Source organism: Bacillus sp. TE8-1 (assembly GCF_008368855.1).
Taxonomy (GTDB): Bacteria; Bacillota; Bacilli; order Bacillales; family Bacillaceae_G; genus Bacillus_A; species Bacillus_A cereus.
Genome location: NZ_QPET01000003.1, coordinates 346,029 through 403,119, shown reverse-complemented (window position 1 = coordinate 403,119; position 57,091 = coordinate 346,029). Strand labels below are relative to the sequence as shown.

Sequence of the window (57,091 nt, the reverse complement as noted above, 5' to 3'; positions counted from 1 at the left end):
ACAAATTCAATTCACTAAATCTCCTACATTTAATTTAACTTTATTTACCTTACATGTAATATAATAGTATTGAAGTTTCTATTTACGCAAGCGTTTTCTTTTTTAGAATTTTTAAAAGAAGTTGAAAATCTTTATTCTTCAAAGAGATATAGGTTCAAAATTACAAATTCAATTCACTAAATCCCCTATATTCTGTTGACATTTTTTACCCTACATGTAATATAATAGTTTTATTATCACAATTTACGCAAGCGTTTTCTTTTTTGGAATTTTTAAAAAAGTTGAAAACCTTTGTTCTTCAAAGAGATATAGGTTCAAAATTACAAATTCAATTCACTAAATCCCCTATATTCTGTTGACATTTTTTACCCTACATGTAATATAATAGTTTTATTATCACAAATTTACGCAAGCGCTTTCTTTCGATCTGATACGTAATATACTATTATTATTGTTGCGGAAATTTACGCAAGCGCTTTCTTTATAATGTAGAATCTTAATCCTTCTAAAAAATAAAATCACTAAAGATATATATTCATAAAATATTTTTTAATACTTCTTTTTCTATTCCAAATCATTGAGATTTATTAAAAAATAAAATATTTCGTGCTAATTTCACGTAAAATATTTTGATTTATCATTTTTCATAAGAATATTTTCACAAAAAATGTTTGTATATTCTTATGATTTTATGTATAAAACTATAAATTAGGGGGCGTATTAATGGAAAATATATTATATTTTGAAGAATTATAGTAAAATAAGTGATTTTAATTTGGGAAAACAACAAAATTTAAACTCTTATGGGGATGATAAATTATATGAAAGCTTATTTATACTATATGAAAATGAGAATATTAACAGAGTTTTCCTATCGATTTGATGTTTTTGCTTCACTCGGATCCAATATTATTATTTTACTTACTACTGTTTATATATGGAAATCAGCATACCATAACTCCGCTATTAGCGTGAATGGAGTAACTGAAACCGATATGATTACGTATACTATTATTTCCATTATTCTTTCTATCTTTTTTAGTAATTCAATTCAAGATACATTGAATAATAGAATTCGTGAGGGCAATATTGCAATAGATTTTTTACGGCCAATTCACCTCTTAATATCATATTTTGCTGATGAAGTAGGAAAATCAATTAGTTCTTTATTAAATAAGGGAATAGCTATATTTATAATTTCTTCTCTTGTGTTCCACCTTCCTTTGCCTAAAAGCTTTTTAAGTTTTTTCCTATTTAGCATAAGTTGTGTCCTAAGTTTCACTATTTTATGGCTATTAAGTGCAATTTGTGGTGTTTTTGCATTTTGGGTTGTAGAGTTAGGAAATATGGGGATGGTTAAAGATGCACTTGTACTTTTCTTATCTGGAAGTTTTGTACCTATTTGGTTTTATCCAAAAGAATTGCAAATTGTTTCTAAATTTTTACCATTCCAGTATACTTTTCAAACACCCTTGAGTATTTATATTGGGAAACTCCCCATCAGTGATGCATGGGTTTCAATTATGATTCAAACTATTTGGGTATTTATATTTGCTTGGATTTTAATAAGACTTTGGAAAAAGGCCCAATATAAAACTTTCGTACAAGGTGGATGACAATAATGATTAATACATTAAAACATTATATATCAGTAAATTATTATTATGCTCGTTTAGCAATTCTAAGACAATTAGAGTATCCTTTTTTTCTAGTTAGTTGGCTATTAGTTTTACCTCTTCAATACCTTACTGGAATTTGGATGATTAAGTTTGTATTAAATAGTTTTAATTCATTAAATGGGTGGACATTTAATGAATTAGCTTTTATTTACGGTTTAAGTTTAATTAGCCATGCCTTAGTAGTTATATTTTTTATTCAGTCATGGCACATGAGCGGAATGGTGATAAATGGAGAGTTTGATAGGTTATTACTCAGACCTATGAATGTTTTCTTTCAATTTTCATCTAGTAATATTAATTTTGTTGGCTTTATTGATCTTATTCCTGCAATCATTATCTTTAGTTACGGTTGTATAGCTATAGGATTTGAATGGACACTTATAAATATCCTTAAGTTACTTTTCTCAATTATTGGAGCTACTCTTATTCAATGCGCAATTTTCATAATAATCGGAACGATATCGTTTTGGACTAAAAAAAGCAGCTCGTTGACCTGGCTTACACTGGAGATAATTGAACGAACTACAATGTATCCTATTGCAATTTTTCCTATTGCAATTAGGTTTTTACTAACCGTTGTCCCTATAGGGTTTATAACTTACTATCCTTCTCTAGATTTAATTGGTAAAAAAACTAGTTTTAAACCAATTATTCCTTATTCAATATTGACCCTCTTAATAGGAATAATTGCATTTGTTATCTGTATTGTGTTATTTAATCGCGGATTAAAACAATATGAAAGTTCTGGATCGTGAGGAGTATAAAAATGAAAATGAATATGATAGAAGTAGAAAATCTAATAAAAGAGTTTATTGTCGTAGAAAAAAAGGAAGGAGTTAAAGGCGCACTTACAAACTTAATTAGCCCCAAAAAAAAAGTTATAAAAAGTGTAGATGGAATTACATTCTCAATTCCAAAAGGGGAGATTGTAGGATTCTTAGGACCCAATGGGGCTGGTAAAAGTACTACAATAAAGATGTTGACTGGTATTCTTCATCCCACCCAAGGAACTATTTCCGTGAACACCTTGTCCCCTCAAAAAAATCGTCAGCAAGTGGTTAAAGATATAGGTGTGGTATTTGGTCAACGGACACAGCTGTACTGGGATTTAAGATTAGGTGAAACCTTTGAACTGTTAAAAAGAGTATACCGTATAGAAGATAAGGCATTTAAGCAAACTCTCAACCTGATTTACGAAGTATTACAAATACATGATTTTACTAATATCCCAGTAAGACAATTATCCCTTGGACAAAGGATGCGAGGAGAATTAGCTGCTGCAATTATTCATTCGCCTTCAGTACTCTTTTTGGATGAACCAACAATTGGTTTAGACATTGAAGCAAAGCAAGCAATTCGACAATATATAGTTGAACTAAATCGAAGCCAAAAGACAACAGTAATTCTTACTTCCCATGATATTGATGATGTTTCGGCACTATGCAAGAGATTAATTATTATTAATCAAGGAAAGATTGTTGAAGATGGTCCTTTAGAAAAACTTATAGACAATTTATCTCCATATAGGGAATTAATTATTGAACTTAATGAAGTTTCTAATTCATTAGCACATCCATTAGCGGAAATTACAAAAGTAGAGGGCTTAAAGGTTTATTATAAGTTTAATCGAAGAGATATTACTGCTCAAAAACTAATTTCAGATCTCTCACATCTTTCAATCCGAGATTTCGGTATTAAAGAACCAGATTTAGAAAGGGTAATTAAAGAAGTTTATAAGAAGAAATAATTTAGTGAAGTTAGTATAGTTTGGTAGACACACCTTAGTTAAGTACTTACAATACAATTTAATTCAAGGGAGGATGTGTCCATATGGAATGTAAGAACACAAGAAAAACATATAATGCAAATTTTAAGACAACGGTTGTAGAATTATATTATTCCGACACCCCTGTCAAAACCTTAAGCAATAAATATGCTCTTTCTAATGTAACAATCTATAAATGGATCAAAGAATTTACTCCTATTGGAACATAAGCGAAATCCCTTGCTCCCAGGGAACTGACTTACCATTCAAAAAATAGGAGATTAAAATCAAAAAAACATGTTCCTGTTCGCGAAAAAGGAAAATTACAACAAACAGGGTTAAAATTTGAATGAGACAACCAATAGTTAACCAAGAAAATTATCTGAATTCATCAAGAGAGTAAAGATAGACATCATTGAAAACACGGTACGACAATAAAGTCTTTTAGAGATAACTAGTAACAATGGCTTAATCTCTCTCCTTATAGATGCAATATTAAGCCACCCATTGAACGCGTAGGTAATACTATGCCTTATAAAATTTTTAATAAAAAGGAATAATTATGAAACGAATGATTTTAACACATACATTGAATAATAAGACATGGTTTTTTTGTCCTGTAACTATTATAGCTCATAACGATAACTACATCGTTTTCAGGATAAGTGTTGGTTCTCCTACTTTTCGTGCCATAGATGAAAGTGGAAATTACGCAAGGATGGATTCTAAGCATTGGAATCTTTCTAAAGCAATATGGGAAAATCATAATTTAACCTATTTAGTTCCTTTTGATGCTTATATTGGTTATGGAGTTATCAGTGATCAGAATAATAGGATAATTAATTATTATTTAAACTTTCAACAAAAACTAGAAATTAGCTATGGGGTTATTAACACAATGGATTTAGAATTAGATTTTGTAATAAATAATTATTATACAAACGAATACCATTGGAAGGATTTAGACGAATTTAATTATCTAGTATCAAAGCAAATATTTGATGAAAATACGCTGGCTAAATTGATTAGAGATGAGAAAATATTATTAGAATCTTTCGGAAGTTATAAATCTGAACTTGATATTTTTTCCTCGAAAAATTTGGTGACACCATGTTTAAATGGGTTACATAAATATATTCCAGATGATGTCGATAGGAGGCTGTATGAATAAAATAATAGTTTCAAGAGCACCCTTTCGGGTCTCACTAGCCGGGGGCGGAACAGATATAATTTCATATTGTAGTAAGTTTGGTGGACAAGTAATAGGATTTTCAATAGATAGGTACGTTGTAACTACATTGTTACCAAGAAATTTTCAAGGAGTAAATGATTTTTTGAGCTATAACAATGAATTTTTTTCTGATTATTCAGAAATAAAAAACAGATATTTATTGCATGCGTTGAGAGTTCTGAATTTAAATCAAAATTTTAAAGCTAGCATTTTATCCGACGCCCCACCAAATACTGGATTAGGTGGATCCGCTGCGTTTTTAAATTCATTTATTTATGCGGGAGCGGAAATAGGCAATTCGAACTATTCTAGGGTCGAACTGGCAGAACTATCAAGCAATGTGGAGATTGAAGATTTAAATAGGCCAGTAGGCAAACAGGACCATTACCTATCTTCACTTGGGGGCATGAACCTTTTAACATTTGATGAAAAATTGAATGTATTACCTACTAAAATTAATGTCAAGGATAAGTGCATTCATTATTTTAATTCCAGACTAATGCTTTTTTATACTAACATCACAAGATCAGCTGGAAAAGTATTAAGTGATCAATCTAATAAAATGGAAAGATCAAATAAAAATGCGATTAATTTAATGCACGATATAAAATCACTTGTTAATCCAATGTATGATGCAATAATAAATGACAATCCTAATGAAATCGGTCCTATAATAGCTGAACACTGGTATAGAAAAAGATCATTGACAAATAGTAAAACTGATGATCAAATATCCCAATTAATTGATTTGGCTTATAAAAATGGAGCAGATGGTTGTAAAATAATAGGAGCCGGTGGGGGAGGCTTTGTTCTAGTTAGTTCTAAAGAAGGGATGCAGCAAAAGATAAGGGATGCATTCACAAAAAACAAGATTAAGGAGTTAAAATTTAACATTGAATTTGAAGGTGTTTCAGCAAACACTATTACAATTTAAAGGGAGGTAATAATGGAAAGGAAGATTTATTTTACTAGACATAGTGAAACTGTAGAACAGATTCTATCGAGATGTCAATCATTTATAAATAATTTAATTCATAATTCCAATGAAGAAAATATTTTAGTTGTAGCACATGGTGGTGTCTTACAGTTGTTGCTTGCTTATTTATTGGGGAATCTTAAACCGATATTTTGTTATAATAATTGGCTACTTAATTACCAACTGGTAGAAATCAAGCTTGTTTCGAATCAATTGATTTGTACAAAATGGGGATAGCTTGATGTATAGTTTACTAATTTATGAAAGGGTATAAAAATGATAATTATAGAGCATTTATTTCAAGTTAGTCAATATAAGAAAATTATATTTTTGGATAGAGACGGTGTTATCAACGTAAATCGCCCTAACTATGTTAGGTTAAAATCTGATATAGAGATAATTAAGACAGCGGTAGATGCTTTAATACAATTTAGAAACAATAATATAGGAATAGTAATTATCACAAATCAACAAGCAATTGGAAAAAACATTCTTTCAATAGAGGAAGCTGTTGGAATTCACCTTGAAGTTATCAAAAAACTGAATATCAAAGATAATTCAATTATCGCTTCTATGATTTGCCCTCATTTGGAGTCAAAAAATTGTCTCTGTAGAAAACCAGGTATAAAAATGATACAAACAGCATCGGAAATGTTCGGTGTAGAAATGAAAAATAATTTTTTTATTGGTGACTCTTTAACGGACATACTTGCAGCAAAAAAAGCTGATTTAACGCCCATATGTGTGGGTAACAGTGTTGATAAAAAAATACCAATAAGTAGTAATGCGTTATTTTTTGATGATTTACTTGGAGCATCCAACTATATATGTCCCCAATAAATTTGCTTATAGACTGGATTTGGAATGTAGGAAAAGTTGTGAAACTAGATAAATGAAAATAAATAAAGAGAGGTATATATGAATAATAAAGAAGAACTCACAGGTGGTAGAATTGGGAAAATTCATAAAATAGAAGAAACTGTGGTACGTCCATCTAACAAATGGACAAAGGATGTACATGATTTTTTAATGTTTGTTCATGATGAAGGTGCTGATTTTGTTCCAAAACCATATGGCATAAATGAAAAAGGAGAGGAAGTACTTTCCTTTTTACCTGGTAATGTTTTTCATTATCCATTGCCTGAAGAGATTTTAAGTGACTCAATAATAGTTTCTACTTCGAAATTATTATTACAGTTCCATAAATATAGTGAAAGATATGTATTGAGACTTACAAATGATGAGCAGTGGATGTTACCTGCATCTTATCCTATTGAAGTAATGTGTCATGGAGATTTTGCACCTTATAACGTTACTATAGTAAACAATGAAGCTACGGGTATAATCGATTTCGATACTCTCCACCCAGGATCGAAAATGTGGGATATAGCATATGCCATTTACCGGTGGGTGCCGTTTAAAAGCCCGAATAATCCGGATTCTTTTGGTAACCTAAACGAACAAATAAGAAAGGCAAAGTTGTTTCTGGATACTTATGGAGTAAACTCTGAAGATAAAAACTCTTTTACTAGAGTTTTAATAAAACGGTTACAAAGTCTAATAAACTTTATGCGTTCTGAGGCTAATAATGGTAATAAAGATTTTCAGTTACATATAGAAAAAGGTCATCTTCAACTATATTTACATGATATTGAATATTTAAAAGAAAATGAGAAAGAAATAACTCATGGCCTCAAATAAATATATATACTCTGCATTAAAGATATCGTTATAACTTAACACAGAGATGATCGATAATCTCCATGGTTTTTTTGCTAATTTCTTGAATGAATGTCTTGACGGCAAGTCATATTTCATGGACTGTGGAGAAAAAAATGTTACGGATAACAGAATTCACCAAACGAACCTAAAGCAACTGAGAGGGAGTGATTTTTATTTTGAGAAAGTGATACTAGAACGAGGATTAATGAGCATCAGATATTCAAAATCAAGCATAAAATTTCCGTTTGGAAATTTTATGCTTGATTTTACAATACAAAATAAAAAAACCACCAAATATGTATTGGTGGAGACGGTGGGAGTCGAACCCACGTCCAAAAATATCGGCACTTAAGCTTCTACGAGTGTAGTCGATATATTAGCATTTCGCGAACTCTTCGGCCTATCGACAGGCTTCCAAGTTGCTAGTCTGGTTGTTCTCTTCCTTTGTCCTCAGACGGCGAACTCCGGCGTAGTCCACTTAGTTTGAGTCCCTTACCCTACCACATGGACGATGGAGGGAGGAACCTTTAGTGCAATTAAGCAGCTAAAGAAAGATTGTTTTGTTTGCCAATTATAGGCTTTGACGTTTTAACGAGGCCGATCCCCTCGACTCGCAACCTAAGCTCGAACTATCCCTGTCGAATCCGTAACGTCCCCATGATAAAAATGGAGCATACGAAGAAAATATCGTGATAGCTACTAAGAGCTGTTTTTCAATGTGCAACAACCTTACATAAGTTATTATATCATACGCGCGCCGTTTTACAAATGTAAATATCTGTATTACATCTTTTGGCGATCACGGAACACGCGTGCAATTTCACGTTTCGCTTCTTTCTCTTTTAAATCGTGACGTTTATCATATTGTTTCTTACCTTTTGCTAAACCAAGTGCCATTTTTGCAAATCCATTTTTCAAATAGATTCTAAGTGGAACTAATGCGTAACCTGTTTCTTTTGCTGCGCCCGCTAGCTTATCAATTTCTTTTTTATGAAGAAGTAATTTTCTCGTACGGAGTGGATCATGGTTGAAACGATTCCCTTGTTCGTACGTATTAATGTGCATATTATGAACCCATACCTCACCATTATGTACACGTGCAAACGCATCTTTCAAGTTCACGCGACCAGCGCGAATCGACTTAATTTCCGTTCCTTGAAGGACAAGCCCTGCTTCGTATGTTTCTTCGATGAAATAATCATGAAACGCTTTTTTATTTTGTGCAATAACCTTACCTGTACCTTTTGGCATATAACGTCCCTCCTCTATTTTTACTATTGTAACAAATGTTAATAAAAAGCGAAAGTGGCTCGCTCTCAAGCCACGAAGAAAAAAGAAAACGGCCCCGCTTTTCATCAAAGCGAAGCCATCCTTTTCTTACTTACGCTTTTTCTTTTTCTTCTTGAATCCTGGTACGTTTTCGAAGAATGCTTTTTTCTTCTTGCCGTTACCCTCTTTTTTCCCTGGCTGGCTAGGGGACGCGGATGCGGATGCAGATCCTCTTCCTTTTCCTTTACCACCACGGTCAAATTTTCTACCTGTGCCACGTTCACCGCCGCGCTCATTACTGCGCTCGCTACGTCCACCGCGTTTCTTTCTGCCTGTTCTTGGCTGCTCGATAACGACTGGACGATCTTTGAACTTACGGCGAGGTGTGCCTTTCATGCCAACGATTTCAAAGTCGATTGCACGCTCGTCTTTGTTTACGTTAATAACGCGAATTGTAATTTCGTCACCGATGCGGAATACGTTTCCTGTACGTTCTCCGATCATAGCGAAATGTTGCTCGTCATAACGGTAGTAATCATCCGTTAAATAACTAACGTGTACAAGACCTTCAATTGTATTTGGAAGCTCTACGAATAAACCGAAGTTTGTTACAGAGCTAATCATACCGTCATACTCTTCACCGATCTTATCAACCATATACTCTGCTTTTTTCATCTCATCTGTTTCACGCTCTGCTTCAACAGCACGACGTTCCATATTAGAAGAATGCTCTGCAATCTCAGGTAATTTTTCACGCCATTTTGCTTGCGTTTCGTTGTCGACTTTACCGTTAATAATGTATTCACGAATTAATCTATGAACAATTGTATCCGGGTAACGACGAATTGGTGATGTGAAATGCGTGTAGAACTCAGTTGATAAACCGAAATGTCCTAAGCTATCCGCATCGTAACGCGCTTGCTTCATAGAACGAAGCATTACTGTTGAAATAACTACTTCTTCTGGCTGCCCTTGAACCATTTCAAGAATTTGTTGCAGCGCACGAGGATGTACTTCATTCGCACGTCCTTTTACCGCATATCCGAAGTTCGTTACAAACTCGAAGAAACGCTCTAACTTATCTTCTTTCGGATCTTCATGGACACGGTACATGAATGGTACGTTCATCCAGTGGAAGTGCTCTGCTACTGTTTCATTCGCAACAAGCATAAATTCTTCAATTAACTTCTCTGATACAGAACGATCGCGCATGACAACGTCTGTCGGTTTTCCTTCTTCATCCACTAATACTTTCGCTTCTTTAAAGTCAAAGTCAATTGCACCACGGCGCATACGTTTTTCACGTAAAATTTGTGCCAATTGACCCATCTCTTTAAACATCGGTACGAGCGGCTCATAACGCTTAATTAACTCTTCGTCCTCATCTTCTAAAATGCTTCTTACTTCAGCATAAGTCATACGCTCTGTCGTTTTAATCACACTTTGGAAAATCTCGTGTTTAACAACATCACCTAAGTTGTTGATTTCCATTTCACAAGATAATGTCAGACGGTCTACTTTCGGATTTAATGAACAAATACCGTTAGATAGACGGTGTGGAATCATCGGAATTACACGGTCAACAAGATACACACTCGTCGCTCTTTCCGCTGCTTCTACATCAATTGGAGAACCTTCTTGAACGTAATGACTTACATCCGCAATGTGAACGCCTAGCTTGTAGTTACCGTTCTCAAGTTTCGTTACTGTAACAGCATCATCTAAGTCTTTCGCATCTGCACCATCAATCGTTACGATCATTTGATCACGCAGGTCGCGGCGATCTTTTAAATCTTCTTCTGAAATCGTTTCTGGTACACTGTTTGCATGCTCCATCACTTCTTCAGAGAACGCTAAAGGTAAATGATGTTTATGAATGACAGATAAAATATCTACTCCTGGATCATTTTTATGACCTAGAATTTGAATAACTTCACCTTCTGCACTTAAACGGTTTTCTGGGTAGCTCGTAATTTTCACAACTACTTTATGACCTTCTACAGCACCCATTGATGCACTTTTCAAGATAAAGATATCACTCGTCCAGCGCTTATTGTCAGGTATAACGAACCCAAAGTTTTTCGATTCTGTATATGTACCAACTAGTTCTTTCGTTCCACGCTCTAAAATGCGTACAATTGAACCTTCTTGACGTGAACCGCTTGATTGAGAACTAAGGCGTGCTAATACTGTATCGCCATGAAGTGCACCGTTTAATTCTGTAGGCGGTATGAAAAGATCATCGTCTCCCGTTTTCTTCTCATCTGGTACAACGAATGCAAAACCACGTGCATGTCCAATTAACTTACCTCTTACTAAATTCATCTTTTCAGGAAGACCGTAACGGTTGCTACGTGTACGAATAACAAGTCCCTTCTCTTCCATCATTACAAGTGCTTTTACAAAATCTTTAAAGCCCTCAGAACCTTCAATTCCAAATGCCTCTTCTAACTCTTGTATCGTTAGCGGTTTATACGCTTCTTCTCTCATAAATAATAACAACTTATCAATATGTTCTTGTGTGATTTCTTCCAAGCAAAAATACCTCCTTTAAAACCTTATATTATTTAGTGTATCCGAAAGATAGGGGATGTATAAAGCGAAACTTCAATACTCCCCTTATGATTTTTACAGTTTTCACAAAAAATTCCTTATGAAAAAAAGAGGCAACTAGATCTTACCAATCTAGTTGCTCCAAGAAGTTATATACATCCTCATGTAGCTCGTCACGTTGTTTATCAAGTGTAATGACATGCGTAGAGTCTTCATACCATTTAATGTCTTTTAACGTAGATTCTACACCGTTATAAATAATGTTAGCACTATCTGTATTAATCATTTCGTCATGACGTGCTTGTACAACAAATGTTGGTGCATAAATCATATCCACATTGTTACGTACGTCAGCAATTAATTGTTGTAATGCTTTTAATGTATTCATCGGTGTCTTTTGGAATTCCAACATTTCTTGTTCAATTTGTTCTGTTGATTTTTGCTCACGTTTTTTATATTCGCGGGCATATGCCAATATACCTTGGTACATCGTTTCTTCGCTCTTAATATACATCGGTGCACACATTGGTACTACACCTAAAACCGGTACTGTATAACCTAATTTTAAAGAAAATACGCCGCCAAGTGACAATCCAACAACAGCAATTTTCTCAAAACCTTTATCTTTTAAAAGCTGATATGCCTCCGTTACATCTTGCCACCAATCTTCAGGCCCTGTATGAACAAGCTCTTCTGGTGGTACACCGTGCCCTTTATAAATTGGCGCATGACAAGTATAGCCTTTCTTTTCTAAGAAGCGCCCTAACATACGTACATCAGCTGAGTTCCCTGTGAATCCATGTAGTAATAAAACAGCGCGGTCTCCACCCTCAAATGTAAATGGTTTCGGAGATGCTAATTTCATCATGTATTTCTCCTCTTTCTCTTCTGTAATCTAGTCGTATTCTTTCTATATCTAGTGTACCATATTTGTATTTCTATAATCTAATTAGAAACATCTTTCAAATAGCAAAACAAAAAAAGAAGAACCATTAGTACCATTCACTAACGCTTCTTCTTTCAATTCTATAAATTGAAGTACGTAACACCAATTGTTAATACAAAGAACAATACAGCTAAAACAATTGTAATACGGTTTAATACCGCTTCAATTCCACGTGCCTTTTGCTTACCAAATAATTGCTCCGCACCGCCTGAAATTGCACCTGAAAGGCCTGAGCTATTACTAGATTGCATAAGTACCATAACAATCATTAAAATCGATACAATAATAAGTAAAACTGATAATAACGTATGCACTTGGCGTACCTCCTACAAAGATTCAGTTATTGTAACTGTAGCATAAATTCTATAGAAAAGCGAGAGCTATAGAGGCGCTCTCGCTTTTCTTCTATTACATAAACATCATCGCAAATAACGGTCCAAGTAAACATGTCAAAATTGCTGTTAATGTCATTGTTACCGATCCAATAACACCTTCATGCTCATTATTTTTCATTGCTCTCATAACACCCATAATATGAGAAGCACATCCAAATCCTATACCTTTACCAACTGAGTTTGTAACACGGCTCCATTTTAATAAAAGGGGTCCTGTAATCGTTCCAGTAATACCTGCGATAACAACGAAAGCTGCTGTTAAGGAAGGTACACCACCAACTTGCTCTGAAACACTCATCGCAACTGGCATTGTCACCGATTTTGGTAAAGACGATAAGATTAAGCTTTTATCCGTTCCCATAAGTGAAGCAATCGCAAAATCACTAGCGATTGCAACTGTTGTACCTACTAATACGCCACCAGCAATCGGTACAACATATTTTTGCAGAACATGACGTTGTTTATAAAGAGGAATTGCAAATGCTACAACACCGGGTCCAAGTAGCTTTGCAATCCAGCCACCACCACTTTCCATATAATGTTGATATGGTATATCAAGCACGATAAATAGGAAAGCCATTAATCCAGTTGCTACAAGCATTGGAATGGTGAATGGTGTTGGAAATAATTTATAGATTTTTTTAGATAATTGATATAATAGCACCGTAAAAAGAACCCAACCGACTCCGATTAATATTTGGCTCATCGCGACTCTCTTTCCTTCCTATTCGCAAGATATTGTCCTGTATGTCCTGCGACAATAATAATTAAAAATGTACTCGCTACAACTGTAATGAAAAGAGAAATTCCTTTACTCATAAAAAAAGCACCGTAATTCATTAGGCCAAGCGTTGGCGGAATTAATAAAAACGGCATAATAGCAACGAGTGTTTCTGCTCCTAAATCGAACCATTTCACTGGAAGAACTTTTAGGCTAAGTAAAATAAGTAAGAGGAACATTCCAATCAAACTTCCTGGAATCGGAATATTTAACATTTCTTGCACCCAAGTTCCAACCATATAAAACACGTAAAGAGCAGCAATTTGGACAAGAATCTTTGTAAATTTCATGTTCATCATCCCTCATGTTTATACGATCTTCTGTTAATATCTTTATCATAGTATAAATTGTAAAAAGCTGCAATTTATCAACTTGACAGCAAAAACAGCCTATGTTATACGCTTACAACCTTGATACGACTGCATTTCTAAACGAAAATTACGTCAAAAACCTTGACCTAATATAAAAAGTTTTTATTTTCTGAATTTAAAAGACTATTATTTCAATAAAATAATCTTTTTATTCTTAAACTTACATATATATAAAGTGAAACTTTAATCCATGAGATTCCCCTCATCCTTATTGATTATTAGCCCTCACCAAGCTGGTTTGTACGGGATAAACAAGATAGGTGGTGAACATATGCCCAAAAAAGTTCTCATTTTTTGTGATCCTGGGATTGATGATACGATGGCTCTCCTCTTAGCATTCTTTATCGATGAAGTAGAAATCGTCGGTATCGTTGCTGATTACGGCAATGTTCCAAAAAAAATGGCCGTAGAAAATGCTCATTTTTTTAATAACGAAACAAAGAATAGAAATATCAAGATATTCGGTGGTTCAGAACGTCCCCTTACTGGTGCCCCACCTGCGTTTTTTACGGATGTACATGGAAAACAGGGGCTCGGTCCAATTATTCCAAAGGTGAATGTGACTAACGGAGAAATGGAGAATTTTTTTGAAGTTATTCCTCTTATTGAACAGTATAAGGATGAATTAATTATTGTGAGTTTAGGAAGACTTACCTCCCTAGCAATTTTGTTTATCATGTGCAAACAGTTAATGAAACAAATTAAATCTTACTACGTAATGGGCGGTGCCTTTTTACATCCTGGTAATGTTACCCCTATTTCCGAAGCAAACTTTTATGGCGATCCTACTGCCGCTAATATAGTCCTTCAATCCACAGCTAACATGTACATATACCCATTAAACGTCACTCAATACTCCATCATTACACCAGAAATGGCAGAATACATTGAGGCAAAAGGAAAAGCTCCACTTGTCAAACCGTTATTTGATCATTATTACTACGGATATTATAAAGACGCCCTACCACATTTAAAGGGGAGCCCCTTCCATGACACAATACCAATACTCGCTTTACTTGATAACTCTATGTTTACCTATCACAAATCACCTATCGTTGTCATGACAGAATCTTATGCACAGGGGGCAAGCATTGGAGAATTTCGCTCTTTAGGAGAATCTAAACCATTTATTGATTGGCCGAGTCATCAAATAGCAATTGATTTTGATTATAACCGCTTCTTCAAACATTTCATGTCACTTATGACGGGTGAACAATTTTAGCATAAAAAAACAGACCGTGATTTCTCACGGTCTGTCGTTTATTTTCTACAATTATCGTTTGATGTTATAGAAAGATTTCACACCATCGTAAACAGCTACTTCGCCTAGCTCGTCTTCGATACGTAATAATTGGTTGTACTTAGCAATACGGTCAGTACGGCTCATAGAACCAGTTTTGATTTGGCCAGCGTTAGTTGCAACTGCGATGTCAGCGATTGTAGCATCTTCAGTTTCACCAGAACGGTGAGATACAACTGCTGTGTAACCAGCACGTTTAGCCATTTCGATAGCTTCGAAAGTCTCAGTTAAAGTACCGATTTGGTTAACTTTAATTAAGATTGAGTTAGAGATACCTTTTTCGATACCTTCAGCAAGTTTTTGAGTGTTAGTTACGAATAAATCATCACCAACTAATTGTACTTTATCACCGATACGCTCAGTTAATAATTTGTGACCATCCCAGTCGTTTTCGTCTAAACCATCTTCGATAGAGATGATTGGGAAGTCTTTGCAAAGCTCTTCATAGAAATCAACCATTTCTGCAGAAGTTAAGCCAGTACGGCCTTCGCCTGCAAGGTCATATTTACCAGTTTCTTTGTTGTAGAACTCAGAAGAAGCAACGTCCATTCCTAAGAATACGTTCTCGCCAGCTTTGTAACCAGCTTTTTCGATAGCTTCGATGATTACTTCTAAAGCTTCACGGTTAGAACCAAGGTTTGGAGCGAATCCACCTTCGTCACCTACTGCAGTGTTAAGACCTTTGTCATGTAATACAGCTTTAAGTGCATGGAATACTTCAGCACCCATACGGATTGATTCTTTGAATGTTGGAGCACCAACTGGTAAGATCATGAACTCTTGGAAGTCAACGTTGTTATCAGCGTGAGAACCACCGTTGATGATGTTCATCATTGGAGTTGGTAATTGTTTTGCATTGAATCCACCAAGGTAACGGTATAATGGAAGACCTACGAAGTCAGCTGCTGCGTGAGCTACTGCCATAGATACACCAAGGATAGCGTTAGCGCCTAGTTTACCTTTGTTTGGAGTGCCATCTAATTCGATCATAGCACGGTCGATACCAGCTTGGTCAGTTACATCGAAACCAGCGATTTCTGGAGCGATAATTTCGTTAACGTTGTTTACTGCGTTAACAACACCTTTACCAAGGTAACGAGATTTGTCACCGTCACGTAATTCTACTGCTTCGTGCTCACCAGTAGATGCACCACTTGGTACGATAGCGCGTCCGAAAGCGCCGCTTTCTGTGTAAACTTCTACTTCTACAGTTGGGTTACCACGAGAGTCAAGGACTTCGCGAGCATAAACATCAATAATTGTTGACATAATAAATTCTCTCCTTTTTATATAAGCAAATTATTTAATAATTGTTTTACCTGTCATTTCTTTCGGTTGTTCCACATTTAAAAGTGTAAGCATTGTTGGAGCGATATCTCCTAAGATACCATCTTCACGTAATTCTACGTCGTTCTTAGTAACGATGAAAGGAACCGGGTTAGTTGTATGAGCTGTCATTGGCTCTCCTTCAGAAGTTAATTCTTCATCCGCATTACCATGGTCAGCAGTAATAAGTGCTACACCATCTTTTGCAAGAATCGCTTCTACAACTTTTCCTAAACATTCGTCAGTTGCTTCTACTGCTTTAATTGTTGGTTCCATCATCCCAGAATGGCCAACCATATCACAGTTCGCAAAGTTAAGAATGATAACATCATGTTTATCATTTTCGATTTCATTTACTAAAGCGTCCGTTACTTCGTAAATGCTCATTTCAGGTTTCAAGTCATACGTTGCAACCTTTGGTGAGTTAATTAAGATACGCTCTTCTCCTGGGAATTCAGCCTCACGACCACCGCTAAAGAAGAATGTAACGTGCGGATACTTTTCAGTTTCCGCGATGCGAAGTTGCTTTAATCCCGCTTGCGCAACAACTTCACCTAAAGTGTTATCAAGGTTCATTGGCTTGAATGCCACGTAACCATCTACAGTTTCACTGAAGTGTGTCATACATACGAATTCTGGAATGTGAGGTACTTTTTCACCACGATCGAACTCACGGAAGTCTTCGTTTGTAAATACACGAGCAATTTGAATTGCACGGTCTGGACGGAAGTTATAGAAGATAACTGCATCATCATCATTGATTGTTGCAACTGGCGTGTTATCTTCGTTAACAATTACAGACGGCAATACGAATTCATCATAGATACCGTTCGCATAAGAGTCTTCTACACACTCTTCTGCTGATTTATAAGTAGGGCCTTCACCATTCACCATAGCACGGTAACATTTTTCTACGCGATCCCAACGCTTGTCACGGTCCATGGAGTAATAACGACCAGAGATAGTCGCGAATTGTCCTACTCCTGTTTCTTTAATTACTTCATTTGTTGCATCGATATAGCTTTGTGCTGTTTTTGGTCCAACATCGCGGCCATCTAAGAATGCATGAATGTATACTTTCTCAACGCCTTCTTTAGCTGCTAAGCGAAGAAGAGCAAACATGTGATTCATGTGACTGTGCACACCACCGTCAGAAAGTAAACCGAATAAATGAAGTGCAGTACCTTTTTCTTTTACGCTTTTAATTGCACTTTGGAACGTTTCGTTCTTATCGAACTCACCTTCACGAATTGCAACGTTAACGCGTGTTAAGCTTTGATATACAATGCGGCCAGCACCGATATTTAAGTGACCAACCTCAGAGTTACCCATTTGACCTTCTGGAAGACCTACTGCCTCGCCACAAGCTGTAAGCGTTGTGTGAGGGAATTTGTTCCAGTAACCATCAAAATTAGGTTTCTTAGCTTGTGCTACAGCATTCCCGTAAGTTTCTTCACGAAGTCCGAAACCGTCAAGAATGATTAAAGCTGTTGGCTTTCTCATTTTACCGCCCCCAGAAGACCTAAGAACGAAGCTGGCTCTAAGCTAGCACCGCCAACTAAAGCGCCGTCGATGTCAGATTGTGCCATATACTCTTTAATGTTTTCTGGTTTTACGCTACCGCCGTATTGGATACGAACAGCTTCTGCAGCTTCTGGAGAAACAGCTTCTGCAACAACTTTACGGATGTGCGCACATACTTCGTTTGCATCTGCAGAAGAAGAAGATTTACCTGTACCGATAGCCCAGATTGGCTCATAAGCGATAACAGTTGCTTTAACTTGCTCTTCTGTTAAACCTGCAAGTGCTTTTGTCACTTGACCTGCTACTAAATCAAATGTTTTTCCGCTTTCGCGCTCTTCTAAAGTCTCACCACAACATACGATTGGTGTTAAACCATGTTCAAATGCTGCGATAGTCTTTTTGTTTACTGACTCATCTGTTTCAGCAAACATTTCACGACGCTCAGAGTGGCCAAGTACTACATAGCCAACTTTTAAGTCGCTAAGTGCTACTGGGCTAATTTCGCCAGTGAATGCACCATTTTTTTCGAAGTGCATGTTTTGTGCACCTACTTGTAAGTCAGTTCCTTCAGTTGCTGCTACAAGGCGCTCTAAGAATAGAGCTGGAGAGCAAACTACTGCATCAACAGCTGAAGCTGCTGGGATTTGACCTTTAACTTCCTCTACGAAGCTAACTGCTTCTGATAGAGTTTTATTCATTTTCCAGTTACCTGCGATAATTGGTTTACGCATGCTTTGCACCGTCCTTTTTCTTTGGCTGCTACTTATTTGTCGTTAAGACAAACTACACCTGGAAGCTCTTTACCTTCCATGAATTCTAATGACGCACCGCCGCCAGTAGAAATGTGGCTCATTTTATCAGCCATACCGAATTTTTCAACAGCTGCTGCAGAGTCACCACCGCCGATAACAGAGTATGTATCTTCTGCATCTGCTAATGCTTGTCCTACTGCTTTTGTACCTTCTGCGAATGGAGTCATTTCGAATACACCCATTGGTCCATTCCATACAACAAGCTTAGAATTTTTAATTACATCTGCATAAATTTCACGTGTTTTAGGACCGATGTCCACGCCTTCCCAGTTAGAAGGGATAGAGTCGATACCAACGATTTTAGTTGTTGCAGTTTCAGAGAATTCCTCAGTGATTACAACATCAACTGGCATGTAGAAGTTTACGCCTTTTTCTTTTGCAAGTTGCATAAATTCTTTAGCTAGTTCGATCTTGTCGTCTTCACATAGAGATAGACCAATTTCATGACCTAAAGCTTTAACGAATGTGTAAGCAAGTCCACCACCGATGATTAAGTTATCTACTTTGTCTAATAGATGACGAATTACACCGATTTTATCTTTTACTTTCGCACCACCGATAATAGCTGTAAATGGACGTTCTGGGTTAGAAAGTGCTTTACCAAGTACATCTAACTCTTTTTCCATTAATAGACCAGATACTGCTGGTAGGTAGTCTGCGATACCTGCTGTAGAAGCGTGAGCACGGTGAGCTGCACCGAATGCATCGTTTACGAAGATGTCAGCAAGTGCTGCAAATTCTTTCGCAAGTTCTGCATCGTTCTTTTCTTCGCCCGCATAGAAACGTACGTTTTCAAGAACTAATACGTCGCCTTCGTTCATTGCTGCAACCATTTCTTGTGCAACTGGTCCGAATGCTTCGTCCGCTTTTTTAACGTCTTTACCAAGAAGCTCACCTAAACGTGCTGCTACTGGAGTTAAACGCATTTCTTCTACTACTTGACCTTTTGGACGGCCTAAGTGACTTGCTAAAATAACTTTCGCACCTTGCTCTACTAAATATTGAATTGTAGGAAGAGCTGCACGGATACGAGTTTCATCTGTAATTTTGCCTTCTTTCATAGGTACGTTGAAATCAACGCGGCAAAATACACGCTTACCTTTTAAATCTACGTCACGAATTGATTTTTTGTTCATTGGATTTCCCTCCGACTACTAGTTAGGATTGACAAAACCCACTCAAAAGCTTAACACATTTGCTTTTAAAACGAAAGAAGAGAGAGAGGGAACAAACCCTCTCCCTCGTTTTGTCATTGATAACTTATATAATTAAGAATTAAAGACCTTTTGAAGTCATGTAAGCTGCTAGGTCTACTACGCGGTTAGAGTAACCAGTTTCGTTATCGTACCAAGAAAGTACTTTAACCATGTTACCTTCCATTACCATTGTAGATAATGCATCGATTGTAGAAGAAGCTGTACATCCGTTATAGTCGATAGATACTAATGGCTCTTCGCTGTATCCAAGGATACCTTTTAATTCGCCTTCAGCTGCTGCTTTGAATGCTGCATTTACTTCTTCAACTGTTACTTCTTTGTCAAGTTCAACAACTAGGTCAACTAGAGAAACGTTAGCAGTTGGAACACGTACAGCGCCACCGTTTAATTTACCTTTAAGTTCTGGTAATACTAATGCTACAGCTTTAGCTGCACCAGTAGATGTTGGGATCATGTTTTCAGCTGCTGCACGAGCACGACGTAAATCTTTGTGTGGTAAGTCTAAGATTTGTTGGTCGTTAGTGTAAGAGTGAATTGTTGTCATCATTCCGCGTTTTACGCCGAATTTTTCGTTTAATACTTTAGCGAATGGAGCTAGACAGTTTGTAGTACAAGAAGCGTTAGATACTACGTTGTGGTTAGCTGCATCGTATTGTTCGTGGTTAACACCCATAACTACAGTGATATCTTCGTCAGAAGCTGGAGCTGAGATGATAACTTTCTTAACTGATCCACCTAAGTGTTTCTCAGCGTCTGATTTTTTAGTGAAACGGCCAGTAGATTCTACTACTACTTCTACTCCGTAGTCGCTCCATGGTAATTGAGCTGGGTCACGCTCAGCGATAACTTTAATTTCTTTACCGTTAACAACGATGCTGTTTTCGTTAGCAGATACTTCTGCATTTAAAGTTCCGTGAACTGTGTCATATTTTAAAAGGTGAGCTAATGTTTTAGCATCTGTTAAGTCGTTGATTGCTACTACTTCTACCTCAGAGTTGTTAAGAGCTGCGCGGAATACGTTACGTCCGATACGTCCAAATCCATTAATACCAATTTTAGTCATTTGAATTTCCTCCTTGGGGGATTATATTAAAGGGTAAAACCCTTTGTTAACTGTTTTGCTGCACCTTCATCTGTAATTAGAATTGAAGTGTGCCCTTGTTTAATTACAGCCTGTATTGCTTTTGCCTTTGAAGAACCTCCAGCGACTGCAACAACGTGAGATACATTTTGTAAGTCCTCTAGTTGCATACCAACTGTTCTTACTTTATGAACAACATTTCCTTCTTCATTAAAGTAGTAACCGAAAGCTTCGCCAACTGCTTCGCTTGCCTGAATCTTTAACCAATCTGCTTCTGAAGTACTTCTGCGACGTGCCATTGTTAAAGCATCACCTATTCCATGAATGACGATATTGGAAGATCGAATCAACTCAAGAACTTCTTTCACGGAAGGCTCTGTCACAATAGACGCATATGCTTCGCTACTAACATGGTCTGGAACATACAATAAGCGATAATTACTCATCGTATTTTGCGCCATCTTGGCACAAATGGTATTGGCTTCTAATTCAACACCTTCTCCAATTCCACCACGTGCTGGGACAAATAGCATATGTAAATCTTTGCAATCAAGTTGCATCATGTCCGCAGCAGCAGCTAGCGTAGTTCCTCCAGCCACAGCAACGATATTATTCGCTGTCAGACGGTCTTTTATACAAGTCACACAAGCACGGCCCATCTCCAGTTTGACCCAAGGTGATTCATCACTATCACCAGGGACAACGAAAACTTCATCCAAGTCTAATGTTTCCTTAAGTTGCTTTTCTAAAACCTTTAACCCGGAAATTTCTTTCATAAAGTCTTCCAAAGCAAGAACTAAAGTTGTTCCTTCTTCTGTCAAAGTCATTCCAGAAGAAGCGACGTGAACTAAGTTTTGTTCTTTCAAAACTTGAACTTCACTTCGCAATACTCGTTCTGTCATACCGAGACTTGCTGATAAGTTTCTTCTTCCAATCGGCTGCATGAGCCTAATGTATTGAAGAATTTGCATTCTCGTTTGCATAACAGGTAGCAGATCAGGTAATAATTTTTTTGTATTCTGAATCCATGAGCGCATATCTTTTCTCCTCACTACATCGGTTCATTTTTCCTTGTGGTCACTTTACGTCCCGTAGTGACATTTTGTGTCCCACATAGGTTAAAAAAATAATCCCTGCTACGTGTATTATTGTAACAGGAGATAGAAACTTATTCAACTCTTAACTGCATTCTTTATATAGTTTATTATGACACCTTTGTGAATGTTACCATATTCTACTTGTTTTCCGTCCATTTCTACAACCGGAATCATTAAGTGATATTTTTCTAAAAGGTCATTATCTTCATATATATCTATTTCCTCGATTTGAAAAGAATATTCACATTGTACTTCCTGTAAAACTTGTTTCGCCTTCACGCAAAGACCACAATCTTTTTTAGTATACAGTACAACTTTCATCTTCTTCACCTATCCGATCGTTTTTCGTAATGACGAAGCTGGGATATGCATTTGTTCTCTATACTTCGCCACTGTTCTTCGAGAAATAACAATTTCATGCTCTTCTTCTAATAATTTTGAAATCTTTTGATCTGAAAGTGGCTTTTTCTTATCCTCTGCCCCAATTAGCGTTTGAATAAATTGTTTTACACGTTTTGTAGAAACTGCTTCATCTTCAGTCGTCGAAACGGCATTGCTAAAGAACGATTTCATCTCAAATAAACCGTGTGGTGTTTGCACATATTTATTTCGCGTCGCACGACTAATTGTCGATTCATGCACACTTAACTCTTCCGCTACCTCTTTTAAAGCGAGAGGTCTTAAATACTCTGGACCTTTCCAGAAGAAATCACGTTGTTTTTCCATAATAATAGTCATTACTTGCAGCAATGTCTGTTTTCTCTGCTTCAAACTGCGCATAATCCACTGCACATGCTGATACTTTTCTGATACGTAAGATGCTACTTCACTTTCACTATTATTAAGAAGCGCACTATATTCAGAATGAATTTCAATTCTCGGCATATTTCTCTCATTCATTTGTAAAACGAGGCGATCGCCATCTTTTTTCACCGCCATATCAGGTACAATGTAAAGTGGTTTATCTGAAGAAAACGCAAGACCTGGTTTTGGTTGTAATGACGTTATACAATTTACCGCACTCTGCAATTCCTCATTACTACACTTCAACACTTGAACGAGCTTTCGCCAATCTTTCTTCACGAAATAAGCGAAATGATCTTCTACAACCTCTTCTGCTAATCCATTACGTCTTTGTAAGCGCTTCAATTGCAAAGTTAAACATTCCTGAATATTACGCGCCCCTACCCCTGCTGGCTCCAGTGATTGGACAAGCTCTACAGAACGGTCGACTACATGAATATGTGCAGAAAGGAGCTCTGCTAACTCTTCATTCGTTTCTTGTAAATATCCATTTCCATCCATGTTCATAATAATGAAAGAAGCTACTTTTCGCTCTTCTTCATCTATTTTATAATACTGTATTTGATTTAATAAATGTTGCTGAATCGTTGTAGAATCCACACTGTAGATCTCCATCTGATTCTCGACTTGTTTGCTGGTACTTTTACTGTTGTTAGAGCTCTTTTTCTTCTCCCTCTCAAAACCACCTAACTCAATAAGGGGATTCTCTAACGATTGCTCATACAAAAACTCCGATAATTCTTGTACATTATACTGGAGCATTGTAATCGCTTGCCTTAACTCTTGTGTCATTGCCAAACGTAAGCTTTGTTCTTGTAAAAGACTTGCCTTCAAACTAATCTCCCCCTTGTTTCTATTGTACAATAAGTTTGGTAAAAGGAGAATGCTATCACAGACACCCATTCCAAAATATTATTAATTTATATGTATTAATGAGATTTACAACTTACAACCGAAATTTGAATAATATTGAAAGAAAATAATAACGTTTATTTTTAACACTAAGTACTAATAGTAAATATTAATACAAGATATTAAAATGGGCAATAAAAAAAGAGAAGATCCCATCTTCTCTTCCACTAATCAACTATTTTTCAAAAGCTGAAATAACTTCAAGCTCTTACCGCTTCGCAAAATACCCTTTGGATATACTTTCGCAGCAAATAAAGAAATCAGGCTAATACTACTTAACAGAACCAATATAGACGCTGCAATTTCCATACCACTCACAGACCCATTAATAATCCTAACTATCATACTAATTGGAGCTGTAAACGGTACATATGATGTCACCCTTGATACTAGCCCTTCAGGGTTATCAAGCACTACTAATAACTCCACCACTAAGCTCCCCATCAATATAAGAGTAATTGGCATCGTTGTTCCAGATAATTCTTCTGGCCTGCTTACCATAGAACCAAACACTGCGAAAAGTGCCGCATAAACGAAGTAACCGAGAACAAAATATAACAAGAAATATGCAGCGTGCTCACCTGTAATCATATTTACATCAATATTCACTCCAAAAAACGAATCGGATACTTTAAAAATTCCAGATTTAATATATAGCGCCATACTAAAGAAGAAGATAAATAACTGTGTCAAACTAGCAAGACCGACTCCTAAAATTTTCCCGAAAACCATATGGACAGGAGATACTTTTGTGACCATCACTTCCATAACACGTGAGGCTTTCTCTGATGCAACTGCTGTCGCGATAGCATTTCCATATGAAGTGATTGCTAAGTACATAATCGCTACTAATAAATATACTAGTAAAAATGAACTTGTTTCTTCATTATTTAAGTTTTGTTTTGTCGCTTGCACGTTCATCGTCAGTGATTTCACAGCCTCTTCTGATAACTGCTGCTTAACTACCGCACTTTGAAAATACTGATTTTGTACAAATACCTGTGCACTTTGAATCAACTTAGGATTATCTAGCTTCATAAAGTAATCTAATACTGGTTCAGCACCCGCACCCTCTTTTAATATAAAGAGCGCTTCGACTTTCTTATCTAACAATTCTTGCTTATATTGATTTAATTTTGTTTTATCTCCCAAAGACCAATCCCATTCTGGAAGAGCTTTACTAAGATTAGATTGATCCACCGTAACATTAGGTACTTCAGAAATAAATACAACCTTTGCTTTTTCTTTCTCTCCAGAAAACTTTTGTACTAAAGTTGGAAAAGAGAATAAGAATATCCCTCCTCCTATTAATAGCAATGTCATCCCAATAAATATTTTCGTTCTCACACGGTCCCAGTACGTCTGCCCTAAAACAATCCAGAAATTCCTCATTACTTATGCACCCGCCTTTTCAACAAAGATTTGATGTAAAGAAGGTTCTTTAATAGAAACATCTCGGATATATTGTTTAGTTTTAATATCTTCAAGCAGCGAAAATGCATCCTCTCCATCATTAACTTTAATCATGAACGTACGATTAACTTTTTCAAAATTGAAATTCTTCTCCTTAAGAATAGGTTCAATATCCCCTTCCGTTTGCAACGTCATATATTTATATTGATAACTTTTCTTAATATCTGACAAGGCACCCGATAATACAAGTTGACCGTTTTTCATAATACAAATTTCCTCACAGAACGTTTCTACACTGTCCATTTGATGACTACAAAAAATAATCGTTTTTCTTTGCGCAATTAACTCGAGCACAACATTTTTTAACATCTCTGCATTTACAGGATCCAATCCACTAAATGGTTCATCTAGTATGATGAATTCCGGATTATGCAATATCGCTGAAATCAATTGGATTTTTTGTTGATTTCCCTTTGACAATTCCTCTGTTTTCTTCTTTAAATGTGGTGTCATTTCTAATTTTTCTAGCCATTGTAACGCATGCCTTTTTGCAAGATTAGCTGGCATTCCTTCTAACTTGCCGAAATACACCAATTGCTCCACTACATTCATTTTCGGGTATAATCCACGCTCTTCTGGTAAATAGCCAATAGATAGGTCTTTCTTTGAAAAAGGGCGATTATTCCATAGAATTTGGCCGCTATCCGGTTTGATTAAATCTAAGATCATACGAATCGTTGTCGTCTTACCAGCACCATTTCGGCCCAGCATCCCTAAAATTCCACCTTCTTCTACACGTATATTTAAATCATTAACGGCTTTATATTCACCAAATGTTTTATTTAATCCTTGAATTTCAAATGCCATCCATAACAGCTCCTTTTAGCTTTTTACGAAATAAATAACCGCCATTCCTAATACAATCCCGCCTACCATCAACAAAAACTTTTTCATAACTATTTCCTCCTTCATTGACTTGTTAAGTTGTATCTTTATCATAGACTTCTTTCTGATGCTATTGCCCGCAATCCGTACTGTATTTACCGTAAAAAAAGCGAAACACTCTTATGTGGTTCACCGCAATTTCAACAGATGAAGTTGATTGTATGAAAACTTCTTAAATGTTATTATGAAAATATTCAGAAATTAAATGATGTACCTACAAAGAGAGGTGTCCAAACCGTTGCAGATACAACGTAACTTCGTTTTCATTTCATGTGTAACTATCCTGTATTTTTGTTTACAAGGCTATATCTTATATAAAATAAACCAACCATATAGCGGCGTTCTTATTTCTAAAACAGACTCAGCTACATACACAATAGCAAAAATTAAATCCTCCGGTTGGGCTTTTCATACAGACTTAAAAGAAGGAGATATAATCTATTCAATTAATAAAGAGAAACCTCATTTAGGAATACTTCCTGGATATCAAAACCAATCACTAAATGCATCTGAAATACAAGTTAAAAAAGACGATATCACTCAAACTTATAAAGGAACAGAACATTTCATTGATTATCGTGACAAAATCATTTCTGTATACTTCCCCTTCCTACTCGCTTTTATTTGTTTAGGGTTATCTATTTTTCTTTATACCAAGAAGCCTTTGAACCGAGAAACATTCTTTTTGATCACGTTTCTATTCATGACTTCCTCAAGTCTTCTAATTGCAGTTGAATCTGGTAAAGGTGATTTTATCGCCCTCATTATTTTAAGTATTGTATTTCAAGGTACACCTATGTCTCTCATTTTATTATTGAATGAATTATTCAAGAAAAAACAACTATACGTCATTTCTATGAGATTTCTAAAAATCGACATTGCAATTGGCATCATTTTACTATCACTCTCTATTTTAATGATGTTCATTCCATTTCCCGTAGTTAATACCGATGGATTAGAACTAATTTATCTTTCAATAAATATTATCTTTTGCATATACTTTTTAATCCGTGCCTATATCAAATATCACAATACAGTACATAAACCATTTTTAAAATTAATGCTCACGATCCATTCCATTGCCTTCTTTCCGTTCGTTACACTCTATGCTCTTCCAGATGCAATATTCAGTACACCGATTCTCTCAGCAGATATTGGAGCTATGTTCCTAATCGCTCTTCCAATCGGTTATTTTTATTTAGTAGCGACTAAGCAGATTTTTGATATAGATTTTGTATTTGATCGTTTACGATATTACGCATTTCTGTCACTAATCCCAACTCTATTAATTGCAATCATTACGAGCTGGAGCATTTATTACAAAGACAATTTTCTCTCTCGACTGCTGCAAAGTTTTATTATTATTTTCCCGTTAAACATTCTATTTCTCATATTAAAAGAAAGATTAGATTTTACATTCCGTAATCACCTCTTTCGGACTAAAACAAACTTATACGTAAACATTGAACAGTTTACCGCACAGCTATCATCTATTATGAAAACAGAAGAGTTAGAGAAAAAATTCACTAATGAAATCGTTTCGATGTTGAAACCTTCTTTTGTTCAATTTGTTCAATATGATATGAAAGACAACACATATACACAATGCAACGGATATGGACAAACGAAAGATTTCACACTTTCTAAAAAGAAAAAATGGAGTATGGCAGCATTACTAATTAATGATTTATTAGAGGATGATGGATGCATCGGTATTTACTTATACTCTACTAAACATATAAAACACTACATCTGGATTGGAAGAAAAGTGAATAATATTAAATATAATACGCATGAAAAATCATGGTTCATCACTGTCACGACATACGTCCGTCTTATTTACGAAAACTTGTATGCCATTAATGAAATTATTCATTCTCTAGAGCAGGAGAGTTTAGAATCCAAAACAAATTCTGCAAGCTTATCACGCCTACTCTTTCAAATTTCTGAACAAGAAAGGCGCCGACTTGCTTCAGATTTACACGACTCTGCATTACAAGATCAAATTGTATGGTACCGCAAACTAGACTCTTTACTAAAAAACAAATCCGTTCCACTAGAATTAAAAAATGAACTAAAAAAAATCCACTTCGGTATGCACGATGTAATACAACAAATTCGCGACACATGCAATGAATTGCGTCCATCACTTTTATCAGATGCTGGTTTAATTGGTGCATTAAGAGAATTGCTAGCCCAAACACAATTACGTGTGCAGTTTCAAATTCAATTTGATCATGAATCAATTCAAGAGCATCATTACGATTTTGACAAAATTTTATCTTTATATCGTATCATTCAAGAACTACTAACAAACGCAGATAAACATTCCGAGGCAACCATCGTATCGATTTTTTTATGGGAAGAGAATAACTGTATTTTCCTAGACTACCGAGACAACGGCAAAGGTTTTAATATAGACACTCCCTACTCTCCTAAGCAGCATATGGGGCTTTCCGGTATAAAAGGAAGGCTTCAATCAATTGGTGGAGAAATACATATAGTATCCGAAGCTAAAAAAGGACTTCAAATAAACATTACAGTTCCGAGGTGGTAAATAATGATTCGAGTATTAATTGTAGATGATCATCAAATTGTAGGCGAAGGAACAAAGAGCATGATTGAATTAGAAGAAGATATGCAAGCAGAATATATTTTAAATGAACAGGAAGCACTTATAAAAAGTGATGCTACACCTTTTGACGTATACCTCTTGGATATGAATATGCCCAATTGTAGTGGTATTGAACTCGCCCAGAAAATATTACATATTCAAACAGATGCGAAAATCATTTTATATACAGGTTTTGAATACGTATCCCAATTCAATTTATTAATAAACTCTGGTATCAGCGGAATTATTAGTAAATCAGCTTCTCAGCAAGAGCTATTAATGGCAATTCGTGCAGCTGTAAACGGATATACTTTACTTCCTATTTCGTTATTACGTCAACTACGTACAGACGATATAACGACTCAACAACTTGAAAATAAAACCGCTCTCCTTACACAAAAAGAATTAGAAATCTTAGAATCCGTCTCTAAAGGAAGTAGCAATAAACAAATTGCTGATGAACTGTACATGAGTTCAAGAGCTGTAGAATACAACCTAACAAAAATCTTCAAAAAATTAAAAGTAGGATCACGCTCCGAAGCTTTAACAGAAGCAATGAGACAAGGCATTTTGAAAGTACACATATAAAATGAGACTTCCATCAGTTGTTTTGTTTAACCCTCAAATAATGAGATAAATAAAAAAGTCCTAACCTACAAAACGTAAGTTAGGACTTTTTGACGCGCCCAGAGGGATTCGAACCCCCGGCAGACGTGGTACCGGAAACCACCGCTCTATCCGACTGAGCTATGGGCGCATGATTATAGAAAACACTTCATTTTCTTCTCATAATAATAGCAATAAAATCCATCTAAATCAATAAAAATATCCCCATAATACCTTATGCACCTTAGCTAAAAGCATATAAAATCTATTCCACCCCTAAATTTTCCAATCATAAATTCACCCCAACTCACAAATTATAATCTTTGAATTGATATTCCAAAGGGGGCTTCATTCAATGACTGTAATTACAAAATTAAAGCAAACTGTTTCTGGATTAAAAAGTGCACAAGCTAGCTTAGAGGGATTCGCTCTTGATACGGATAACCAACAAGCGAAGCAACTTTTCCAAACAGCTGCGCAGCAAACACAAACGATTATCGATTCTTTAAACCCACGCGTTGAAGAAGTCCAACAAGAAGAACCACAATACTCACAGCAATAACGAATCGGTCTTGCTGTGAAATAGAAAAAGGATGATATGCAGTCATCCTTTTTCTATCACATTACATATTGCAATAGAAATGGAATGATAATTATGCGAAAACTCGGCCTCATAACCGCATTATTTGCACTTCTATTTAGCTCTTTTACCGGATGTGATAATAGTCCTTTAGATAAAAAAGTGAAAGAAGAAGCAAAACGAACGGAGAAAGAAAAAGGTCCAAAGTTAACAAAGACGAGTACGGAATCCTTTAATCAATCTATATCACAAGGAGCGAAAAAAAGAGCTCTCGCTATGGATGAAATTATAAAAAGCACAGCAGTGAATTCAAATTTAGATCTCTACATAGCAGTTACACCTGAGCATCACGAAAGGTTTGGATTAAAGCCGCTGCGTAAAAAGCTTCAAAAGCAACTAAGTGATGAGCACCCTACTTTCGATGTTCGTGTCAGTACAGATAAAAAAATCTTTATGTTACTCGAAAAACTCGAAAGAAAAATTAAGGAAAAAGAAGTATCTAAAGATGAAATTAATAAACAATTAAAATTCATTGGTAAAAAAATGGAGTCTAACACTTAACGCTTTTTAAAAGAAAAGGAAGGATTGCAATGGCTAGTAAAGATAAAAACTTAACCCCTGTACAACAGGAGTATAAAAAATTCGAACAAGAACGCGAACCGAAACGACCTGTCTTAAAAAATTGTATAAAAGCCTTTTTCGTCGGTGGTTTTATTTGCTTCATCGGACAACTCATTTCTACTTTTTACATCACATATTTTGATTTCACTGAACGCTCAGCAGGCAATCCAACAGTCGCAACTCTCATTTTCATCTCCATGTTACTAACTGGATTTGGTATATACGATCGTTTTGGACAGTTTGCCGGAGCAGGTACAGCTGTACCTGTTACTGGATTTGGTAACTCTGTTATTGCCGCATGTATTGAGCATCGAACGGAAGGATTTGTCCTTGGCGTTGGCGGCAATATGTTTAAACTAGCTGGTTCTGTTATTTTATTTGGTGTATTTTCCGCTTTCGTCATCGCACTTATTAAAACTATTCTCGTTCAATGGGGAGGGCTATAAATGTTACAAGGACACCGAACGTGGGTATTTGAAAACAAACCAGTCATTATCTCAACAGGGGTTGTCGGTGGACCATTTGAAGCAAAGGGGAACATCCCAGAAGACTTCGATATCCTTCATGAAGATTTATGGCTCGGACAAGATTCCTATGAAAAAGCACATAAAATTTTATTCGAAGAAGCTTGTAGTCGCGCTACTGAAAAAGCAGAGCTTCGTAAAGATGATATTCAATTCATACTCGCAGGAGATTTAATTAATCAAATTACTCCAACAAGCTTTGCTTGCCGCACACTGGGCACTCCTTATCTCGGATTATTCGGGGCTTGCTCTACTTCTATGGAAGGTTTAGCACTTGGGGCAAGTATCGTAAATGCAAAAGGTGCAAAATATTTATTAACTGGAGCTTCAAGCCATAATACTGCTGTAGAAAAACAATTCCGCTACCCTACCGAATACGGTGGACAAAAGCCGCCTACTGCACAGTGGACAGTAACCGGAGCAGGAGCCGCTATTTTAAGCGATACTGGCCATGGTCCAAGAGTAACATCTGCAACGATTGGGCGAGTTGTTGATATGGGATTAACGGATCCGTTTAATATGGGAGGCGCAATGGCTCCAGCTGCAGTTGATACAATTGAAGCCCATTTACGTGAACGCCAAATTGATGCCTCTTACTACGATTTAATCGTAACAGGCGATCTCGGACATGTAGGACGCGAAATTGCTTATGACTTACTACATAAACACGGAACGAAAGTAACGAGCGAACAATTTCAAGATTGCGGAATTATCATTTATAGAGAAGGACAACCTGTCATAGCTGGTGCTAGTGGGCCTGGATGTTCCGCAACAGTCGTGTACGGTCATTTATTAAACCGAATGAAAAGAGGAGAGTTCAAAAAAATACTTGTCGTTGCGACAGGCGCTTTACTATCTCCACTTACATTCCAACAAGAAGAAACGATTCCGTGTATCGCTCATGCCGTTTCGATTGAATTTGGAGGTGCAACGCAATGATTTTTTTCTGGGCTTTCGTCATTGGCGGACTCATATGTGTAATCGGCCAACTTATGTTTGATGTCGGCAAACTAACACCCGCTCATACAATGGCAACACTCGTTGTTGCTGGAGCTATATTAGATGGATTTAATTTGTATGAGCCATTAATTGATTTCGCTGGAGCCGGGGCAACTGTACCTATTACAAGCTTTGGTAATGCCCTCGTTCATGGCGCAATGGAAGAAGCTGCAAAACATGGCATCGTTGGCGTTATTACCGGCATGTTTAAAGTAACGAGCGCCGGTGTATCAGCAGCTATTATTTTCGGCTTCATTGGAGCATTATTATTCAAACCGAAAGGATAAAAGGTGTTTATATGACTGTTATCGCTAGCGTAAAAACTTGCCTTGCTAGTGTAAGGGGCGCCCAAGCAAGTTTAAGCTCCCTTTCATTAAATTCACAAGACGAAGAATCAAAACGCGTATTTCATGAATGTATGTTAGAAATGGACAGCATCATCGCTGATTTAAAGGATAGAATTTCAGTATTAGAACGTGAAGAACCTCAATATAAAGGGTTTTAAGTAGACTGGAGGAAACGACTATGTCTCACCTGCCGGAATGGACACTTGTCATTCTTCGCTCTGTATTCATATTAATTATTTTATTCGCTATTACGAAATGGTTAGGGAAAAGACAAATCTCTCAGCTTTCCTTTTTTGAATACATAGCCGGAATGACGATTGGTGACATCGCTGCCCAAGTATCTACAGGGCTCGATTCAAAATTTTTTCACGGCGTCTTTGCGATACTCATTTTCGCTGTGGTACCTTTTTTAACAGGAATCCTCTCTTTAAAGAACAAAACAGCTCGGGACTTCTTTGAAGGGAAATCTACCGTATTAATAAAAGACGGAAAGATACTCGAAGATAACTTGAAGAAAGAAAAATATACGAGTGACGAATTACTGGAACTTCTCCGTGGAAAAAGTGCGTTCAGCGTAGCTGAAGTCGAATTTGCTGTCTTAGAACCAAGCGGAGAATTAAATGTATTATTAAAGAAAGATTCCCAGCCACTTACAGCAAAAGACATCGGTTTAAAAGTACCAAACGAGAAAGAACCACAAACTGTTATTATGGATGGAAATGTACTAGATGAACCTCTTTCAGCAAGCGGACATAACCGCGCTTGGCTACATTCAGAATTAGAAAAACTCGGTGTTGTTATTGAAAATGTCTTCCTCGGTCAAGTGGATTCATACGGACAACTTACTATCGACATTTACAATGACAAACTCCAGATGCCTTCTCCTCAAAACAAACCTTTATTATTAGCATCTTTAAAAAAATGTCATGCTGATCTTGAACTATTTTCCTTAGAAACAAAGTCGAAATCAGCAAGCGAAATGTATAGTAAAAACGCGAAACAAATCGAAAAGATTTTAAATAAAGTAACCTATCTTTTAAAAGACTAATTATCGAAAGAACGCTTCAGTTAAAAGGCGTTCTTTTCTTTTTTCTCCAATTTTCATAACGTTTAAATTTATGTAATTCGGTTATGATGTTGAAGATACATAAGCAGGGAATTTCGAAAACATAGCGAATATTTCATGGTACAACTACATATTTTTTTGATTTAAAGTGGTTTCGTTTGACCTTTATTGACCATAATTGTATTATAAGACTAAGAAAGCTTTATAAGGAGGAAATAACAGATGAATTTAATTCCTACAGTAATTGAACAAACAAATCGTGGAGAACGCGCTTACGATATTTACTCTCGACTATTAAAAGACCGCATCATTATGCTTGGTAGTGCAATTGATGACAACGTAGCTAACTCAATCGTTTCCCAGCTTTTATTCTTGGAATCTCAAGATCCAGAAAAAGATATTCACATCTACATCAACAGCCCTGGTGGTTCTATCACAGCGGGTATGGCAATCTATGATACAATGCAGTTTATTAAACCACAAGTATCAACAATCTGTATCGGTATGGCTGCATCTATGGGTGCATTCTTACTTGCAGCAGGTGAAAAAGGAAAACGTTATGCACTTCCAAACAGTGAAGTAATGATTCACCAACCACTTGGTGGAGCACAAGGTCAAGCGACTGAAATCGAAATCGCTGCAAAACGTATCCTATTCTTACGTGAAAAACTAAACCAAATTCTTGCTGACCGCACTGGTCAACCACTTGAAGTACTACAACGCGACACAGACCGCGACAACTTCATGACAGCAGAAAAAGCTTTAGAATACGGTTTAATCGATAAGATCTTTACAAATCGTTAATAACTAAAAGCGAAAGCGGCTCGTTTAGAATCGCAGGGCGATGGAGCACCTGATTCCGAGGCGCTTTTTGCCTCGAATGAAGGGGCGAAGCGACCGGAGATTCTAGCCGCTGGAGCTAGATACAACTAAAAGCGAAAGCGGCTCGTTTAGAATCGCAGGGCGATGGAGTCCCTGATTCCGAGGCGCTTTTTGCCTCGAATGAAGGGGCGAAGCGACCGGAGATTCTAGCCGCTGGAGCTGGATACAACTAAAAGCGAAAGCGGCTCGTTTAGAATCGCAGGGCGATGGAGCACCTGATTCCGAGGCGCTTTTTGCCTCGAATGAAGGGGCGAAGCGACCGGAGATTCTAGCCGCTGGAGCTGGATACATAAAAAAAGCGCCCTATTACAGGGCGCTTTTTTATTATCATGCACCTCCGTCTGGATACCCACCCTGGTATTCACCTAAATATATCAACGATTTTTCAATTATATCGAACAAAACTTAAATTATATCAACGATTTTTTTAATATATCAACGGTTCGACACAACATATCGATTTACCGACAATCTACGACAAGGACAAACCACCTACATACCCCCTATCCCAAAAACTCCCTTTAAGTAAACCGCAAAAACAAAAAGCTATCGCATATACGCGATAGCTTTTTATTGTACATATGCAGCTAATGCTTCTAAAGCCTCTTCTGCATCTGAACCTTCTGTTGTAATTGTTATCATGCTTCCAGTTCCAATTGCTAAGCTCATAATCCCCATTATGCTCTTTGCATTTACTGTCTTTCCATCTTTCTCGATGAAGATATCTGCATGAAAGCGATTTGCCTCTTGTACAAACAACGCAGCCGGACGTGCTTGTAAACCGTTTTTTAATGAAACCTGAACTCGTTTTTGAACCACAGCTCCATTTCCCCTTTAACCTCTTATTTTTTTACTAACGTTTCCCCCGCGCGTAATTTCTCTGCGATTTCATCGATTTTACGCAAACGATGATTAATACCCGACTTACTAATCTTCCCCCCGGATACCATCTCACCTAACTCTTTCAATGTTACATCTTGATAATCTCTTCGTAATTGTGCAATCTCTTGTAATTTATCCGGCAAAATATCAAGACCAACTGTCTCATCAATATAACGAATATTTTCAATCTGTCTTAGTGCTGCACCAATTGTTTTATTTAAATTAGCTGTTTCGCAGTTCACTAAACGATTTACAGAATTACGCATATCACGTACGATTCGAATATCTTCAAATCTTAAAAGTGCATTATGAGCACCTATAATATTTAAAAACTCTGTAATTTTTTCTGCTTCTTTCAAATACGTAATGTACCCTTTTCTTCTTTCCAACGTCTTACTATTTAAATCAAATCCGTTCATCAGTTCACATATAGCATCATTATGTTCCTTATATAACGAAAAGATTTCTAAATGATAAGATGATGTTTCTGGGTTATTTACTGAACCACCTGCTAAAAATGCGCCACGTAAGTACGATCGTTTACAACATTTCTTCTCAATCAATTCTTGTGATATATTTCGAATAAATGAAAAGTCATCTCGAACGATATGAAGATCAGCTAATATTTCGCGAGACTTCTCAACAAGCCGCACAATATATACATTATTTTTCTTCAAGCGCATTTTTTTACGGACAAGCAATTCTACCGTCACGTCATATCCTTTTTTCAAAAGCGTATAAATCCTTCTTGCAATTGCCGCATTTTCCGTTTGAATATCGATAGATAGACGACGGTTTGAAAAAGAAAGCGACCCGTTCATTCGAAGTAACGCTGATAATTCTGCTTTCTCACAGCATTCCTTCATCTCAAGATTCGTCAACTCTTTCTTTGTTTCTGATGCAAATGACACAGTCAACACCTCCTTATACGATTATTATGGAACAAAATTCTTGTCCTATATGAATGAGGAGCGCTACCTCAAACGAGGCAACGCATATTTATAACAATGAATATAAAATGGACGCTAACTTTAACGTATCATGCCTTACAACATGATCATCATACTTCGCTAATCCCTCTTGAATAACATCAATATTATTTTCAACAAAACGTTCTTCATCCACTACAACTGGTGTAGACATTTCTTCCTCATATGACTTGCGTAATTCACAAGGGATCTCACGGTTATTTACAATTGCAGTATTGATAAATGGTTGCCCTAAATGATCGTGTAACGCCTGCACATGATCAAAAGCAGTATATCCCATCGTTTCACCCGCTTGTGTCATAACGTTACATACATATACCTTCTTCGCCTTTGCAGCAAGAACAGCGTCTCCAATTTTGTTAACAACTAAATTGGGCAATATACTCGTATACAAACTTCCAGGACCGAAAACAAGTAAATCAGCTCGTTTAATCTCAGCCAACGTTTCATGCAATGGCTCTACATCTTCTGGAGTTAAAAAGACACGATTAATCTTCTTTCCGTAATAAGGAATCTTTGATTCACCTGTTACAATTTCCCCATCTTCAAGTTCCGCATGAAGTACCGCACTTTGATTCGCTGCTGGTAATACACGTCCTCTGACATTTAATACTTTACTTGTTTCTGTAATTGCATGGAAAAAGTCTCCTGTAATCGAGGTCATACCTGCCAACAATAGATTTCCTAACGCATGACCTTTCAGTCCGTCTCCTGTTGTGAAACGGTGCTGAAATAAAGCTTCCACCAGTGGCTCTACATCCGATAACGCAACAAGTACGTTACGGATGTCACCTGGAGGTGGAATTTCTAGCTCATCACGTAATCTACCCGAACTGCCACCATCATCAGCAATTGTAACAACTGCTGTAATATCAACAGGATATTGCTTTAATCCTCTTAATAAAACAGAGAGTCCAGTTCCGCCTCCCATGATGACAATTTTAGGCTTTCTCTCTTTTTTCATCCCTTAATGGCCCTTTCTCTTCTCCACATCACGATGAGATACATGAACACTATACTCTGGTTTCAAATGTTTCCCAAGGTATTCTGTAAGCGTAACAGAACGATGCTGTCCACCTGTACATCCAATTGCAATTACAAGTTGACTTTTGCCTTCTCTTTTATAATGAGGCAGCATGAAAGTAATCAGATCCGTCAACTTCTCTAAAAACTTATGTGTCTCATTAAATTTCAGTACATACGAAGAAACTTCTTCATCTAGTCCTGTTAATGGCTTCATGTGTGGAATGTAATATGGATTTGGTAAAAAACGAACATCAAATACTAAATCTGCATCAATTGGAATACCGTACTTAAATCCAAATGACATAACATTTACACGAAATGCTTGCTCAGTTTCTGTTGAGAACAAGTGAACAATTTTTTCACGTAATTCTTTCGGTTTTAAATCCGATGTATCAAGCACAATATTCGCTCGTGCCTTCATATCTGTTAATAAATTACGCTCTGCTTCGATTCCCTTTAACGGCAAACCAGTTGGTGCAAGTGGATGCGAACGTCTCGTTTCTTTATAACGAGTTACAAGCGTACTATCTTTCGCATCTAAAAATAAAATATGAGGAATAATCCATGTACGTTCTGATAAATCATCAAGTGCTCCCCATAAATGTTCAAAAAACTCGCGGCCACGTAAATCAATACCAAGTGCCACTTTATTCATTTTCCCTTTTGAATCCGCCATAAGCTCAATAAACTTCGGCAATAACATCGGTGGTAAATTATCCACACAAAAATATCCTAAATCTTCAAAACTTTGTAAAGCTACTGTTTTTCCAGCTCCAGACATCCCTGTAATAATTACCATTTTTATATCATTATTCTCTGTCATTGTATCCTCTCCTTGACGGTTTAACTCGGATCTAATCGATATGAAAGCAACTCAAAATCTGGGGTATATACAAATGTACCGTAGATTATGCCATTTCCTTTAATTAAATAATCAATAATGTGATAATCTCCTGGCGCCATTGCTAAATCATCAATTTTATCAAATGTATGCCAACCAATGATGCCTTCTTCGCTCTCTAGTTTGTTTTCTCCTGCAAAATCTGTCGCTAAAAAGGAGAACATCATCCATTCAGAAACAACTTTATCACCTTCTTGGATGACAAAGGTGAAGACCCCCTTTAACGCTGGGTTTTTCAAATAAATACCTGTTTCTTCACGATACTCGCGAACAACGGAATCTCTTACAGTCTCACCACGCTCCATTTTCCCGCCTGGTGCAACCCACCAATTTCGGCGAGGTTTTTGGAGTAAGAGTACTTCATTATCTCTAATTAACACACAGTTTGTCACTCTTTGCATGTTTCTTCACCTCAGCTACTTGCAGTAAAATTCCTCACTGCATACTTCTTTCATTATACTATCAAAAACAGTTTGCTACAACGAAGGAGCCAGTCCTCTTTCGCTAAGCATATGCTACTCAGCAATTTTAAAAAAGCTTTCTATAACAAGCAATGTAAATGCTTAGACTTTTAATGAATAGCATGAAAAATCCCCTTAACGCTTTTTATCGCCAAGGGGATTAAAGTACTTATTTCTTACCGAAATAAGTAACAATCGCAAATCCTAAAACAAAGGTAATAATTGAACTTATAATTGAAAATCCGCCAGTCGGAATCCCAGGGAATACAATTACAATCGAACCGATTACAAGTCCAATAATTGCCGCAAATGTCATACTTTTATAACGATCTAATAAAAAACTAATGCCTTTACTACTTACAACAAATCCAACCATAACACCAGCACCGATAACCACGATTAAAGGTAAGTTAAGTGTAGTTAAAGCGTTAATTGCTGTTGGATACACACCAATAATTAATAAAATAAACGATCCACTAATTCCAGGAAGCAGCATTGCCATACTAGCCATCCATCCTGCGAAAAATAAACCAATTGCATTTAAAATTGTTAACGTCGTAATTGGATCTGCTGCCTTATCTGGTTTAAAGAAAGCTGTAATCGCAACAAGAATTGCTGCAACTATTAATAAAACGATGTGCTTACCTTTAAACGACGACTTTGCATCAGCTTCCCTCATTAACATCGGTAATATACTAATAATTAAACCGAGAAAGAAAAATTGAGTCGGTTCATAATGATTTGCAAGTAAATATTTAATAACGTGACTTAACGTTAAAAATGCCGCTGCCACACCAGCTGCAAGTGGAATTAAAAATCCTAAATGTTTTTTCCATTCACGACTAAAGAATCCACTAATTGCCGCAAGCAATTGTTCATAAATCCCTAACACAACAGCGATTGTACCGCCGCTCACACCAGGAATTAAATCACTAACGCCCATACAAAATCCACGATATATATTACGCCATTCCATACTGAATAAATTCCTCATTTCTTATAGTGATTTTTTCCGTAAAGTCCAGTATATCAATAAGAAAGCTTATAATCCTTATATTTTTTGACAAAACTTTGACATTTTCACACAAAAAAAGAAGAAAGCTCCTGTCGGTAGCTTTCTTCTCACAAGGTATATTATCCCTTATTTTTCTGATACAGTTTTTAATTCCTCTAATAATTCTTCTACGTAATGTTGTGCACTTTGCGCTGCAATACTACCGTCACCTGTTGCAGTTACAATTTGACGAAGCATTTTTTCACGAACATCACCAGCTGCGAAAATACCAGGAATTTTCGTTTCCATACGCTCGTTCGTTTCAAGGTAACCATTTTCATTTGTAATACCTAGTTCAACAAATGGTTTTGATAAAGGTAACATACCGATGTATACGAATACGCCGTCAGTTTTGACTTCTTTCTCTTCTCCACTATTTACGTCCACAAGTGTTACACTTCCTACTTTACCACTTGCTTCGTTGATTTCTTTTATCGTGTGGTTCCAAATGAAATCTACTTTTTCGTTTTGGAAAGCACGGTCTTGTAAAATTTTCTGTGCACGAAGCGTGTCACGACGGTGAACGATCGTTACTTTTGATGCGAAGCGCGTTAAGAACACACCCTCTTCCACAGCAGAATCTCCGCCGCCAATTACGATAAGTTCTTTTCCTTTAAAGAATGCTCCGTCACATACTGCACAATATGATACACCGCGGCCGCCAAGTTCTGTTTCACCCGGTACACCAATTTTTTTATACTCTGCACCGCTTGCAACGATAATTGCACGTGCTTTATATTCTTTTTTACCAGCAATAATTGTTTTGTATTCCTTACCATCGATGACTTCTTTCACATCACCGTATGCATATTCAGCACCAAATTTCTTCGCATGCTCGAACATTTTATTTGATAAATCTGGTCCTAAAATAGACTCATAACCTGGGTAGTTTTCTACATCTTCCGTGTTTGCCATTTGGCCACCTGGAATACCACGCTCAAGCATTAATGTGCTTAAATTTGCACGAGATGTATATACTGCAGCTGTCATACCAGCTGGTCCTGCACCAATAATAACGACATCATAAATTTTTTCTTCTGACACACTATTCACTCCTATCCATTCCTACACAATTAAGTTACCCTCATTATACTGTTAGCATCATTTTTTTCCCAATGATTTGCTTATCTTATGTGTGCGTACGCTTAACAGCTTGCACATACTTTCGGACAGTCGCTACAGATACATTATATACATCTCCAAGCTCCGACTGTGTCATTTTATTTCCTTGTTCGCCGCGTACAATGTATTCAATCGCAGCTGACCAGCCGTACACATTTGTAAATATGTCTCCAGATGTATATAAACGTATGAACGTACAAAACCAAAAGTGTAAACACTCTTCAATTAATTCATCATCTTTTTTCGTATAATTGTATAATGCATCCGCGATTCTCGCGCACTGCTCAAATTGCTGTAAATCAGCTGGAATACTCTTATGACTATTAAGTAAAAAGAAGTACTTTGCAAGTTGTGATACGATGGGAACACCGTTCTTCGCTTGCGTTATATCAAAGAAGAATCCCACCTTCTCCGGCGTTGACAATTCATTCATTAAATATAAAGCTAGCATTTGTTCTTCTAGCGTCGCACTTTGCTGAAATGATTTTCGTAATTCTTCAAATAACACGTTTTGTCCTTCATCTGCTAAATTCAGCGCATTCCACGGTTCTTTTCCCTTTTTATCAGGATGCAATTCCACGACATATTGCCACATTTTTTCAGCTAGTTGCTGATCTTTCACCATATAAGCAGAATATGCAAACCAATAATAAAAACTAACGTCCCCCTCATATCCTTGACGCTTTAATAGTTTGAACCATTTATATGCATGCTCGAAATAACCAATTGTTGCAAGTGTAGTTCCCAGTTTCAAACGATGTTCAAATGAAATCGGATATACCGAAACTAGCTGTCCCGCTAACGCTTCTACTTGTTTATGCTCTCCAATTGAATATAGAAAAATAAGCGTATTACAAAGCGCATGTATATTACCAGGATTTTTCTCTAAAATCATTTCTGTTAACTTCAGTGCTTTGTCTACATTACCAGATTGAAAATGTGCAATGGCTAAATTATTATGACCTGACCAAAATTCCGGATAATCTTTCGTAACAATTTCTAATGTAGCAATTGCTTCTTCCAATTGTCCATTACGAATATAGCGATTCGCTTCTTCCTGCATAACAATTAAATCATCTTCATCTTCAATCTCTTCCGCACCCATTGCTTCTTCTTCCATAATCTCAAGAAGTTCTAATGTATCTTCTACGAATTCCTTCTCTTTTGCAACTTCTAAATAACGATCTGCATATTTCTTCGCCTGTTGAAATAACCCCATATATGCATAATTATTTGCAATAAAATAATAGCACTGTTCAAGTTCTGGATTAGATCTAACTAACTTTAAGAAGATTTGATTCGATTCTTGATATTCACCAGCCTCAGATAATACTGATGCTAATTGACATAAAATAAACGGCTCCTTCTCACTTTGTGCCGCTCTTCGAAAATATTTAATTGCATCTTGCAATTTTTGTCCTTTGTAAGCTCTCATCCCTTTTTTATAAAAGAAGTCCGCTAATTGATTAAAAGAGATAACTTGTCCGTTCTCCTTATATATCCTTTGATTTTTCCCCATATATCCTCCAGTTTTTTGTTTTCTTCGTTCACACATTCTTCTATCTATAAGTATAAACGATTCCGTAAAAAACAAAACAGTATATTATACTCAATTATTTCCTTTTTATTCATAAAAAAAGAGGAGAAATGTTACATTTTCACCATGAACCTTCTCTGGCGGTCATTTGCTCTTTCGTATAAATAATACGCATTGGATTTCCACCTACGAAAGCACCGCTCGGTACATCTCTATGAACAAGTGTGCCAGCTGAGACAGTCGCACCGTCTCCAATTTTCACACCTGGTAATATTGTTACATTCGCTCCAATCATCACTTCATTTCCAATAACGATTTCCCCAAGTCGATATTCACGAATTAAATATTCATGTGCTAAAAGCGTTGTGTTATAGCCAATAATCGAATTCTCTCCCACAGTTATCTTTTCTGGGAACATAATATCCGGCATTACCATAAGCGCAAATGATGTTTTCTTTCCTACTTTCATCCGTAAAAAAGTGCGGTACAACCAATTCTTCACAGATAAAAATGGCGTGTAACGTGCAATTTGGATAATAATAAAGTTTTTCATTACCTTCCAAAAAGACACTGTTTTATACACATTCCATAATGAATTTTCTCCTGAAACAGGATAGCGCGTTGTCCGTCGCACTTAGCTCGCTCCTCTACTAACTTACTTGGACCTTTATGAACGGTTCATATTAGACAAAATCGGTAGCAAATCACTCATTTTATCTAGCATAAAGTCTGGCTTGTAAGCTTCTAAATAAGCTCTACCTTTCAACGTCCATGAAACCGCAGCTGTTTTCGCCCCCGCATTTTGACCACCGACAATATCATGATGATTATCCCCAACCATCAATGCTTCTTCTGGTTTTGCATCTAATAATTCAAGCGCTTTTTGAAGTGGCTCTGGATGTGGTTTCACATGCTCTACATCATCAATTGTCACGACAACATCAAAAAATTCATCAAGCTTTGACAACTGTAATCCCATCTCAACGGTTTGTCTCGCTTTCGTTGTAACAATACCCACTTTATAACCTTGCTTCTTCAACTCTCGAACTGTTTCATATACAGTTTCATATTCTTCTACTAATTCATCATGATGATCATGGTTAAATTTACGATAGCTTGTAATCATCTCTTCAACCTTATTTTCATCAATCTTACTGAAAGTATCATGCAAAGATGGACCGATAAATGGCAACACATCTTCACGCTTATATTGATTTGGATAATATGTATTTAAAGTATGTAAAAAAGAAGAAATAATAAGTTCGTTTGTATTAATTAAAGTTCCATCTAAATCAAATAACACTGTATTTATTCTCATCGCCTTAGTCCTTTCGCCTTCCTGAATATGAAAGAAGCAGCATCTTATAATAAGATGCTACTTGTCTCTAATTTTCTAAATATCTTTTATCAGCTTGCCCCATTTTTCGTCTCACAATAATGAAAATAATAGAAATAACAACAAGTCCAATTGACATTACTTGTGCAATACGAAGTGGTCCTAGCATTAAACTATCTGTACGTAAGCCTTCTACGAAGAAGCGTCCTACTGAATACCAAATTAAATATGTGAAGAATAACTCCCCGCGACGTAAATTCACTTTTCTTAATGCAAGTAGTAAAATTACGCCTGCAAAATTCCATAATGATTCATATAAAAACGTCGGATGGTAGTACACACCCTCAATATACATTTGATTAATAATGAAATCTGGTAAATGAAGACCTTCTAAAAACTGTCTCGTTACTTCATCACCATGCGCCTCTTGGTTCATAAAGTTTCCCCATCGGCCAATTGCTTGTCCTAGTAAAATACTTGGTGCAGCAATATCTGCCAACTTCCAGAAAGAAACCCCGCGTCGCTTCGCAAAAAGAACACCGGTAATAACAGCCCCGATCAAACCACCATGAATCGCCAAACCACCTTGACGAATATTAATAATTTGACTCGGATTTTGTGCGTAATATTCCCATTCAAAAATAACATAGTACATTCTCGCAAAAAGAATAGCGATCGGCACTGCAATTAATACAAGGTCAACAAATGTATCTTTTGGAATACCTAGCCTTTCTCCCTCGCGAGTTGCCAGCCAAAGGCCTAATAGCACACCTGTACCGATAATAATCCCATACCAATACACAGGAAACGGCCCAAGTTGGATAGCTACACGGTCAAGCTGTGGTACAGAAGCTAACAGCATATGTATATGACCTCCCTCTCCAAAGTTTACTCCTGATTTCCTAACTCAATTGCACTCATTAATCGTTCAGAGAACTGCTGTGCTGCATTGACTCCCATACGTTTTAAACGGAAGTTCATCGCTGCTACTTCAATAATAACAGCCAAGTTTCGACCAGGACGAACTGGAAGTGTAATCTTCGTAAGTTCTGTATCAATAATCTTCATCTTCTCTTCATCAAGACCTAAGCGATCGTAATTTTTCTTTTGATCCCAAATTTCAAGATTAATAACAAGTGTAATACGCTTATAATTTCGCACTGCCCCTGCACCGAATAACGTCATAACGTTAATAATACCTAGACCACGAATTTCTAATAAATGCTCAATTAAATCTGGTGAACTTCCGACTAACATGTCTTCATCTTCTTGACGAATTTCTACACTATCATCCGCAACAAGGCGATGACCACGCTTTACAAGCTCAAGAGCTGTCTCACTTTTACCAACACCACTTTGACCTGTAATTAAAACACCAACGCCGTAAATATCTACTAACACACCATGAACAGCAGTTGTTGGTGCTAACTTACCTTCTAAATAGTTTGTTAAACGACTTGATAATCTAGTTGTCGTTTGAGAAGAACGTAATAAAGGCATACCTGATTCACGTGATGCTTGTAATAACTCATCTGGTACATCTTGATTACGAGTTACAATAATACATGGCGTCTCCTCAGTACAAAGCGCTTTCATTCTCTCTTGTTTTTGCTCTGACGTTAACGTGTCAAAGAACGTAAGCTCCGTCTTTCCAAGAAGCTGCACACGATCTGCTGGATAATATGTAAAAAATCCTGCCATTTCAATTCCAGGTCGTGATAAATCACTTGTATCAATCGGACGATGAATGCCTTCTTCACCACTGATTAACTCCAATTGAAATTGTTCAATTAAATCTTTTGTCCTTACTTTCGGCATATGTATAAACCTCCACTCCGCTGCGGGTTCAGTCTCGTTTGATGTAAAATTCCATTCTATCGGATATTGTACCATTTTTTTCTGGAAACAAGAAATACGGTTTCTAATAAATAGAAAAAAACATTTCATACGAATAATGAAATGTTTTTCTTTTTGTCACTTTCTCTTTTTTTCATATAGAGGTTCAACAATTGCCTTTTCAATTATCATATTAAAAATTGAAATACAAATTGCCGCAACAATCGCTACACCAAATCCTGATATATTAAAAGCATCTCCTAATAATGAATCTGCTATTTTTAACGTAATCGCATTAATAACAATTAAGAAGAAGCCGAAAGTTACAACAGTAATTGGTAGCGTAATTAAAATTAAAAACGGCTTTACGAACACATTTAAAACCGCCAATATAATACTAGCAATAATTGCAGTTTGTATATTTGCTACGTAAAATGCATCTGGTGCAATCCCTTTTAAAAGTCCCGATACAGCGATTAACACAACGCTATTTACAAGAAGTGATACAATCCATCTCATTTCTTTACACATCCTTTTAAACATATATATTTCATCATACGCTAATAGATAATAAACGCAAGTATGATACGAACACTTATATCAACTTATTCTATCTTTCATGCTTGTATACCTACTAACACTTCCTCGCAAAATAAGGACCACACCATCTATGCTCATGTGTTTTTACAAAAGTCCAAGTGAAATCTTTATCTACAATATAGATATCGCCTTTATACATATCGTCCGTCTCCCGTAATATATCATCCATATGTAATAAACTCCCATCTTTTATTAGCAGTACATCTTCACAATGTTGATAGAATATATAGCAATCCTTTTTCACTTCATTATGAAACGCGTTCTCCGCTTCTTCTCCCTCTAAACACTTCTTTTTCTCATAACTAAATATGTGCCATAGATACCCACACCCATACTTATCTCCATAAAGAAAAATATCTTCTTTTTCTTTATCACTTAAATGATTTGCAAAGTGATCCTCCCAGCGCTTGCGAAAATATACACCCCAACTTTGAAACTCTCTTACCTTCATATGTTTCTTCCTTAACACCTCTAAAAACTCCATCTTCTCCCCCTATACAATAAAAACCGAGCGTCATTTCCACTCGGTTTTCATCAATAAACTTATTGCGATAACTCTACTTCTTTTATTTTCTCTTTCATTCTTGCTTTATCACGATTTAAAATCTCTTTTAAATACTTACCTGTGTATGAGCGCTCTTCTTTCACTACTTGCTCTGGCGTTCCGGAAGCAACGATTTGTCCACCTTTATCTCCGCCCTCTGGTCCAAGGTCAACGATATAATCAGCTGTTTTAATTACATCTAAATTATGTTCAATTACAAGTACCGTCTCACCGCTCTCAACAAGGCGTTGCAGTACTTCTAGAAGACGTGCAATATCATGCGCATGTAAACCAGTCGTTGGCTCGTCTAAAATGTATAACGTACGTCCTGTAGAACGACGATGTAATTCAGAAGCTAATTTCACACGCTGCGCTTCACCACCAGATAACGTCGTGGCTGGTTGCCCTAATTTCATATAACCAAGCCCAACGTCTACAAGCGTTTGAAGTTTACGCTTAATTTTTGGGATATTAGCGAAGAACTCTACTCCATCTTCAATTGTCATCCCTAACACTTCAGAAATATTCTTATCTTTATATTTCACTTCTAACGTTTCACGATTATATCGTTTACCGTGACAAACTTCACACGGAACATACACATCTGGTAGGAAATGCATTTCGATTTTAATAATTCCATCACCACGGCACGCTTCACAACGGCCACCTTTTACGTTAAAGCTGAAACGTCCTTTTTGATATCCGCGCACTTTCGCTTCATTCGTTTGTGCAAACACATCACGAATATCATCGAATACACCTGTGTACGTCGCTGGATTAGAACGTGGTGTACGACCAATTGGTGATTGATCAATATCAATTACCTTATCTAAATGTTCAAGACCTTTAATCTCTTTATGAGTACCTGGCTTCGCTTTCGCTTTATATAACTTTTGAGCTAACGATTTATATAGTACTTCATTAATCATCGTACTTTTACCAGAACCAGATACCCCTGTTACCGCTACAAACGTACCGAGTGGGAATGACATTTTCGCATTCTTTAAGTTATTCTCTTTTGCGCCGACAATCTCTACTTTACGTCCGTCACCTTTACGTCTTTCAAGTGGAACTGGAATAAACTCTTTACCGCTTAAATATTTTCCTGTTAAGGAATTATCATCTTGCATCACTTCAGCTGGTGTCCCTGCCGATACAACTTGCCCACCGTGAATACCTGCACCTGGTCCGATATCAAGTAAATAATCAGCAGCCATCATCGTATCTTCATCATGCTCAACAACGATTAATGTATTACCTAAATCGCGCATTTCTTGCAATGTACGAATAAGACGATCGTTATCGCGCTGGTGTAAACCAATTGAAGGCTCATCAAGAATATAAAGTACGCCAGTTAGACGAGAACCAATTTGCGTCGCTAAACGAATACGCTGCGCCTCACCACCTGATAAAGTTCCTGCGGCACGGCTTAACGTTAAATAATCTAAACCAACGTTCACTAAGAACCCAACGCGCTCCTGAATTTCTCTTAAAATTAAATGAGCTATTTTTTGTTGCTTCTCCGTTAGCTCTACATTCGAGAAGAATTCTTGTACTTCTTGAACTGAATACTTCGTTACGTCAGCAATCGTTTTATTGCCAACAAATACAGCTAAACTCTCAGGCTTTAAGCGTCCACCTTTACACTTTGGACAAGCTTGTTCTGCCATATACTTTTCCATTTGCTCACGAATGTAATCGGAACTCGTTTCACGATAACGACGTTCAATGTTTGGAATAACACCTTCAAATAAAATCTCATTTTCCTTTACTTGACCAAATTCATTTACATAGCGGAAATAAACTTTCTCTTCTCCGCTTCCGTACAACACTTTATCAAATAAATCTTTCGGTATATCTTTCACAGGCATATCCATATCAACGCCGTAGTGATTACATACAGATTGTAAAAGTTGTGGATAGTATTGTGAACTTGTCGGTTCCCAAGGTGCAATCGCATGTTCATTTAATGATAAATCCCAGTTCGGGATAACAAGCTCTAAATCTACCTCTAGCTTTGAACCAAGTCCATCACAAGAAGGACATGCTCCGAACGGACTATTGAATGAGAACATACGCGGCTCTAATTCTCCAATTGAAAAACCACAATGCGGACAAGCGTGATGTTCACTAAACAGAAGTTCCTCTTCTCCCATAACATCGATTAACACTCGTCCCCCGCCAAGCTTTAATGCACTTTCAAGTGAATCAGCAAGACGGCTTGCGATCCCTTCTTTTACAACAATACGGTCAATTACAACTTCAATGGAATGCTTCTTGTTTTTATCTAACGCAATATCTTCAGATACATCAAGCATTTCACCGTCAACGCGAACACGAACATAACCTTGCTTCTTAATATCTTCAAGTACTTTTACATGCGCACCTTTACGCCCAGAAACGATAGGCGCTAACACTTGTAATTTCGTACGTTCAGGATATTCAAGAACGCGGTCTACCATCTGTTCTACTGTTTGTGACGTAATTTCAATGCCATGATTCGGACAAATTGGCGTACCAATTCGTGCAAATAATAAACGTAAGTAATCATAAATCTCCGTTACCGTTCCAACAGTTGAACGTGGGTTACGACTCGTCGTTTTTTGATCGATTGAAATTGCTGGTGATAATCCTTCAATCGTGTCCACATCCGGCTTATCCATTTGTCCTAAAAACTGGCGCGCATACGCAGATAACGATTCTACGTATCTGCGCTGCCCTTCTGCATAAATCGTATCAAATGCTAATGATGATTTCCCCGAACCAGACAATCCCGTTACAACGACAAGCTGATTTCTCGGAATGGTTACATCAATATTTTTTAAGTTATGTGCTCTAGCACCTTTTACAACGATAAAATCCTTGCTCTTACTCACTTTTTTCACCCTTCCGCTTTTAATTCTAATAGTAAATCTCTTAGTTCAGCTGCACGCTCGAAGTCTAACGCTTTTGCTGCTTCTTTCATTTCTGCTTCCATCTTCGCAATTGTCTTTTCGCGCTCTTTTTTCGTCATTTTCTTAGCAGGAGTTGCTTCGTATGTTTCTGTCTCTTCAGCAGCTGTCGTTGCACGGATAACATCACGAACGCCTTTTTGAATCGTTTTCGGCGTAATACCATGCTCTTCATTGTAAGCTTCTTGTATACTACGACGACGCTTCGTTTCTTCAATCGCAATTCCCATAGATTTCGTTATACGATCTGCATACATAATAACGCGGCCGTTTTCATTACGCGCGGCACGACCGATTGTTTGAATTAATGAACGTTCTGAACGCAAGAACCCTTCCTTATCAGCATCTAAAATAGCTACAAGTGATACTTCCGGAATATCTAATCCTTCTCGCAATAAGTTAATGCCGACAAGTACATCAAATTTACCGAGGCGAAGATCGCGGATAATTTCAATACGTTCTAACGTTTTAATTTCAGAGTGAAGATAGTTAACTTTAATTCCTACATCTTTTAAGTAATCCGTTAAATCCTCTGACATTTTCTTCGTTAACGTCGTAATTAATACACGTTCATTTTTTGCAATACGATCTTGAATCTCTCCTAATAAATCGTCAATTTGCCCTTCAATTGGTCGTATATCAATTGGTGGATCTAAAAGCCCTGTTGGACGAATAATTTGTTCTATTACTTCTGGCGACTGCTCTAACTCATACGGTCCTGGCGTTGCTGAAACATAAATAACTTGATTCGTTTTCTCTTCAAACTCATCGAATGTGAGCGGTCTATTATCTAAAGCTGACGGCAGACGGAATCCATGATCCACAAGCACTTGCTTACGCGCTTGGTCCCCGTTATACATCGCTCTTACTTGCGGTACTGATACGTGCGATTCATCCATAACGATTAAGAAATCTTTCGGGAAATAGTCTAATAGCGTATACGGCGTTGCCCCCGCTGGACGAAGTGTTAAATGACGGGAGTAGTTTTCAATACCTGAACAAAATCCCATCTCGCGCATCATTTCTAAATCATAACGTGTACGCTGTTCTATACGCTGCGCTTCTAACAACTTGCCGTTATCATTTAATTCCTTTAAACGCTCTTCTAATTCTTTTTCGATATTTTCAATAGCGACCTTCATCTTCTCTTCACGTGTAACGAAGTGAGATGCTGGGAAGATTGCTACATGATCACGTTCTGCTAATACTTCACCTGTTAACGCATTTACTTCACGAATACGATCGATTTCATCACCGAAAAATTCGATTCGAATACAATGCTCATCAAGTGATGCCGGGAAGATTTCAACTACATCTCCTCGCACACGGAATGTACCGCGCTTGAAATCAATATCATTACGTCCATACTGTACATCAACAAGTTCACGAAGCAATTGATTACGGTCTTTTTCCATACCAACTCGAAGCGAAACAACTAGCTCGCGGTATTCTTCTGGAGAACCTAAGCCATATATACACGAAACACTCGCAACGATAATTACATCGTCCCGTTCAAATAATGCAGACGTTGCCGAGTGACGCAATTTATCAATTTCATCATTAATCTGCGCATCTTTTTCAATAAACGTATCTGTTTGTGGTACATACGCTTCTGGCTGATAATAATCGTAGTAACTAACAAAATATTCAACTGCATTATTCGGGAAAAAGTCTTTCAACTCACTATATAACTGCCCTGCTAACGTTTTATTATGAGCCATAACAAGTGTTGGCTTTTGCACTTCTTTAATGACATTTGAAATCGTAAATGTCTTACCCGTTCCTGTTGCTCCAAGCAACACTTGCTTTTTCTTTCCACTATTAATTCCCTCTACAAGCTTCTCTATAGCTACCGGCTGATCACCTTGCGGGGAATACGCTGAGACAATTTCAAATTGACGTTCCAAGAAAATCCGACCTCCTCATAAAAATCTGTATTATTATTTTACCACGAATACCTATAAAAAACCTAAAAAAACGAACAGATATTCGGTAAAGTTTTCGACAATATACACATAGAAAAAGGAAGGAGTAAATACTTCCTTCCTCTACCAACTCTATTTTTTTGATACATATAATAAGTCATATCCATTGCGTCCATCTTCATTCGTACAATCTGTTAACCGATAAGTACTTTCTGATTCGCGCTGCTCTTTAACAATACTTTTACAACTATCTTTATGTAATCCTTTATGGTCACCAGCAAACTTGTCTTGTCTACTATCTAACACATAAAGGATATCTTTCCCACTATGCTCTAACGTTTGAAAAACCGGGTCACCTTCATCGGTATACTGTACAATTCTTATTTTATCAACTTCCCCTTGATCAACGTTCATAACGAACTGTTCGAATTTATCTAGATTGGAAGTTCCTACTCCCTTTACAATGACATCATTCTTCTTATCAATTGTAGTGCTAGATGGTGAACATGCTACTAAACTAAAGAGAAATAGACATATACAGCTGATTCTTTTTCTATTGTCATCCTCTCCTATAAAAATTATTTGTATACCAGAAAAGCTACTTTCAACTATGAAAGTAGCTTTTCTTTTCCTTTCTCCTTCTTCGGAAAAATCACATATGAAAATGAAATTGCTGTATCAACTAAAAATACAATCGCCCACACTTGGCTCACGCGACTTGCAGCTTTATTTAAAACGATTCCCGATTCTAACCAATTACCCCATTGTTCAAATGGAATAAATCCATACGCGAAGAAAAAGAATATGTGCACACCAACGAATAAAACAAGATGTAATACCCAATTTTTTATTTCCTGCTTTGCATAGGCCATGCCTGTTAATTCTACCTGTTCTTCAATAATAGGCGCCGGTTCATTACGCCATTTCGCAACTGATTTTTGTGCAAATATATCAAGCTTCTTCAAATCCTTTTTCCCGTAGAAAACTGCATACAATAAAATAATTACAGTAATAATTTGAAAGTTAGAGAACTTTCCTGTTTGATAATAGTCCACTACTCCTAAAGTTAAAATAAACACTTCATTTACGAGGAGTACAATTCCGATAATAAAACTCGCCTTTTTCAAACGGAATCCGTAGCGAAGTAAAAAGAAACCGATAGCTGATAACCAAAATACAATTTCTGCCCCAATTAAAAAATACCAACGATATTCTGCGAGTATACTCATTTATCCTTCTCCCTTTCATCATAAATACGAAAAGCCTCATCCATATACACTAAAAGTTCTTCTTCAATTGGATACATGCTCATTTTCTGTGAATCTTCCTTCGATTTTCTAACTTCCCATAACTTATCTAAAAACGCTTCATCACCATTGGCCATTTCTAAACACTTCTGCATTAATCTCTTCATTGCCCCTTGTACTTCATCACTAGCAGCTTCTTTACCGTCTTTCATAAAAGTGCGTAATTGCTTTAATAAATCTACCCATTCTAAAACATTCGGATCTTCCTTACTCATGTTTGGTAAATTATGAAGCAATTTTTGTTCTTCCTTTGAAAACACTTCATTTTGAAATATTTCACGTATACGAGAAGACTGCTTCGAAAGCTGAATCAGTTCAAACATAACTTTCCAATCGAGTTCTCCCTCCACATCTACCGAATAAACAACTGCTTGTAAAACACTCTCCATTCGATTAAATTTCTTTTGTTCTTCCTGTACAAACCGAAGTTGTTTTTCAAGCGAATTTTTTAAATCCAGCTCACCTTTTACTAACATATTCGCAGTTTCTTTTAATGAAAATCCCATTTCTTTTAAAAATAAAATTTGTTGCAAACGAATAACGTCATTTTCACTATATAACCGATGTCCACCCTCTGTTTTTCCGCTCGGCTTTAATAAATCTATTTGATCATAATAACGTAGTGTACGTACTGTAACCCCTGTTTCTCTCGTAAATTGTTGTATTGAAATCACTACCATCACCTCTTCCCTTTCATTATAAAAGATGACGTTACGTAACTTTCAAGCGTTTTGTAAAAAAAATACAAAAAGCTGTTTATACAAAATGTATAAACAGCTTTTATGGAAATAACCCCTTTTGTATGGCGCGCCCACAAAATAAAATAAGTGCTCCAACAACAACACTCGTTGCCGTTTTATGATAATGGGCTAATAATAATAAATAATACGATAAACCTACAGTACCAATCATAATACAAATGCTCGGCACTGGATTACGAGAAAAGTTTTGCATTCCCCAAAGAAGCGAAAATATAGCTGTAGCGACACATAACACCGGTAATCCCATCCCAGTTCCCCTTTTTCTATCTATTATTCCTTGTTGCTAACACACTCGTTGATGCGATACTAATTAATACACCAAAAATAGCAATATATAATAGCTCAGTTACATGTACTGCTTGCCTATCTAAATACTTATTTACACAAAGATACATAATAAACAAGAAAACGAAGCTTGTAATACAAATCATAAAATATGACTTCATCTTGTTCACAACTCGCTCATCAATTGATGGTACTCCCTCTTCTTTCAAACGCTTCTGCTCTTTATATTCCGAAATTCCATATAAAATGACTAGCGCTACATTCGATATAAAAATAGTTCCCCACGAAATACTTAAAATCATTAAACTCGTATTTAAAAGAATTCCTGCTACAAGCAAACTCTCTACGAATCTCATGACCTCTCTTACTCATACATGATCAGCCTCTTTTCGATTTCTATATTTCCACTTCGGCCAATAGTTCACAAGAAAATACCCCCACTGCCCTAGTACAAATAAAACAAACGGCATACCAGCATTTCCATCAACAATTAAATTATATAAACTCCATATCGCTAAACTAATCGTAAAAAATAATCCTACATATTTAAACGCTTTATCTGACTGAAATCTCTCAAACTCATCCTGCATTTTTTATTCCCCCTATCGCTATGCTCGTTTTCCTACCATTTCTCTCCCCTTACTCCAGCGTAAAGATTTCCTCCACCTTCACTCCAAAATATTTGGCAATTTTTAAAGATAACTCTAGACTCGGATTGTAATGATGATTTTCAATCGCCACTATCGTCTGCCGCGTCACTTGCATCGCCTTTGCCATTTCAACTTGCGTTATATGATGTTGCTTTCTTAACTCTTTTATTTTATTTTTTACACCCATAGGATCCACCTTCAAAAGTAAAGATATCTTTACTTGAATTATAAATATTTTCCAGTTACAAGTAAAGATATCTTTACAAATTTTAGAAAAACATTTCATTGAACATCTACTCTAACAAAGTACAAGAGTAATTCAATTTATATCAGCGATTTTTTAAATATATCAGCGCAACTTAAATTATATCGGCGATTTCCCAAATATATCAGCGCAACTCTATTTATATCGGCGATTTTTCAAATATATCAGCGCAACTTAAATTATATCGGCGATTTCCCAAATATATCAGCGCAACTCTATTTATATCGGCGATTTTTCAAATATATCGACATCCGTAGCGCTACTATAATCATAAGAAAAAGCTGTCCCCAAATACCTTCGGGAACAGCTTTCTCCTCTACTACATAAATCCTAACGCATATACAAGAACGTATCCAAGAACCGATAAGCAAACCGAGCCAATCAGCCCTGCCACGAATGCTTTACTTCCTAATTTACGGAACGTTTTAAACTCTACATTTAAACCGAGCCCTGCCATCGCCATTGCGATAAGCATGTAAGCAAGAACAACAATGTATCCCGCAACAACTTCTGGAATAATCCCGAGTGAATGCACTGCACTCATCGCTAAGAACCCGAAAATGAACCATGGTATTGGAAGTTCGCGCCACGATTTCTTTTCTTTGCTACCTTCACTCTTACCAAACCATAGACCAATTAAAATCGCTACTGGCACAAGCATTGCTACGCGCGTTAACTTCACAATAACTGCGATGTCTACAGCAGTACTTCCTCCTGGCGCCGCAGCTGCGATGACATGAGCGATTTCATGAAGCGTCGCACCTGAGAATACACCATAACCGTACGGAGATAAACCAAGCACTGGATATAATAACGTATAAATAAGCGTAAATATGGTACCTAAAATCGCGATGATTGCTGCCCCAACTGCTGTTTCATCGTCCTTCGCTTTCACTTGCGGTGCAATTGCCACGACCGCGGCTGCGCCGCAAATTGCCGTACCGCATGCTGTTAAAATCCCAAGTTTCTTTTCTACTTTAAATACTTTCGTTAGTCCGTATACAACAAAAATAGTAAATGTAATAACAACCGCCGCGATGACCAATACTTTCGGTCCCGCCTTCGCAATATCAACAAGATTTAATCGCATTCCAAGTAAGATGATCCCAAAGCGCAGCAACTTCTTACTCGCAAAGTTCGTTCCTGCTATCGCCTCGTGAGGAACTCCAATTGCAGCGCGCCAAACCATCCCAATTAGAATAGCAATTACTAATTGTCCCATAATATTTAAAAATGGAAGCTCTGCTAAATATTTCGCGGCAATTGCGATTAATAATGTAATCCCAATTCCTTGCGAAAATCCAAAACGCTTCTTCTTTTGTATAACAAGTGTTTGTTCCATTTTGAACCACTCCAATAATCGTATTGGAACATGCATGTTCTTTCTACTTACATTATAAGAGAGTTTCTATAATAAGTTTAATACCAATACCAAATCTCTATCATCAGAAATACTTATGATAAGATGATAGAAAAAGAAAGGAGCCCATTATATGAACGTAGACATTTTAAAAATTTTTGTTACTGTCGTTGAACAGAAACACTTCTCCCGTGCAGCAGAATTATTAAACCTTTCACAGCCTGGAGTAAGTATGCATATACGCAACTTAGAAAACGAATTTGGCACTACGCTTATTCAACGCTCCCCGAAGCACGTCCAAGTTACTGAAGCTGGAAACATATTATATATACATGCAAAGCAAATGCTCTCTCTTTACGAAGATGCTAAACAAGAAATTAATGAACTACATAACGTTGTAACAGGAACACTTCGCATTGGTGCTAGTTTTACAATCGGCGAATACTTACTTCCAAAAATACTGGCTAACTATGCGAATGAAAATCCACACGTCGAAGTTCATACTTTCATCTCAAATACAGAAGACGTTTTGCAAAGCCTTCGCTCTAATCAAATTGATATCGGCCTAGTGGAAGGACAAGTCGTATACGCCGACGTAGATGTTGAAACATTTATGCAAGATGAAATGAAGCTCGTCGTCCCGCCAAATCATCCATTACTCCGCACAAATGAAATAAATGAAAGTACACTCCAAGATCAAGTATGGGTATTAAGAGAAAGTGGTTCTGGTACACGCGCTTATAGTGACCGCTTTATTCATCAACACCATTTAAAAATGAAACGATTCTTTACATTCAGTAGTATCCAAAGCGTAAAGGAAGCTGTTAGTGCCGGGCTTGGCATCGCTATCCTTTCTGATTGGACTGTACGGAAAGAGCTATTAGCAAAAGAACTATTCCACGTCGAAGTTCCAAATGAACAACTAATCCGTCCGTTTTCCA

General features: G+C 36.8%; 60 protein-coding genes, 1 tRNA gene and 1 other RNA gene (1 of these 62 running past the window's edge). 20 read left to right on the top strand and 42 right to left on the bottom strand.

The genetic code is table 11. The features are described 5' to 3' along the window. Nucleotides 1-803 precede the first annotated feature (803 nt). From DN404_RS04255 to DN404_RS04220, 8 genes are all read left to right on the top strand, one after another. The gene (locus DN404_RS04255) at nt 804-1,616 is read left to right on the top strand and encodes an ABC transporter permease (RefSeq protein WP_086409859.1); all 813 of its coding nucleotides are present in this window, start codon (nt 804-806) and stop codon (nt 1,614-1,616) included. A gap of 5 nt (nt 1,617-1,621) precedes the next feature. Then, entirely contained in the window at nt 1,622-2,434 is an 813-nt protein-coding gene (locus DN404_RS04250) for an ABC transporter permease (RefSeq protein WP_179951855.1), read from the top strand. An 11-nt stretch (nt 2,435-2,445) separates the two neighbouring features. Continuing rightward, nucleotides 2,446-3,426 (top strand): ABC transporter ATP-binding protein, encoded by a 981-nt coding sequence (locus DN404_RS04245; RefSeq protein WP_255444922.1) that lies wholly within the window; start codon nt 2,446-2,448, stop codon nt 3,424-3,426. A 580-nt stretch (nt 3,427-4,006) separates the two neighbouring features. Further along, nucleotides 4,007-4,615, top strand: coding sequence for a ribonuclease FAU-1 family protein (locus DN404_RS04240; RefSeq protein WP_149214755.1), 609 nt, complete (start codon nt 4,007-4,009; stop codon nt 4,613-4,615). After that, on the top strand, nt 4,608-5,609 hold the full coding sequence (locus tag DN404_RS04235) for a GHMP family kinase ATP-binding protein (RefSeq protein WP_179951854.1): 1,002 nt from the start codon (nt 4,608-4,610) through the stop codon (nt 5,607-5,609). The genes DN404_RS04240 and DN404_RS04235 overlap by 8 nt, the downstream gene beginning before the upstream one ends. Before the next feature lie 12 nt (nt 5,610-5,621). Beyond that, entirely contained in the window at nt 5,622-5,888 is a 267-nt protein-coding gene (locus tag DN404_RS04230; RefSeq protein ID WP_149214753.1) for a histidine phosphatase family protein, read from the top strand. A gap of 39 nt (nt 5,889-5,927) precedes the next feature. Next, nucleotides 5,928-6,491 carry an HAD-IIIA family hydrolase gene (locus DN404_RS04225; RefSeq protein ID WP_086409864.1) on the top strand — a complete coding sequence of 188 codons (564 nt, stop codon included), beginning with the start codon at nt 5,928-5,930 and terminating at the stop codon, nt 6,489-6,491. A gap of 78 nt (nt 6,492-6,569) precedes the next feature. Further along, nucleotides 6,570-7,352 (top strand): aminoglycoside phosphotransferase family protein, encoded by a 783-nt coding sequence (locus DN404_RS04220; RefSeq protein ID WP_086409865.1) that lies wholly within the window; start codon nt 6,570-6,572, stop codon nt 7,350-7,352. A gap of 323 nt (nt 7,353-7,675) precedes the next feature. Here the strand turns inward: DN404_RS04220 and ssrA are convergent. The 7 genes from ssrA to DN404_RS04185 form a co-directional block, all read right to left on the bottom strand. Next, nucleotides 7,676-8,030, bottom strand: a transfer-messenger RNA (tmRNA) gene (gene ssrA / locus DN404_RS04215). A gap of 126 nt (nt 8,031-8,156) precedes the next feature. Next, nucleotides 8,157-8,624, bottom strand: coding sequence for an SsrA-binding protein (smpB, locus tag DN404_RS04210; RefSeq protein ID WP_001123920.1), 468 nt, complete (start codon nt 8,622-8,624; stop codon nt 8,157-8,159). A 126-nt stretch (nt 8,625-8,750) separates the two neighbouring features. Further along, on the bottom strand, nt 8,751-11,177 hold the full coding sequence (gene rnr, locus DN404_RS04205; RefSeq protein ID WP_149214752.1) for a ribonuclease R: 2,427 nt from the start codon (nt 11,175-11,177) through the stop codon (nt 8,751-8,753). A gap of 142 nt (nt 11,178-11,319) precedes the next feature. After that, a complete protein-coding gene (gene estA / locus DN404_RS04200) occupies nt 11,320-12,060 on the bottom strand; it encodes a carboxylesterase (RefSeq protein ID WP_179951853.1) in 741 nt (246 codons plus the stop codon). 161 nt (nt 12,061-12,221) lie between these two features. Continuing rightward, on the bottom strand, nt 12,222-12,455 hold the full coding sequence (gene secG, locus DN404_RS04195) for a preprotein translocase subunit SecG (protein ID WP_000557264.1): 234 nt from the start codon (nt 12,453-12,455) through the stop codon (nt 12,222-12,224). 94 nt (nt 12,456-12,549) lie between these two features. Next, a complete protein-coding gene (locus tag DN404_RS04190; protein WP_000078309.1) occupies nt 12,550-13,242 on the bottom strand; it encodes an LrgB family protein in 693 nt (230 codons plus the stop codon). Further along, the gene (locus DN404_RS04185; protein ID WP_149214751.1) at nt 13,239-13,607 is read right to left on the bottom strand and encodes a CidA/LrgA family holin-like protein; all 369 of its coding nucleotides are present in this window, start codon (nt 13,605-13,607) and stop codon (nt 13,239-13,241) included. Before DN404_RS04185 ends, DN404_RS04190 begins: the two co-directional genes overlap by 4 nt. Nucleotides 13,608-13,959: 352 nt before the next feature. Here DN404_RS04185 and DN404_RS04180 point away from each other — a divergent pair, with 352 nt between their 5' ends. Beyond that, nucleotides 13,960-14,910: a nucleoside hydrolase gene (locus DN404_RS04180; protein ID WP_001125067.1), complete on the top strand. Its 951-nt coding sequence runs from the start codon at nt 13,960-13,962 to the stop codon at nt 14,908-14,910. Between the two features lie 51 nt (nt 14,911-14,961). On the opposite strand, the gene eno is transcribed toward DN404_RS04180, so the two are convergent. The 10 genes from eno to DN404_RS04130 form a co-directional block, all read right to left on the bottom strand. Further along, the gene (gene eno / locus DN404_RS04175) at nt 14,962-16,257 is read right to left on the bottom strand and encodes a phosphopyruvate hydratase (protein ID WP_000103955.1); all 1,296 of its coding nucleotides are present in this window, start codon (nt 16,255-16,257) and stop codon (nt 14,962-14,964) included. 30 nt (nt 16,258-16,287) lie between these two features. Then, nucleotides 16,288-17,817, bottom strand: coding sequence for a 2,3-bisphosphoglycerate-independent phosphoglycerate mutase (gene gpmI / locus DN404_RS04170; RefSeq protein WP_063219974.1), 1,530 nt, complete (start codon nt 17,815-17,817; stop codon nt 16,288-16,290). Beyond that, nucleotides 17,814-18,569, bottom strand: coding sequence for a triose-phosphate isomerase (gene tpiA, locus DN404_RS04165; RefSeq protein WP_001231038.1), 756 nt, complete (start codon nt 18,567-18,569; stop codon nt 17,814-17,816). The genes gpmI and tpiA overlap by 4 nt, the downstream gene beginning before the upstream one ends. 32 nt (nt 18,570-18,601) lie before the next feature. Next, a complete protein-coding gene (locus DN404_RS04160) occupies nt 18,602-19,786 on the bottom strand; it encodes a phosphoglycerate kinase (RefSeq protein ID WP_001036350.1) in 1,185 nt (394 codons plus the stop codon). A 139-nt stretch (nt 19,787-19,925) separates the two neighbouring features. Continuing rightward, on the bottom strand, nt 19,926-20,930 hold the full coding sequence (gap, locus tag DN404_RS04155; RefSeq protein ID WP_000161236.1) for a type I glyceraldehyde-3-phosphate dehydrogenase: 1,005 nt from the start codon (nt 20,928-20,930) through the stop codon (nt 19,926-19,928). Between the two features lie 26 nt (nt 20,931-20,956). Continuing rightward, complete coding sequence (gene cggR, locus DN404_RS04150) at nt 20,957-21,985, bottom strand: gapA transcriptional regulator CggR (protein WP_001258190.1); 1,029 nt, start codon at nt 21,983-21,985, stop codon at nt 20,957-20,959. A 135-nt stretch (nt 21,986-22,120) separates the two neighbouring features. After that, the gene (locus DN404_RS04145; protein ID WP_000869730.1) at nt 22,121-22,366 is read right to left on the bottom strand and encodes a glutaredoxin family protein; all 246 of its coding nucleotides are present in this window, start codon (nt 22,364-22,366) and stop codon (nt 22,121-22,123) included. Between the two features lie 9 nt (nt 22,367-22,375). Next, nucleotides 22,376-23,683, bottom strand: a complete 1,308-nt coding sequence (rpoN, locus tag DN404_RS04140) for an RNA polymerase factor sigma-54 (protein WP_000647955.1) — start codon at nt 23,681-23,683, stop codon at nt 22,376-22,378. Between the two features lie 249 nt (nt 23,684-23,932). Continuing rightward, on the bottom strand, nt 23,933-25,153 hold the full coding sequence (locus DN404_RS04135) for an ABC transporter permease (RefSeq protein ID WP_001243610.1): 1,221 nt from the start codon (nt 25,151-25,153) through the stop codon (nt 23,933-23,935). Nucleotides 25,154-25,156: 3 nt separating this feature from the next. Continuing rightward, nucleotides 25,157-26,041: an ABC transporter ATP-binding protein gene (locus DN404_RS04130; protein WP_000863491.1), complete on the bottom strand. Its 885-nt coding sequence runs from the start codon at nt 26,039-26,041 to the stop codon at nt 25,157-25,159. Nucleotides 26,042-26,324: 283 nt separating this feature from the next. Between DN404_RS04130 and DN404_RS04125 the strand changes: the two genes are divergently transcribed. Then, a complete protein-coding gene (locus tag DN404_RS04125) occupies nt 26,325-28,676 on the top strand; it encodes a sensor histidine kinase (RefSeq protein ID WP_370512793.1) in 2,352 nt (783 codons plus the stop codon). Nucleotides 28,677-28,679: 3 nt separating this feature from the next. Continuing rightward, the gene (locus DN404_RS04120; RefSeq protein ID WP_000621765.1) at nt 28,680-29,321 is read left to right on the top strand and encodes a response regulator; all 642 of its coding nucleotides are present in this window, start codon (nt 28,680-28,682) and stop codon (nt 29,319-29,321) included. Nucleotides 29,322-29,414: 93 nt separating this feature from the next. Here the strand turns inward: DN404_RS04120 and DN404_RS04115 are convergent. Continuing rightward, nucleotides 29,415-29,490, bottom strand: a tRNA-Arg gene (locus DN404_RS04115). A 204-nt stretch (nt 29,491-29,694) separates the two neighbouring features. Here DN404_RS04115 and DN404_RS04110 point away from each other — a divergent pair. From DN404_RS04110 to clpP, 8 genes are all read left to right on the top strand, one after another. Beyond that, nucleotides 29,695-29,901: a DUF1657 domain-containing protein gene (locus DN404_RS04110; protein WP_000216166.1), complete on the top strand. Its 207-nt coding sequence runs from the start codon at nt 29,695-29,697 to the stop codon at nt 29,899-29,901. A gap of 93 nt (nt 29,902-29,994) precedes the next feature. Next, on the top strand, nt 29,995-30,480 hold the full coding sequence (locus tag DN404_RS04105) for a YhcN/YlaJ family sporulation lipoprotein (RefSeq protein ID WP_001228545.1): 486 nt from the start codon (nt 29,995-29,997) through the stop codon (nt 30,478-30,480). A gap of 29 nt (nt 30,481-30,509) precedes the next feature. Beyond that, nucleotides 30,510-30,986, top strand: coding sequence for a stage V sporulation protein AC (spoVAC, locus tag DN404_RS04100; RefSeq protein ID WP_000146953.1), 477 nt, complete (start codon nt 30,510-30,512; stop codon nt 30,984-30,986). Then, a complete protein-coding gene (gene spoVAD, locus DN404_RS04095; protein WP_000938968.1) occupies nt 30,987-32,003 on the top strand; it encodes a stage V sporulation protein AD in 1,017 nt (338 codons plus the stop codon). It abuts the gene before it with no gap. Beyond that, complete coding sequence (gene spoVAE / locus DN404_RS04090; RefSeq protein ID WP_000575919.1) at nt 32,000-32,350, top strand: stage V sporulation protein AE; 351 nt, start codon at nt 32,000-32,002, stop codon at nt 32,348-32,350. The genes spoVAD and spoVAE overlap by 4 nt, the downstream gene beginning before the upstream one ends. A gap of 11 nt (nt 32,351-32,361) precedes the next feature. After that, nucleotides 32,362-32,568 carry a DUF1657 domain-containing protein gene (locus DN404_RS04085; protein ID WP_000215907.1) on the top strand — a complete coding sequence of 69 codons (207 nt, stop codon included), beginning with the start codon at nt 32,362-32,364 and terminating at the stop codon, nt 32,566-32,568. Nucleotides 32,569-32,588: 20 nt separating this feature from the next. Beyond that, complete coding sequence (locus DN404_RS04080) at nt 32,589-33,458, top strand: DUF421 domain-containing protein (RefSeq protein ID WP_000018924.1); 870 nt, start codon at nt 32,589-32,591, stop codon at nt 33,456-33,458. A gap of 240 nt (nt 33,459-33,698) precedes the next feature. Next, nucleotides 33,699-34,280, top strand: a complete 582-nt coding sequence (gene clpP / locus DN404_RS04075; protein WP_001049162.1) for an ATP-dependent Clp endopeptidase proteolytic subunit ClpP — start codon at nt 33,699-33,701, stop codon at nt 34,278-34,280. Nucleotides 34,281-34,928: 648 nt separating this feature from the next. On the opposite strand, the gene DN404_RS04065 is transcribed toward clpP, so the two are convergent. The 24 genes from DN404_RS04065 to DN404_RS03950 form a co-directional block, all read right to left on the bottom strand. Further along, a complete protein-coding gene (locus DN404_RS04065) occupies nt 34,929-35,177 on the bottom strand; it encodes an HPr family phosphocarrier protein (protein WP_000250307.1) in 249 nt (82 codons plus the stop codon). A gap of 23 nt (nt 35,178-35,200) precedes the next feature. Next, nucleotides 35,201-36,151, bottom strand: coding sequence for a DNA-binding protein WhiA (whiA, locus tag DN404_RS04060; protein WP_000006558.1), 951 nt, complete (start codon nt 36,149-36,151; stop codon nt 35,201-35,203). An 88-nt stretch (nt 36,152-36,239) separates the two neighbouring features. Continuing rightward, complete coding sequence (locus DN404_RS04055) at nt 36,240-37,193, bottom strand: gluconeogenesis factor YvcK family protein (protein ID WP_000712188.1); 954 nt, start codon at nt 37,191-37,193, stop codon at nt 36,240-36,242. Nucleotides 37,194-37,196: 3 nt separating this feature from the next. After that, complete coding sequence (gene rapZ, locus DN404_RS04050) at nt 37,197-38,078, bottom strand: RNase adapter RapZ (protein WP_000138459.1); 882 nt, start codon at nt 38,076-38,078, stop codon at nt 37,197-37,199. A 20-nt stretch (nt 38,079-38,098) separates the two neighbouring features. Next, nucleotides 38,099-38,557, bottom strand: a complete 459-nt coding sequence (locus tag DN404_RS04045; protein WP_001190080.1) for an NUDIX hydrolase — start codon at nt 38,555-38,557, stop codon at nt 38,099-38,101. Between the two features lie 229 nt (nt 38,558-38,786). Further along, nucleotides 38,787-39,593 (bottom strand): DUF368 domain-containing protein, encoded by an 807-nt coding sequence (locus tag DN404_RS04040; protein ID WP_000455197.1) that lies wholly within the window; start codon nt 39,591-39,593, stop codon nt 38,787-38,789. A 165-nt stretch (nt 39,594-39,758) separates the two neighbouring features. Beyond that, complete coding sequence (trxB, locus tag DN404_RS04035) at nt 39,759-40,715, bottom strand: thioredoxin-disulfide reductase (RefSeq protein WP_001288078.1); 957 nt, start codon at nt 40,713-40,715, stop codon at nt 39,759-39,761. 85 nt (nt 40,716-40,800) lie between these two features. Beyond that, nucleotides 40,801-42,312, bottom strand: a complete 1,512-nt coding sequence (locus DN404_RS04030) for a tetratricopeptide repeat protein (RefSeq protein WP_000517720.1) — start codon at nt 42,310-42,312, stop codon at nt 40,801-40,803. 139 nt (nt 42,313-42,451) lie between these two features. Next, the gene (locus tag DN404_RS04025; protein ID WP_001255070.1) at nt 42,452-42,964 is read right to left on the bottom strand and encodes an acyltransferase; all 513 of its coding nucleotides are present in this window, start codon (nt 42,962-42,964) and stop codon (nt 42,452-42,454) included. A gap of 33 nt (nt 42,965-42,997) precedes the next feature. After that, nucleotides 42,998-43,648, bottom strand: a complete 651-nt coding sequence (gene ppaX, locus DN404_RS04020; protein ID WP_149214748.1) for a pyrophosphatase PpaX — start codon at nt 43,646-43,648, stop codon at nt 42,998-43,000. Nucleotides 43,649-43,715: 67 nt separating this feature from the next. Next, a complete protein-coding gene (gene lgt / locus DN404_RS04015) occupies nt 43,716-44,528 on the bottom strand; it encodes a prolipoprotein diacylglyceryl transferase (protein ID WP_000922850.1) in 813 nt (270 codons plus the stop codon). A 26-nt stretch (nt 44,529-44,554) separates the two neighbouring features. After that, nucleotides 44,555-45,484 (bottom strand): HPr(Ser) kinase/phosphatase, encoded by a 930-nt coding sequence (gene hprK / locus DN404_RS04010; protein ID WP_001127250.1) that lies wholly within the window; start codon nt 45,482-45,484, stop codon nt 44,555-44,557. 156 nt (nt 45,485-45,640) lie between these two features. Then, nucleotides 45,641-46,021, bottom strand: a complete 381-nt coding sequence (locus DN404_RS04005) for a phage holin family protein (RefSeq protein WP_001267308.1) — start codon at nt 46,019-46,021, stop codon at nt 45,641-45,643. Nucleotides 46,022-46,136: 115 nt separating this feature from the next. Continuing rightward, the gene (locus DN404_RS04000) at nt 46,137-46,586 is read right to left on the bottom strand and encodes a DUF4275 family protein (RefSeq protein WP_049108170.1); all 450 of its coding nucleotides are present in this window, start codon (nt 46,584-46,586) and stop codon (nt 46,137-46,139) included. A 59-nt stretch (nt 46,587-46,645) separates the two neighbouring features. Beyond that, entirely contained in the window at nt 46,646-49,522 is a 2,877-nt protein-coding gene (gene uvrA, locus DN404_RS03995) for an excinuclease ABC subunit UvrA (RefSeq protein ID WP_044306529.1), read from the bottom strand. A 5-nt stretch (nt 49,523-49,527) separates the two neighbouring features. Beyond that, nucleotides 49,528-51,504 carry an excinuclease ABC subunit B gene (uvrB, locus tag DN404_RS03990; RefSeq protein ID WP_000441059.1) on the bottom strand — a complete coding sequence of 659 codons (1,977 nt, stop codon included), beginning with the start codon at nt 51,502-51,504 and terminating at the stop codon, nt 49,528-49,530. 150 nt (nt 51,505-51,654) lie between these two features. Further along, on the bottom strand, nt 51,655-52,095 hold the full coding sequence (locus tag DN404_RS03985; protein ID WP_149214747.1) for a DUF4362 domain-containing protein: 441 nt from the start codon (nt 52,093-52,095) through the stop codon (nt 51,655-51,657). Between the two features lie 35 nt (nt 52,096-52,130). Then, nucleotides 52,131-52,751, bottom strand: a complete 621-nt coding sequence (locus DN404_RS03980) for a hypothetical protein (RefSeq protein WP_076875996.1) — start codon at nt 52,749-52,751, stop codon at nt 52,131-52,133. Further along, nucleotides 52,748-53,509 carry a MerR family transcriptional regulator gene (locus DN404_RS03975; RefSeq protein WP_044306530.1) on the bottom strand — a complete coding sequence of 254 codons (762 nt, stop codon included), beginning with the start codon at nt 53,507-53,509 and terminating at the stop codon, nt 52,748-52,750. Before DN404_RS03975 ends, DN404_RS03980 begins: the two co-directional genes overlap by 4 nt. A 100-nt stretch (nt 53,510-53,609) precedes the next feature. After that, nucleotides 53,610-53,837 carry a hypothetical protein gene (locus DN404_RS03970; RefSeq protein WP_000524139.1) on the bottom strand — a complete coding sequence of 76 codons (228 nt, stop codon included), beginning with the start codon at nt 53,835-53,837 and terminating at the stop codon, nt 53,610-53,612. A 16-nt stretch (nt 53,838-53,853) separates the two neighbouring features. Beyond that, nucleotides 53,854-54,231 carry a hypothetical protein gene (locus DN404_RS03965; RefSeq protein ID WP_049108173.1) on the bottom strand — a complete coding sequence of 126 codons (378 nt, stop codon included), beginning with the start codon at nt 54,229-54,231 and terminating at the stop codon, nt 53,854-53,856. Nucleotides 54,232-54,243: 12 nt separating this feature from the next. Then, nucleotides 54,244-54,465, bottom strand: coding sequence for a hypothetical protein (locus DN404_RS03960; protein ID WP_048558326.1), 222 nt, complete (start codon nt 54,463-54,465; stop codon nt 54,244-54,246). Between the two features lie 49 nt (nt 54,466-54,514). Then, complete coding sequence (locus DN404_RS03955; protein ID WP_000538359.1) at nt 54,515-54,712, bottom strand: helix-turn-helix transcriptional regulator; 198 nt, start codon at nt 54,710-54,712, stop codon at nt 54,515-54,517. A gap of 397 nt (nt 54,713-55,109) precedes the next feature. Continuing rightward, nucleotides 55,110-56,132, bottom strand: a complete 1,023-nt coding sequence (locus tag DN404_RS03950) for a YeiH family protein (RefSeq protein WP_006918442.1) — start codon at nt 56,130-56,132, stop codon at nt 55,110-55,112. Nucleotides 56,133-56,283: 151 nt separating this feature from the next. On the opposite strand from DN404_RS03950, the gene DN404_RS03945 reads away from it, so the two are divergent. Further along, nucleotides 56,284-57,091, top strand: partial view of a LysR family transcriptional regulator gene (locus tag DN404_RS03945; protein ID WP_001099987.1) — the 5' portion only. The gene runs 86 nt beyond the window's last position; 808 of the gene's 894 nt are visible here — the first part of the coding sequence; it begins with the start codon at nt 56,284-56,286; its stop codon lies off the right edge, out of view.

Excerpts from the sequence above, each read along its gene's own strand:
- DN404_RS04255 (WP_086409859.1), top strand. The coding sequence starts at position 804 with ATGGGGATGATAAATTATATGAAAGCTTATTTATACTATATGAAAATG.
- DN404_RS04250 (WP_179951855.1), top strand. The coding sequence starts at position 1,622 with ATGATTAATACATTAAAACATTATATATCAGTAAATTATTATTATGCT.
- DN404_RS04245 (WP_255444922.1), top strand. The coding sequence starts at position 2,446 with ATGAAAATGAATATGATAGAAGTAGAAAATCTAATAAAAGAGTTTATT.
- DN404_RS04240 (WP_149214755.1), top strand. The coding sequence starts at position 4,007 with ATGAAACGAATGATTTTAACACATACATTGAATAATAAGACATGGTTT.
- DN404_RS04235 (WP_179951854.1), top strand. The coding sequence starts at position 4,608 with ATGAATAAAATAATAGTTTCAAGAGCACCCTTTCGGGTCTCACTAGCC.
- DN404_RS04230 (WP_149214753.1), top strand. The coding sequence starts at position 5,622 with ATGGAAAGGAAGATTTATTTTACTAGACATAGTGAAACTGTAGAACAG.
- DN404_RS04225 (WP_086409864.1), top strand. The coding sequence starts at position 5,928 with ATGATAATTATAGAGCATTTATTTCAAGTTAGTCAATATAAGAAAATT.
- DN404_RS04220 (WP_086409865.1), top strand. The coding sequence starts at position 6,570 with ATGAATAATAAAGAAGAACTCACAGGTGGTAGAATTGGGAAAATTCAT.
- smpB (WP_001123920.1), bottom strand. The coding sequence starts at position 8,624 with ATGCCAAAAGGTACAGGTAAGGTTATTGCACAAAATAAAAAAGCGTTT.
- estA (WP_179951853.1), bottom strand. The coding sequence starts at position 12,060 with ATGAAATTAGCATCTCCGAAACCATTTACATTTGAGGGTGGAGACCGC.
- DN404_RS04190 (WP_000078309.1), bottom strand. The coding sequence starts at position 13,242 with ATGAGCCAAATATTAATCGGAGTCGGTTGGGTTCTTTTTACGGTGCTA.
- DN404_RS04185 (WP_149214751.1), bottom strand. The coding sequence starts at position 13,607 with ATGAAATTTACAAAGATTCTTGTCCAAATTGCTGCTCTTTACGTGTTT.
- DN404_RS04180 (WP_001125067.1), top strand. The coding sequence starts at position 13,960 with ATGCCCAAAAAAGTTCTCATTTTTTGTGATCCTGGGATTGATGATACG.
- eno (WP_000103955.1), bottom strand. The coding sequence starts at position 16,257 with ATGTCAACAATTATTGATGTTTATGCTCGCGAAGTCCTTGACTCTCGT.
- gpmI (WP_063219974.1), bottom strand. The coding sequence starts at position 17,817 with ATGAGAAAGCCAACAGCTTTAATCATTCTTGACGGTTTCGGACTTCGT.
- tpiA (WP_001231038.1), bottom strand. The coding sequence starts at position 18,569 with ATGCGTAAACCAATTATCGCAGGTAACTGGAAAATGAATAAAACTCTA.
- DN404_RS04160 (WP_001036350.1), bottom strand. The coding sequence starts at position 19,786 with ATGAACAAAAAATCAATTCGTGACGTAGATTTAAAAGGTAAGCGTGTA.
- gap (WP_000161236.1), bottom strand. The coding sequence starts at position 20,930 with ATGACTAAAATTGGTATTAATGGATTTGGACGTATCGGACGTAACGTA.
- cggR (WP_001258190.1), bottom strand. The coding sequence starts at position 21,985 with ATGCGCTCATGGATTCAGAATACAAAAAAATTATTACCTGATCTGCTA.
- DN404_RS04145 (WP_000869730.1), bottom strand. The coding sequence starts at position 22,366 with ATGAAAGTTGTACTGTATACTAAAAAAGATTGTGGTCTTTGCGTGAAG.
- DN404_RS04135 (WP_001243610.1), bottom strand. The coding sequence starts at position 25,153 with ATGAGGAATTTCTGGATTGTTTTAGGGCAGACGTACTGGGACCGTGTG.
- DN404_RS04130 (WP_000863491.1), bottom strand. The coding sequence starts at position 26,041 with ATGGCATTTGAAATTCAAGGATTAAATAAAACATTTGGTGAATATAAA.
- DN404_RS04125 (WP_370512793.1), top strand. The coding sequence starts at position 26,325 with ATGATGTACCTACAAAGAGAGGTGTCCAAACCGTTGCAGATACAACGT.
- DN404_RS04120 (WP_000621765.1), top strand. The coding sequence starts at position 28,680 with ATGATTCGAGTATTAATTGTAGATGATCATCAAATTGTAGGCGAAGGA.
- DN404_RS04110 (WP_000216166.1), top strand. The coding sequence starts at position 29,695 with ATGACTGTAATTACAAAATTAAAGCAAACTGTTTCTGGATTAAAAAGT.
- DN404_RS04105 (WP_001228545.1), top strand. The coding sequence starts at position 29,995 with ATGCGAAAACTCGGCCTCATAACCGCATTATTTGCACTTCTATTTAGC.
- spoVAC (WP_000146953.1), top strand. The coding sequence starts at position 30,510 with ATGGCTAGTAAAGATAAAAACTTAACCCCTGTACAACAGGAGTATAAA.
- spoVAD (WP_000938968.1), top strand. The coding sequence starts at position 30,987 with ATGTTACAAGGACACCGAACGTGGGTATTTGAAAACAAACCAGTCATT.
- spoVAE (WP_000575919.1), top strand. The coding sequence starts at position 32,000 with ATGATTTTTTTCTGGGCTTTCGTCATTGGCGGACTCATATGTGTAATC.
- DN404_RS04085 (WP_000215907.1), top strand. The coding sequence starts at position 32,362 with ATGACTGTTATCGCTAGCGTAAAAACTTGCCTTGCTAGTGTAAGGGGC.
- DN404_RS04080 (WP_000018924.1), top strand. The coding sequence starts at position 32,589 with ATGTCTCACCTGCCGGAATGGACACTTGTCATTCTTCGCTCTGTATTC.
- clpP (WP_001049162.1), top strand. The coding sequence starts at position 33,699 with ATGAATTTAATTCCTACAGTAATTGAACAAACAAATCGTGGAGAACGC.
- DN404_RS04055 (WP_000712188.1), bottom strand. The coding sequence starts at position 37,193 with ATGAAAAAAGAGAGAAAGCCTAAAATTGTCATCATGGGAGGCGGAACT.
- rapZ (WP_000138459.1), bottom strand. The coding sequence starts at position 38,078 with ATGACAGAGAATAATGATATAAAAATGGTAATTATTACAGGGATGTCT.
- DN404_RS04045 (WP_001190080.1), bottom strand. The coding sequence starts at position 38,557 with ATGCAAAGAGTGACAAACTGTGTGTTAATTAGAGATAATGAAGTACTC.
- DN404_RS04040 (WP_000455197.1), bottom strand. The coding sequence starts at position 39,593 with ATGGAATGGCGTAATATATATCGTGGATTTTGTATGGGCGTTAGTGAT.
- DN404_RS04030 (WP_000517720.1), bottom strand. The coding sequence starts at position 42,312 with ATGGGGAAAAATCAAAGGATATATAAGGAGAACGGACAAGTTATCTCT.
- ppaX (WP_149214748.1), bottom strand. The coding sequence starts at position 43,648 with ATGAGAATAAATACAGTGTTATTTGATTTAGATGGAACTTTAATTAAT.
- lgt (WP_000922850.1), bottom strand. The coding sequence starts at position 44,528 with ATGCTGTTAGCTTCTGTACCACAGCTTGACCGTGTAGCTATCCAACTT.
- hprK (WP_001127250.1), bottom strand. The coding sequence starts at position 45,484 with ATGCCGAAAGTAAGGACAAAAGATTTAATTGAACAATTTCAATTGGAG.
- DN404_RS04005 (WP_001267308.1), bottom strand. The coding sequence starts at position 46,021 with ATGAGATGGATTGTATCACTTCTTGTAAATAGCGTTGTGTTAATCGCT.
- DN404_RS04000 (WP_049108170.1), bottom strand. The coding sequence starts at position 46,586 with ATGGAGTTTTTAGAGGTGTTAAGGAAGAAACATATGAAGGTAAGAGAG.
- DN404_RS03980 (WP_076875996.1), bottom strand. The coding sequence starts at position 52,751 with ATGAGTATACTCGCAGAATATCGTTGGTATTTTTTAATTGGGGCAGAA.
- DN404_RS03975 (WP_044306530.1), bottom strand. The coding sequence starts at position 53,509 with ATGGTAGTGATTTCAATACAACAATTTACGAGAGAAACAGGGGTTACA.
- DN404_RS03970 (WP_000524139.1), bottom strand. The coding sequence starts at position 53,837 with ATGGGATTACCGGTGTTATGTGTCGCTACAGCTATATTTTCGCTTCTT.
- DN404_RS03965 (WP_049108173.1), bottom strand. The coding sequence starts at position 54,231 with ATGAGATTCGTAGAGAGTTTGCTTGTAGCAGGAATTCTTTTAAATACG.
- DN404_RS03960 (WP_048558326.1), bottom strand. The coding sequence starts at position 54,465 with ATGCAGGATGAGTTTGAGAGATTTCAGTCAGATAAAGCGTTTAAATAT.
- DN404_RS03955 (WP_000538359.1), bottom strand. The coding sequence starts at position 54,712 with ATGGGTGTAAAAAATAAAATAAAAGAGTTAAGAAAGCAACATCATATA.
- DN404_RS03950 (WP_006918442.1), bottom strand. The coding sequence starts at position 56,132 with ATGGAACAAACACTTGTTATACAAAAGAAGAAGCGTTTTGGATTTTCG.